This window comes from Alloprevotella tannerae ATCC 51259 (assembly GCF_000159995.1).
Lineage (GTDB): Bacteria > Bacteroidota > Bacteroidia > Bacteroidales > Bacteroidaceae > Alloprevotella > Alloprevotella tannerae.
The window spans coordinates 967881-1025551 of sequence record NZ_GG700643.1; the positions used below are offsets into that span (position 1 = coordinate 967881).

At 45.2% G+C, this 57671-nt stretch carries 51 protein-coding genes, 1 tRNA gene and 1 pseudogene (2 of these 53 cut by a window edge); 40 read left to right on the plus strand and 13 right to left on the minus strand.

The annotated features are described in order from the left end of the window. The 5 genes from ileS to GCWU000325_RS09975 all read left to right on the plus strand — a co-directional run. On the plus strand, positions 1-714 hold the 3' end of the coding sequence (ileS, locus tag GCWU000325_RS09955) for an isoleucine--tRNA ligase (RefSeq protein ID WP_006256476.1). 2700 nt of this gene lie to the left of the window's left edge; only the last 714 of its 3414 coding nucleotides appear in the window; its start codon lies off the left edge, out of view; its stop codon occupies positions 712-714. A gap of 51 nt (positions 715-765) precedes the next feature. Further along, positions 766-1155: a TraR/DksA family transcriptional regulator gene (locus GCWU000325_RS09960; protein ID WP_006256477.1), complete on the plus strand. Its 390-nt coding sequence runs from the start codon at positions 766-768 to the stop codon at positions 1153-1155. A gap of 107 nt (positions 1156-1262) precedes the next feature. After that, positions 1263-1883: a lipoprotein signal peptidase gene (locus GCWU000325_RS09965; protein ID WP_006256478.1), complete on the plus strand. Its 621-nt coding sequence runs from the start codon at positions 1263-1265 to the stop codon at positions 1881-1883. Positions 1884-1889: 6 nt separating this feature from the next. Beyond that, positions 1890-2792 (plus strand): DUF4296 domain-containing protein, encoded by a 903-nt coding sequence (locus tag GCWU000325_RS09970; protein WP_040599635.1) that lies wholly within the window; start codon positions 1890-1892, stop codon positions 2790-2792. An 86-nt stretch (positions 2793-2878) separates the two neighbouring features. Then, the gene (locus GCWU000325_RS09975; protein ID WP_154646643.1) at positions 2879-3112 is read left to right on the plus strand and encodes a hypothetical protein; all 234 of its coding nucleotides are present in this window, start codon (positions 2879-2881) and stop codon (positions 3110-3112) included. A 211-nt stretch (positions 3113-3323) separates the two neighbouring features. On the opposite strand, the gene GCWU000325_RS09980 is transcribed toward GCWU000325_RS09975, so the two are convergent. Beyond that, positions 3324-4463 (minus strand): hypothetical protein, encoded by a 1140-nt coding sequence (locus tag GCWU000325_RS09980; protein ID WP_006256484.1) that lies wholly within the window; start codon positions 4461-4463, stop codon positions 3324-3326. 571 nt (positions 4464-5034) lie between these two features. Beyond that, complete coding sequence (locus GCWU000325_RS09985; protein WP_006256486.1) at positions 5035-6495, minus strand: leucine-rich repeat domain-containing protein; 1461 nt, start codon at positions 6493-6495, stop codon at positions 5035-5037. Between the two features lie 173 nt (positions 6496-6668). Between GCWU000325_RS09985 and GCWU000325_RS09990 the strand changes: the two genes are divergently transcribed. Further along, complete coding sequence (locus GCWU000325_RS09990; protein WP_006256488.1) at positions 6669-6944, plus strand: hypothetical protein; 276 nt, start codon at positions 6669-6671, stop codon at positions 6942-6944. Positions 6945-7421: 477 nt separating this feature from the next. Here GCWU000325_RS09990 and GCWU000325_RS09995 read toward each other — a convergent pair whose 3' ends face one another. Genes GCWU000325_RS09995 through GCWU000325_RS12530 form a run of 3 tightly spaced genes read right to left on the minus strand, consistent with a single transcriptional unit; the run spans position 7422 to position 10233 of the window. Continuing rightward, positions 7422-8525 carry a hypothetical protein gene (locus GCWU000325_RS09995; RefSeq protein WP_006256489.1) on the minus strand — a complete coding sequence of 368 codons (1104 nt, stop codon included), beginning with the start codon at positions 8523-8525 and terminating at the stop codon, positions 7422-7424. Position 8526: 1 nt separating this feature from the next. After that, the gene (locus GCWU000325_RS10000) at positions 8527-9792 is read right to left on the minus strand and encodes a DNA cytosine methyltransferase (protein ID WP_211205532.1); all 1266 of its coding nucleotides are present in this window, start codon (positions 9790-9792) and stop codon (positions 8527-8529) included. Positions 9793-9816: 24 nt separating this feature from the next. Further along, on the minus strand, positions 9817-10233 hold the full coding sequence (locus tag GCWU000325_RS12530) for a helix-turn-helix transcriptional regulator (protein ID WP_262480466.1): 417 nt from the start codon (positions 10231-10233) through the stop codon (positions 9817-9819). On the opposite strand from GCWU000325_RS12530, the pseudogene GCWU000325_RS10015 reads away from it, so the two are divergent. After that, a pseudogene (locus GCWU000325_RS10015) lies at positions 10177-11445 on the plus strand (IS1380 family transposase); the annotation flags it as partial. The gene GCWU000325_RS12530 and the pseudogene GCWU000325_RS10015 sit on opposite strands and share 57 nt — an antisense overlap. Before the next feature lie 3 nt (positions 11446-11448). On the opposite strand, the gene GCWU000325_RS11710 reads toward GCWU000325_RS10015, so the two are convergent. Continuing rightward, a complete protein-coding gene (locus GCWU000325_RS11710; RefSeq protein WP_006256493.1) occupies positions 11449-12756 on the minus strand; it encodes an IS5-like element ISPta1 family transposase in 1308 nt (435 codons plus the stop codon). A gap of 757 nt (positions 12757-13513) precedes the next feature. Between GCWU000325_RS11710 and queC the strand changes: the two genes are divergently transcribed. The 5 genes from queC (at position 13514) to GCWU000325_RS10040 (ending at position 16241) form a co-directional block, all read left to right on the plus strand. After that, positions 13514-14194, plus strand: a complete 681-nt coding sequence (gene queC, locus GCWU000325_RS10020) for a 7-cyano-7-deazaguanine synthase QueC (protein ID WP_006256496.1) — start codon at positions 13514-13516, stop codon at positions 14192-14194. 4 nt (positions 14195-14198) lie between these two features. After that, on the plus strand, positions 14199-14657 hold the full coding sequence (gene queF, locus GCWU000325_RS10025; protein ID WP_040599812.1) for a preQ(1) synthase: 459 nt from the start codon (positions 14199-14201) through the stop codon (positions 14655-14657). A gap of 41 nt (positions 14658-14698) precedes the next feature. Continuing rightward, positions 14699-15007: an FtsB family cell division protein gene (locus GCWU000325_RS10030; protein WP_006256498.1), complete on the plus strand. Its 309-nt coding sequence runs from the start codon at positions 14699-14701 to the stop codon at positions 15005-15007. Then, entirely contained in the window at positions 15004-15384 is a 381-nt protein-coding gene (locus GCWU000325_RS10035) for a hypothetical protein (RefSeq protein ID WP_006256499.1), read from the plus strand. Before GCWU000325_RS10030 ends, GCWU000325_RS10035 begins: the two co-directional genes overlap by 4 nt. A gap of 140 nt (positions 15385-15524) precedes the next feature. Continuing rightward, positions 15525-16241, plus strand: a complete 717-nt coding sequence (locus GCWU000325_RS10040; RefSeq protein ID WP_006256501.1) for a DUF4369 domain-containing protein — start codon at positions 15525-15527, stop codon at positions 16239-16241. Positions 16242-17557: 1316 nt separating this feature from the next. Here the strand turns inward: GCWU000325_RS10040 and aroC are convergent. The 3 genes from aroC to GCWU000325_RS10060 all read right to left on the minus strand — a co-directional run bounded on the left by aroC (position 17558) and on the right by GCWU000325_RS10060 (position 21145). Further along, complete coding sequence (gene aroC, locus GCWU000325_RS10050; RefSeq protein WP_006256507.1) at positions 17558-18634, minus strand: chorismate synthase; 1077 nt, start codon at positions 18632-18634, stop codon at positions 17558-17560. A 7-nt stretch (positions 18635-18641) separates the two neighbouring features. After that, on the minus strand, positions 18642-19244 hold the full coding sequence (locus tag GCWU000325_RS10055; RefSeq protein WP_006256508.1) for an FKBP-type peptidyl-prolyl cis-trans isomerase: 603 nt from the start codon (positions 19242-19244) through the stop codon (positions 18642-18644). Positions 19245-19360: 116 nt separating this feature from the next. Next, positions 19361-21145 carry a DNA polymerase III subunit gamma/tau gene (locus tag GCWU000325_RS10060; protein ID WP_006256509.1) on the minus strand — a complete coding sequence of 595 codons (1785 nt, stop codon included), beginning with the start codon at positions 21143-21145 and terminating at the stop codon, positions 19361-19363. A 313-nt stretch (positions 21146-21458) separates the two neighbouring features. Here GCWU000325_RS10060 and GCWU000325_RS10065 point away from each other — a divergent pair, with 313 nt between their 5' ends. The 3 genes from GCWU000325_RS10065 to lptC are packed head-to-tail and all read left to right on the plus strand — an operon-like array spanning position 21459 to position 24292. Then, entirely contained in the window at positions 21459-22193 is a 735-nt protein-coding gene (locus tag GCWU000325_RS10065) for a type III pantothenate kinase (RefSeq protein WP_006256511.1), read from the plus strand. Positions 22194-22229: 36 nt separating this feature from the next. Continuing rightward, complete coding sequence (locus GCWU000325_RS10070) at positions 22230-23537, plus strand: PorV/PorQ family protein (RefSeq protein WP_006256512.1); 1308 nt, start codon at positions 22230-22232, stop codon at positions 23535-23537. Next, positions 23522-24292 (plus strand): LPS export ABC transporter periplasmic protein LptC, encoded by a 771-nt coding sequence (lptC, locus tag GCWU000325_RS10075; RefSeq protein WP_006256513.1) that lies wholly within the window; start codon positions 23522-23524, stop codon positions 24290-24292. The genes GCWU000325_RS10070 and lptC overlap by 16 nt, the downstream gene beginning before the upstream one ends. A gap of 86 nt (positions 24293-24378) precedes the next feature. Here the strand turns inward: lptC and GCWU000325_RS10080 are convergent, their stop codons facing one another. Next, positions 24379-25770: an ATP-binding protein gene (locus GCWU000325_RS10080; protein WP_040599816.1), complete on the minus strand. Its 1392-nt coding sequence runs from the start codon at positions 25768-25770 to the stop codon at positions 24379-24381. Between the two features lie 576 nt (positions 25771-26346). Here GCWU000325_RS10080 and GCWU000325_RS10090 point away from each other — a divergent pair. The 22 genes from GCWU000325_RS10090 (at position 26347) to GCWU000325_RS10200 (ending at position 53400) form a co-directional block, all read left to right on the plus strand. Next, positions 26347-28566 carry a peptidylprolyl isomerase gene (locus GCWU000325_RS10090; protein ID WP_006256516.1) on the plus strand — a complete coding sequence of 740 codons (2220 nt, stop codon included), beginning with the start codon at positions 26347-26349 and terminating at the stop codon, positions 28564-28566. A 351-nt stretch (positions 28567-28917) separates the two neighbouring features. Then, a complete protein-coding gene (locus GCWU000325_RS12460; RefSeq protein WP_006256518.1) occupies positions 28918-29925 on the plus strand; it encodes a hypothetical protein in 1008 nt (335 codons plus the stop codon). A gap of 517 nt (positions 29926-30442) precedes the next feature. Next, entirely contained in the window at positions 30443-31978 is a 1536-nt protein-coding gene (locus GCWU000325_RS10105; RefSeq protein WP_006256521.1) for an MATE family efflux transporter, read from the plus strand. 4 nt (positions 31979-31982) lie between these two features. Further along, on the plus strand, positions 31983-32918 hold the full coding sequence (locus tag GCWU000325_RS10110; RefSeq protein WP_006256522.1) for an alpha-1,2-fucosyltransferase: 936 nt from the start codon (positions 31983-31985) through the stop codon (positions 32916-32918). Between the two features lie 92 nt (positions 32919-33010). Beyond that, positions 33011-34018, plus strand: coding sequence for an acyltransferase family protein (locus tag GCWU000325_RS10115; RefSeq protein ID WP_006256523.1), 1008 nt, complete (start codon positions 33011-33013; stop codon positions 34016-34018). A 366-nt stretch (positions 34019-34384) separates the two neighbouring features. Next, positions 34385-35407: a stealth family protein gene (locus GCWU000325_RS10120; protein ID WP_006256525.1), complete on the plus strand. Its 1023-nt coding sequence runs from the start codon at positions 34385-34387 to the stop codon at positions 35405-35407. A 34-nt stretch (positions 35408-35441) separates the two neighbouring features. Next, entirely contained in the window at positions 35442-36443 is a 1002-nt protein-coding gene (locus GCWU000325_RS10125) for an acyltransferase family protein (protein WP_006256526.1), read from the plus strand. A gap of 5 nt (positions 36444-36448) precedes the next feature. Beyond that, positions 36449-37609: a glycosyltransferase gene (locus tag GCWU000325_RS10130; RefSeq protein ID WP_040599642.1), complete on the plus strand. Its 1161-nt coding sequence runs from the start codon at positions 36449-36451 to the stop codon at positions 37607-37609. A gap of 11 nt (positions 37610-37620) precedes the next feature. Further along, the gene (locus GCWU000325_RS10135; RefSeq protein WP_006256528.1) at positions 37621-38781 is read left to right on the plus strand and encodes an EpsG family protein; all 1161 of its coding nucleotides are present in this window, start codon (positions 37621-37623) and stop codon (positions 38779-38781) included. 8 nt (positions 38782-38789) lie between these two features. Further along, positions 38790-39833: a glycosyltransferase gene (locus GCWU000325_RS10140; protein ID WP_006256529.1), complete on the plus strand. Its 1044-nt coding sequence runs from the start codon at positions 38790-38792 to the stop codon at positions 39831-39833. A 404-nt stretch (positions 39834-40237) separates the two neighbouring features. Next, positions 40238-41125 (plus strand): glycosyltransferase family 2 protein, encoded by an 888-nt coding sequence (locus GCWU000325_RS10145; RefSeq protein ID WP_006256531.1) that lies wholly within the window; start codon positions 40238-40240, stop codon positions 41123-41125. Beyond that, on the plus strand, positions 41116-42027 hold the full coding sequence (locus tag GCWU000325_RS10150; protein ID WP_006256532.1) for a glucosamine inositolphosphorylceramide transferase family protein: 912 nt from the start codon (positions 41116-41118) through the stop codon (positions 42025-42027). The genes GCWU000325_RS10145 and GCWU000325_RS10150 overlap by 10 nt, the downstream gene beginning before the upstream one ends. Before the next feature lie 34 nt (positions 42028-42061). Beyond that, positions 42062-43171 carry a glycosyltransferase gene (locus GCWU000325_RS10155; RefSeq protein ID WP_006256533.1) on the plus strand — a complete coding sequence of 370 codons (1110 nt, stop codon included), beginning with the start codon at positions 42062-42064 and terminating at the stop codon, positions 43169-43171. A gap of 3 nt (positions 43172-43174) precedes the next feature. Then, positions 43175-44329, plus strand: coding sequence for a glycosyltransferase family 4 protein (locus tag GCWU000325_RS10160; protein ID WP_006256534.1), 1155 nt, complete (start codon positions 43175-43177; stop codon positions 44327-44329). 509 nt (positions 44330-44838) lie between these two features. Then, positions 44839-45447, plus strand: coding sequence for a sugar transferase (locus GCWU000325_RS10165; RefSeq protein WP_006256537.1), 609 nt, complete (start codon positions 44839-44841; stop codon positions 45445-45447). A 1-nt stretch (position 45448) separates the two neighbouring features. Then, positions 45449-46105 (plus strand): PglD-related sugar-binding protein, encoded by a 657-nt coding sequence (locus tag GCWU000325_RS10170; protein ID WP_040599822.1) that lies wholly within the window; start codon positions 45449-45451, stop codon positions 46103-46105. Positions 46106-46148: 43 nt separating this feature from the next. Continuing rightward, a complete protein-coding gene (locus GCWU000325_RS10175) occupies positions 46149-47495 on the plus strand; it encodes a DegT/DnrJ/EryC1/StrS family aminotransferase (RefSeq protein ID WP_040599644.1) in 1347 nt (448 codons plus the stop codon). A 25-nt stretch (positions 47496-47520) separates the two neighbouring features. Then, a complete protein-coding gene (locus tag GCWU000325_RS10180; RefSeq protein ID WP_040599646.1) occupies positions 47521-49461 on the plus strand; it encodes a polysaccharide biosynthesis protein in 1941 nt (646 codons plus the stop codon). A gap of 7 nt (positions 49462-49468) precedes the next feature. Next, the gene (locus tag GCWU000325_RS10185) at positions 49469-50557 is read left to right on the plus strand and encodes a nucleotidyltransferase domain-containing protein (RefSeq protein ID WP_006256544.1); all 1089 of its coding nucleotides are present in this window, start codon (positions 49469-49471) and stop codon (positions 50555-50557) included. 75 nt (positions 50558-50632) lie between these two features. Beyond that, a complete protein-coding gene (locus tag GCWU000325_RS10190; RefSeq protein ID WP_006256545.1) occupies positions 50633-51094 on the plus strand; it encodes a peroxiredoxin in 462 nt (153 codons plus the stop codon). A gap of 6 nt (positions 51095-51100) precedes the next feature. Next, on the plus strand, positions 51101-51862 hold the full coding sequence (locus GCWU000325_RS10195) for a YaaA family protein (protein ID WP_006256546.1): 762 nt from the start codon (positions 51101-51103) through the stop codon (positions 51860-51862). 650 nt (positions 51863-52512) lie between these two features. Next, the gene (locus GCWU000325_RS10200; RefSeq protein ID WP_154646645.1) at positions 52513-53400 is read left to right on the plus strand and encodes a helix-turn-helix domain-containing protein; all 888 of its coding nucleotides are present in this window, start codon (positions 52513-52515) and stop codon (positions 53398-53400) included. Between the two features lie 77 nt (positions 53401-53477). Here the strand turns inward: GCWU000325_RS10200 and GCWU000325_RS10205 are convergent, their stop codons facing one another. From GCWU000325_RS10205 to GCWU000325_RS10210, 3 genes are all read right to left on the minus strand, one after another. Beyond that, the gene (locus tag GCWU000325_RS10205; protein ID WP_154646646.1) at positions 53478-53873 is read right to left on the minus strand and encodes a DUF5991 domain-containing protein; all 396 of its coding nucleotides are present in this window, start codon (positions 53871-53873) and stop codon (positions 53478-53480) included. A gap of 100 nt (positions 53874-53973) precedes the next feature. After that, positions 53974-54105: a hypothetical protein gene (locus GCWU000325_RS12535; protein WP_262480467.1), complete on the minus strand. Its 132-nt coding sequence runs from the start codon at positions 54103-54105 to the stop codon at positions 53974-53976. A 184-nt stretch (positions 54106-54289) separates the two neighbouring features. After that, positions 54290-55528 carry an IS4 family transposase gene (locus GCWU000325_RS10210; RefSeq protein WP_040599648.1) on the minus strand — a complete coding sequence of 413 codons (1239 nt, stop codon included), beginning with the start codon at positions 55526-55528 and terminating at the stop codon, positions 54290-54292. Between the two features lie 331 nt (positions 55529-55859). Here GCWU000325_RS10210 and GCWU000325_RS10215 point away from each other — a divergent pair, with 331 nt between their 5' ends. The 3 genes from GCWU000325_RS10215 to GCWU000325_RS10225 form a co-directional block, all read left to right on the plus strand. After that, complete coding sequence (locus GCWU000325_RS10215; protein WP_006256552.1) at positions 55860-56537, plus strand: hypothetical protein; 678 nt, start codon at positions 55860-55862, stop codon at positions 56535-56537. A 284-nt stretch (positions 56538-56821) separates the two neighbouring features. Beyond that, positions 56822-56906, plus strand: a tRNA-Ser gene (locus GCWU000325_RS10220). Between the two features lie 371 nt (positions 56907-57277). Further along, positions 57278-57671: the beginning of a site-specific integrase gene (locus GCWU000325_RS10225; protein ID WP_006256554.1), read on the plus strand. Its footprint extends 830 nt past the window's final position; only the first 394 of its 1224 coding nucleotides appear in the window; it begins with the start codon at positions 57278-57280; its stop codon lies off the right edge, out of view.

Here is a 57671-nt window from a genome sequence, read left to right on the forward strand (position 1 = left end):
ATGGCGCAGAAGATTACTTCGATGGTGCTCTCGCTGCGTAAGAAAGAGCATATCATCGTTCGCCAACCGCTGCGACGCATCTCTATTCCTGCTACTGACGCAAGTCAGCGCGCTGCGATTGAAGCCGTGCAGCAACTGATCTTAGATGAAGTTAACGTAAAAGAATTAGTCTTTGTCGAAGGAGATTTACTGGAGAAAACCGTGAAGTGTAACTTCCGCGTGATGGGTAAGCAGTTTGGCAAACGAATGAAAGCCGTAGCTGAAGCTGTAGGCGCTTTGTCGCAAGCCGAAATTGCCCGCTTAGAGCAAGAGGGCAGTTTGACGCTCACCTTAGCCGACGGACCGGCAACGATTGAAAGAGAGTCTGTTGAGATTGTTAGCGAGGATATTCCCGGTTGGACGGTTGCCAATGAAGGTACGCTAACCGTTGCGCTCGATTTGGAAATTGACGAAGCCTTGCGCCGCGAAGGCTTGGCGCGCGAGATTGTGAAGCGCATCCAGGCTTATCGTAAAGATAGTGGCTTTGAGATTACAGACCATATTCATGTAACGATGGCGCGTCAAGGCGAGTTGGCTGAGGCTGTAGAGGCCTTCGGAGATTATATTTGTGGACAAGTATTGGCTGACAACTTCTCCATCGTCGAGGCTTTAGCAGAAGGCGAAGAGATGGACTTTGATGGCCGCATAGTGCGCGTTAAAATAGAAAAAGTATAATGTATTTCGTCTGCGAGGCTGGCCTTGCAGACGAATTTTAAACAATCAAATATGGAAGGAAGAGCACGCTATAACGACGTAGAATTAGCAGAGTTTAAGCAATTGATTGAGGAGAAGCTCAAGTTAGCAACGCGGGAGTATGACCAACTGATGGACAGCTTGATGAACCGCGGTAGCAACGACGTAGTCGATACATCTCCGACCTACAAGACGCTTGAAGAAGGCTCTGCCGTGCAGAGCAAGGAGGAAATGACCAATATGGCAGCCCGCCAATTGAAGTTTATCCAAGGCCTGCAGTCTGCGCTGGTGCGCATTGACAATAAGACCTATGGCATTTGTCGCGTTACGGGCAAACTCATCCCGAAAGAACGCCTGCGCGCCGTGCCTCATGCTACAACAAGCATTGAGGGGAAGATGCAAGAGAAGAAAAATAAAATCTGAATCTCCGGCAGATGAGCAACTCGAAACAATCGAGAGAAACGATGGGACACAACCTTTCGTCCGAATCCGCTTTACCTTCTCGCCTGTCTGTCCGCACTTTGTGGTGGATGTCCGGCGGTATCATCCTCATTGTCTTGATCCTCGATCAACTTATAAAGTTCAAGGTCAAGACCGGAATGCTGCTTTACCAGTCACACGATGTGACGAGTTGGTTTAAGATCCTCTTTACCGAGAACCAAGGAATGGCTTTCGGCATGGACTTTATTGGCACGATGCTGCTCACGCTCTTTCGCGTCGTGGCCATCTGCTTCTTTGTCGGTCTTTTGGCCAAGGCAATTCGGCGGCGGCTTCCCGCAGGACTGATTATCTGCCTTTCTATGGTGATTGCAGGCGCTGCCGGCAATATCATCGATAATTGTTTTTATGGCTTGATCTTTACGGCGAGTCCGCTCGAAGGCACTCCCGGTGCAACGCCAGCCGTACTTACCGCTTTTGGTGAGGGCAACGGTTCGTTTCTGACGGGCCACGTCGTCGATATGTTCTATTTTCCGCTGTTTACCTGGCCCGATTGGGTGCCTTTCTTAGGCGGAAAAGTCTTTTTTAATGCGATCTTCAATTTTGCTGATGCATCGATCTCTTGCGGTGCAGTAGCGATCCTTATCTTTTATTGGCGTTTCCTTACCGGAAAACCTCGCGCAGCGGTTAGCAATGCGTCCGATGATAAATAATGACGAATGCGGCAATTAGGCAGTAGTAATATCAAGCATTGTTTGTCCGTCTCGACACGTATAAGTCGCGGCGGACTCTTCTTGCTTATAGTGCTGCTGTTGTTTTCTGCCTGTAAGAATCGTCGCCCTGCCGGTGTTTTGTCGGAAGGTAAGATGGCCAATTTGTTGTATGACTATCACGTAGCCTTAGCCTTGGGGCAATCAAATTCCGATAGTGCAGACATCAATACGCGTCTCTATACGGATGCTGTCTTGCGGAAATATAATCTTACGCAGGCAGACTTCAATCGGTCGATGGAGTATTATTCACGGCATAGCGATGCACTGCTGGCTGTTTATCGCATTGTAAATGCGCGCTTCGGCACGATGGAGAATGGCGGAGGCGCTGATATGCCCGGCTCCGATGGCATTAACTATTGGCGCGGGGCATCCGGCTACTTGCTTTCTTCAGTAGCTAATAATCGTATAACTTTCAGTCAGCCGTCCGATACTGCTTTTCATGCCGGCGACCAACTGGCTTGGAGTTTTGAGTCGCATTGGATCGGGCGAGAAGGCGAGCGCAATGCGCTGGCCGTTCTTTATGTGCGCTACGTTGGCGACTCTGTTGCCACTTTCAGTGCTCCTGTGCTTAATGATGGTAGGCAAACGCTGACGCTCACCCTTGCGCCGCGCGCCGTGAAGCAGGTTGAAGGCTTCGTACTATTGCAGCCTGCCTCTTCCCCCACTATTGTTCAAAAAATGATGTTGCTGTCTCCACGCCTTGCGCGTGTGCCTGCCTCTGTACCCACGCCGGCTTCAGAGCCATCGCGGCCCGCTGAGCCGGTGAGCGATACCACTTTCCATTCGATTGACGAAGCTTCTACGTCGTCGCCCGCCTATGGGCCATCTAAGCGATATGTAAGGCCGTAAGGGGAGCGCACCTCCTATTATATATGGTCTTCGCTTGCTGCGAATTGTCCGAGCAAACCACCTTTTTATTTTCACCCTTCACTTTTATGAAACGCATAGCCGTAAGTCGTTTGCACTTACCCGATGGGACAATTCTTCGCAACCAAGTGATCGAAATTCAGCCACATACGGCCGATCATCCGCCGCTTGTGGGTGGCGGATGGGTAGATTGCGGCCATTGTTCCGTACGCTTTTACCCGCTTACCGAAGAGTTGGCTTGCACAAAATGGTTTGGCGGCGATTTCTATTGGGATACGCTGTCAGAAGAACTTTCAATTTAAGACCAATCGCTCAATTCGATTGGCCGGTAAGTGGCTTTTTGCCCGCGTGAGGCTTAAAAAGCCATATTTGTATCCGGTTAAAGCAAATTATCCTCCTCTTCTCGCAGTCGATCGCCAGTATTTCCTTGAGGCTGAGCTTACAACTAAAATAAGGTAGCTAAAGTTCGCAGAACCGAACCTTAGCTACCTTGCGTATGAAGAGCAAGCGGCGTTATTCAATCTTGCCTTTCCATTCACCCTTTACAGTATGGCCCTTCGCATCCTTGAGATTAAATTTCAAGTGTAGCTCTGACGAGTCGGCGTTTCCGCTCAACACTTCTATCTCGCCTCCAACAAGAGGTGCCTTGTAGGCATAATTCCACGTAAACCAGCAACCCAGATCTACGCGAGAGCCTTCGGGCGTCTTCACTCTCCAGGCCGGCTCGGCGCTCAGTTCGTGGCTGTTGATGTTTTCCCAATCGATTTTTGGCAACACCGGATACTTACCGGCCGGAATCTGCTTCGTGCCCGGATATTTCTCATTATCGATCAGCAGATAAAGGTCAAGGCAGGTCGCGTAGCTATCATCGGTATACAATTGCAAGTAAACTTCAGTTTTGTTTTTAATGCCGAAGCGGCCAATGCCATAGTCTGTTGCCATACCATATTTCTTATTGCCGAAAACCAAGGTCGTATCGGCCGCGAGCTTGCTTTCCGGAAGCGGGAGCGTATCGGCAGGTGCTATTTCGCCGGAGTTGTTGTCAATGACGAGCATTCCTTTATAAGATGCTTTAAGCGTAGAGCCATCGACGCAGGTAAAGTCGCCTTCGAGCGTATATTTCCTGTTTTCCATCGGCGTAATGGTCAGCGTTCCGCCGTTAATGAGTTTGATGTCCATTGGGTCTTGGGCGGAGTTCAGCGTGCCTAAGAAAGTATTGGCAGCCTCGCCGTTTTCGTTGCGTATGCCCGGATAGAATTTGCTGCTCTCAGGTTCGTTCGGATCTCCTATGGTGAAAGTTCCTATAGGCGCGCTCAGCTGCTTGATGTTCACGGTGTCTGCCTTCCCGAGAAGCGTTATGTAGAGCTTTGACATCGGCATCGTGGTATTGTCGCCAAAGATGTTGGTAGAGAGTTCAAGCAGATAAACGGCCGTGTTCGACTGTTGGTCGCGATGTACAAAGCTACCTACGCCCGACTTGAACGTCATCTCTTGATTCTCGCCCGTATTAAACGTAACGTCGGCTACGTCTTTGACCGGAATGACAATGGACGTCCCATCGTTCTTTGTTACTTTCATATTGTAAACGGGTTGTGCCATTGCTGCGGTGGTAATGAGTGCCAACGCTGCTGAAAGTAATGTTTTCTTCTTCATAATCAGTTAGTTTAAATATTAAAAATGGTAGGTTAGAGACTGACTTTAAAGCTGCCGCCCATCGATAAGTTGATGTAAGCAGGTACAGCTTAATCCGGTAGTGGATAATAGGAGTGGGGGCGCGCTATCTGAATCGTGGATTTCAGCGAATGTGCCAAAAACCATCCATATAGTAGAAAGTTGTTTCGTTGCAAAGGGGTTTTTAGTTATATATGATCAGGCAGTGATCTCTTTTGATGACAAAATTAAATAAGGAGTCTTTTGTTCCCAAATTTTGAGATGATTTTTTTGCTTTTCTTTGTGCTATTATCTGAATTAGTTGCTGTAAGGGCTTAAGTCCAACCTCTTTGTTTGTTGCAATTCATACTGCAAACTTAGAGATTTGGCTTTAAGGTTATGCGGAAGTAAGTAATTTTTTCAAGTTGACAAATAGACGCGTAAACTTGTTAGATGTCCGGCAATTTTTTTGTGCGTGCAGTTGGGTGGATATGCTTGTACACTTGATGCAAACCATATAATAATTGCCTTGTAGTTTTAGTCTACAAGGCAACTATCATTATCGTATGTCATATTATAAGCGTACTTTGTGTATAGTGTTGCCAATGCGCACAATATAAATGCCTTTAGCCAATGTGGACAAACTATACGATGTATTCAGTGTGCCTTGCGCCACCACCTGACCATTGACTGCATACACAACATAATGAATGGGAGCAGAAAGTTTTTGAGGCGTCTCTATGACAAGTTTGCCATCTCTTCCATACACCTTACAAGGCTCGTTGTTGTCCATCTTAGGCGAAACGATTCCGGTTGGGAACTTGTCTGTTTCAATGATGTTCGTGAAGTAGTTCCAGCCGAAAGCCTGCCGATATTTTTCTCCCGAACCGATGGGAACGTAGAGAGGAACATCGTTCGGCGTATATCCGTGAAATGGTCCATCACCGGGATTATCCATGTCTTCTGCACAATAAGGAGGTATTGGTGCAAGGGAATATATTTTTTTTATGTATTTCCAATTTGCACAACTTCCTCCACCCAAATATTCCAACGAAGCAGGGAAAACGATGGAATCAATTGCACAGTACCATAAAGCATCCTGCTCTATGTGTTTTAGTCCTTCCGGCAAGTCTATCGGTTTAAGTTTTACATCGCCTGCGAAAGCGTCAACTCCAATTTCTATTATAGACTTGGGAATATTCACCTTTTCAAGCAAAGGACACCAGGAAGCAAAAGAGCTGGGAATTTTTGTAATGTGATTGGGAATATAAATTTCTTTCAGATAGGGACACATAGAAAAAAGAAATCCGGGTAATTCATTTAGGGAAGCAGGTATTATCACTTTTTTTATATTACAGCCGGCAAAGGCACCTTGCTCGATTTTCTCCAATCCCTCTGGCAAGTTTACTTCCTCTATTCTTGTGTTGTAGAAAGCTGATTCGCCAATAACTTTAAGTGTAGAGGGTAACACCAATTTCTTGAAGCATTGGCAATTTATAAAGCATTGTGGTGGAATAGACGTGATCCCATCCGGGATAATCAAAGGATCGGTACTTAACCAATGGCAGCTTGAAAAACTGAAACGACCAAGCTTTCTCAAACTTTTGGGGAGGTTTATTTGTTCTAATTTCATCCTTGAGAAAGCAAAGTCTCCAATTTCCTGAATTCCCTCAGGAAGGATGATGTGGCGGAGTGGGAGGTAAACCACGCCCTGATACGCTCTCGGGTCATCAATAACCTGCCTATCAGCCTTATAAAGTGCACGCGTAGGTATCTTATTGTTTTCTACTTGCGCATGCTCCAGGTTCAGCACAGTAAGTTTCCCCTCAAAGCTGCATTTCCACATCGTTGTAAAATCAGCTTCATTGATTGGTCCATGTACGATTAATGAATCGATTTTGTCCCATTTTTCCCCCAAGACCTGCTCCAATTCTCCGTACTTGCTCACGTGGGCATTAAAGAAATTCACTTGCCCAAAGATTTTTTGTGAGCAGACAAGCGCCAAAGCGGCTAACAAAAGTATCGTTCTCTTCATAAGGTTTGTGGTTTTATGATATAGTCCGCAGGATTCCGGTCAAATGCCGTGTTTCCACGCCTTTTCTTCCTTGATCGGTAAGCTTTGTCGTCTTGTTTTTAAGGGTTTTCAGGCGGCAAATAGGGGGAGCTTTACTGTTAGCTCGCGGAAAGATGCGCAGCTATAGGTGTTTTATGACGCAAATATATTGTGAAAACAGCACTTTTGAAAGTTTAAATCTTATTTTTTTTAGTATGAAAGTTATTCCGAGTCCTTATTCTTTTGCGCGTCATCGTAAGCTTGTCTTTACGGTGCATAACGCTTTGCGTCGTACAAGTGAGTCTGCCTCAAAAACCGATGCAGATAATCAAGCCGTTTATGGGGTCTCAATGGGGTTTGTAAGTAATTGTATTTCAGAGATTATAGAAGTCCCAAAACTTTCACCTAAGAAAAGAAAAACTTTCTTATAGGACAATTTTTTTGTCTTAGGAGACAATTTTTCCGATCATAGGAGAAAGTTTTTACTTTCACCTAAGCAAATTTTTACGGGGATAAGGCGGGGTTAAAGTGCTCTTATAATGTATTGAAAATAAGGCAGATGTTTGTCTTTTAAGTCGAGGTCTTTTTCGCCCATGTGCAGCACCGGTCGGCCCTTGCCTTTTAGCCATTGGGGCATCAATGGTTATTATTCATTCCATCTTACAGCCATGGTGGATTTATCCCTTAATTCTGCAGCATATATTCTTGTGAGAACTCCAAGTGTCTGAGAAACAAAGTTCTCAAAACACTTGGATATGTCAGAAATTTTTCGTAACTTCACAGCAGTTAATTTTATAAATTTCCCCCGATTCTGCCCGTGATGGGTCGTTCGGGGGTTTCTATGTAAAGGTACAAATAATATATTACGCTGACAAACAATTAGTTAGATATTTACTGAATATCCTAAATTAGAGATTTAACTTGCTAATTATTTCATTCCATGCAGCCTGCTGAGGATATTTTACATTTTCATCATTCTTCATCAAATTAACGTAGTGTTCGATGAAATCTGAAGGATCACTCAGTAAGCGCAAGTAGTACTTTAGTGATGTGTACACACCGTTTACTATCACCTGAGATCCGTGTTTCCTCGCTATTGATTTAATCTCTTCCTCAATAGGACTCCAATCTGCTTTACTCATATCTGCGGTGGTCAGGAGATAATACCGATTGGTATGCTGTGACATAAATTTGGTGTAGGCATGTTCAACTAAATCCTTGGTTATTTCGATATTGTGTTTGATTTCCACTCCTTCAAATGCCTCTCCATTGATGTCATTTATCTGTATGTCGCCAATTTGACCTGATTGAGAATCCGCAGAAGTGTGAGATTCAAGAGGACACAATTGCTTATCATGAAAACGTGACACTTCTTTCATCATACATTCGTATGCCGCATATATGGCAAGTGTCGGAAGGCGAGATGCACCGTGTCCTATATATGGATAATCAAAGTGTTGGTGTAGTACCTCAATGATGTTTGAGATAGAAAGACTATGTGGCTTAGCTAAGTCAATGTTATGGCTATCTCTCTGCCTTATCAACAAGACAAAGAAATATGTAAGAATAGATTTCGCATCTACTCCGTTTGCCTGTACCTCATTTATGAGTCGCAGGAAAGCGTTTTTCAGTGAGGTCGGCTTTATAGCCCCAGGATAATTCAAGTCATAAGGAACTTTCTGTTCGAGACTTCTTGTTAACCATCCAGACTCAGCCATGGCAGGAAAGTTTTTCTCCTTAATAAAAGGAGTAATAAACTTCGAGTCAATAGTTCTTCCCGAAAAATTGCCAATATCTTTTTGATGATATCGGATGTCATCTTCAGGAACAACTATTTTGTGTGCCATCAGAGTTATAATTACTGCTAAAACAGCTTTATTGTTTTCTGCTTTATCAACAATGGTTTCTATGTAGCCCTTTACTTCTTTGCTGAAAGTAAATGTCTCGTCGACATTCTGTATCTGCTCGGCAGAAGAATATGTGTCGTCGAGTATTTGTCTATAATTTGTCATCTTATAATAATTGTCTTTTTATTTCATTTCCTATTGCTTCAATCATGCTTACACACACAGAGTTCCCTAATTGCTTGTATTGAGTTCCAACAGCACTAATGCGAACAAAATTGTTAGGGAAACCCATTATGCGCCAGCACTCATTAATGGTAAGTTTCCTGACACGATTGTCCTTTGTCAGAACAAAGAATCTACCAGATGATTCCTGTGACGGGAGTGTCGGATGTGTACCATAAATAGAGTAAATCCTATTTGGTTGTTTGTGAACTCTTGAAAGATGTTCTGTACCAGGGCGAACGCCAGCCTTTCTGATGGCTTTGTTTCTATACCCTGCAAATATCAAACCTGCTTGAGTCTGATGGGTTTCTTCGAGCAAAGTGTATTCAGAGGGATCTAAATACTCGAAATCACCAGATTCGTCTAAGAAGTCAACTAATGGCTTTCTCGGTTGTTTAACCAACCTTGAAAAAACAAATGGCTGTTTCAAAGAACCAATGATGATTATTCTTTCTCTGTTCTGTGGAACTCCGAAATCAGCAGCATTTAGAATTTTCCATTCAGTATGATATCCAAGTTCCTTTAATTTCTCCAAAATAACTTCAAGTGTGCGTCCCCCGTCGTGATACTGTAAATGTTTCACGTTCTCTAAGAAAACAACAGAAGGATGTTTTCTTTCTAATATTTGACAAACATCAAAGAAAAGAGTGCCTCGTGTGTCTGCAAATCCTTTTTGCTTACCAGAAATGCTGAATGGCTGACATGGAAAACCAGCACACAAGACATCAAAATTATCTGGAATATAACTTTTTGTAGATTCCTTTGTAATATCGCCAAAAGGCATCTCTCCATAGTTTGCCAAATATGTTTGTTGAGCATTTGGCTCAAATTCAGAAGAGTAGACACATCTGCCTCCTATTCTTTGCAAGGCAAGTCTGAATCCACCTACACCAGCAAATAAATCTATAAATTTGAAATCTGTTTGCTTTGGTGCCGAAAAAGGAATATTAAATAAATCTTGGAAGAGGCTATACTGAAGAGGATTCTCAGCAACCATGTTGAGATATTCTTCTGTAATCTCAATATTCCCTTTTTTGTATTCTAAGAATTCTTTAAGCAATAGTAATATCTCATTTCTATCCTCATCTTCATATTTGCCAGTTGCCTTGATGGAATGTAATTTATGGCTTATGACAGCCATGGCATTCTCATACGAGGTTTCATCATAAATCTTAACTCCACCATCTATGGCGGAGGGAAAGTTTTCCATATTGATTTTACTTGTCATCGCAGTTTATCCAGGGTCAACGCTTGTATCAATAAATTTCTCCATCTCGGTATCTAACAACTTGCTCATTTGGACAAGTTGTGAAATTGAAGGCTGTATCCGATTTGTACACCATCTCGAAACCGTCATGTCTGTCACGCCCATTTCCGTTGCAAGCCAATGATTTGTAACATTCTTCTCAGCCAAAATTATCCTTAACCTATTTGGGTATGATTTTTTTTGCCATAAGTTATATCTTAACTCCGCAGCATAAATTCTTGTGAGAACTCCAAGTGCCTGAGAAACAAAGTTCTCAAAACACTTGGATATGTCAGAAATTTCACCTATCTTGGTGCTACAAACATAACAAGTAAGCAAAAATCTGACATGACAAAGGTAGCAATTAAAAACGAGAATATCACTTCCTTCGGAGGAATTTATCACATCATGGACGTTTTTTCAAAGTTGGGCTTTGAAAAACTTACCGAATCTGTATTGGGTAAACGCGGATGCAGCGGCAAGGCATTCAGCCATGGAAGTATTTTCGGCTCTCTCTTCTTCAGTTACCTTTGTGGTGGAGAATGCCTTGAGGACATCAATGCGCTTATAGGGCAGTTCAGACAGAGACCTGATACGCTGTTACCCGGTGCCGACACTGTGGGGCGAGGACTGAATGAGCTTGCCGAAGAGAACATTATCTACAAGAGCGAGACATCAGGCAAGTCTTATAGTTTCAACACGGCACAGAAGCTGAACACCTTACTTTTACGGATGATACGGAGAATGGGGCTTATAAAGGTGGGCAGTCATGTTGACTTAGACTTTGATCATCAGTTTATTCCAGCCCACAAGTTCGATGCAAAGTATTCTTACAAGCAGGATTTTGGCTATTTCCCTGGTTGGGCTTCCATTGGGGGAATCATAGTCGGAGGTGAGAATCGTGACGGAAACACCAATGTGAGATTCCATCAAGAAGACACGCTCCGTCGCATTATGGACCGTGTAACCTCAGAACTTGGTGTGGTAATAGAGCGTTTCCGTGCCGATTGTGGATCGTTCTCAAAGGAAATTATCCAAACCGTAGAGCAGCGCTGCAACACGTTCTATATACGTGCAGCCAACTGCGACAACCGATGTGAGGACTTCCGCCGGCTGAAAGAATGGAAGAGCGTTGAGGTTGGTTATGAGAGATGCGATGTCACCTCCGTCAGCATAGACAACTTAATAGAAGGAAAGTCATACAGGCTTGTCGTACAGCGTAGTCCCTTGAAAGACAAGCACGGCAGGGAACAGACGTATATGTTCGGAGTGATATACACATACCGCTGTATCCTTACCAATAACTGGACATCTACTGAGAAAGACATCATTACATTTTATAATGAGCGTGGAGCAAGCGAAAAGAACTTCGACATACAGAACAATGACTTCGGATGGTCGCATCTGCCCTTTTCCTTTATGGCTGAGAACATGGTTTTCATGATGGTTACCGCCATGCTGAAGAACTTCTATCTCTATCTCGTCCGTCATATCAGCGATAAGGTCAAGCCATTGAAAAAGACAAGCAGGCTGAAAGCCTTTATCCTACATTTTGTCAGCGTGCCGGCAAAATGGGTGCGCACTGGAAGGCAGAACGTTCTGAACCTATATAGTCATTCCTTAAAAACTATATTTCAGCATAAAGCCTGTACTAACAAGCTCTATGCTGATTCTTTTTATAAGGTCCAAAAGAACTCTCATAGCTCTTTTGAAGTTATATGCTGCCGCCGCTAATAAGACATTGATAGCATCTCCTTTCACACCTTTATAAAAGTTGCGAGATAATCGGTGGTCTGCTTTAAGATGTCCTATGGTTGGCTCTATACCAGCTCGTTTACAAAATAGTTTGTGTTTCTTTTTCTTTTGGTAGTAGCTATCTTTAGCTTTAGGAGTGTCTGGAATGAGTATCTTTGTCTGCCCAATCTGCTTTACACCTCTATACCCTCTATCTCCTGCTAACTTATCAACCTGCTTTCCTGTCATTCTTTGGGTTTGTTCCAACGTCTTTTCGATAGTATGCCCATCATATTCATTCCTAAAAGAACATGCACCCAAAATAAGTCCTGACCATGAGCGAAGAATAGATACTTTATTACCAAACTCATATTGCTTATGTTCCTTACCTTTGCTGAGGCAAACCACATCTGGTTCGTGCAGAGAATATACTTTGTTCTTTGACTTTCGATTCTGAGAAAGGACTCTATAATATAGCTCAAACATCTTCTCATATCCTTTCTTTCCCTCAAGATTACGCTCTAACTCTCTTACTAATCTTCCTGCTATGGTCCTTAGTTGCCTATCTGCCTTAAGAGCTTTCTTACGATTCTTGGGATGATTACGAAAACGTTGGGAACGGTAAATCCCTTTCAACGTACGCGTATAACTTTGTCGTAGAGGAAGACACTTGTCATGAACTATCTTCAGAACGTTTTTGATTATCTTTTTATGCAACTTCGCATCTGTTGGATAGGTTATATTCTTCTCCTGCACGGTAGAATCAATGAAAGCCGTATCAAAATGATCTTCGTCATCATGGTCGGTATTAACACGGATGCTCTCTGCTAATATTAACTCCATACCTTCCTCACCTATACGATTTCTGAAGTGAACTAACTCAGAAGCGTCACAAGGTTGTTTTGGCATAAATTCAAGTCCACCACAAAAATATTGACAGTAAGCATTCTCACTCCATTGAGAAACCACCATTTCATCTGAAACATTACGCAAATGTTTTAAGATTAAAAGACCACACATCAAGCGAATAGGATGAGCTGGGCGCCCGTTAGTACTGCAATACAATGGAGAAAAAGCATTTTCAAAACACTCCCAATTAATCTTATTACTAAGTTGAAAAAGGGGGTGTTGATGACTAAGCATGTCCTCTAAAGAAGAGAACATAGAGAGCTGTTTGGATGTACGTTTAAGCATAAATATCTGCAAGATTTATAATGTAAAGGTACAAAAACTTGTAGATATAAGCAAATGATTTGTAGTATAATATACTGTGAATCAGCAGAATGTTAGGTTTTTAAGGGTGGACTATATACAAATAAAACCTACTACGCTGAAGTCTTCCTTGAATAAACAGCATTTCTTTGTGGTTTTTCATACTTCCCCATTGGTTTGGGTGGGGGATTTCATGACTATGCAAGAACCAAGAACCCCAGAAAATCCCCATATCAATGGATAAATCCCAAAAATGTCACTTCAATATATAAAAGTACCTCACAAGGAATAATGCTGCGGAATTGAGGTTATCTATAAAGTCGGCATCGGTCGTTTTGAGCCGGCGAAAAAGTTTATGACGCTTTAAGTTTGACGCCTACAACTTGCCGGTTTTTGGTTGCCGACGCACTTGCGAGGTCAAACTTGAAGGGCTTGTCGTTATATATATAATGTATCTGCTGTGCAGAAAACGGAATAAGGCAAGCGCTTCGTCGGGCTTGCGAATCGTTGTTTCCCTTGGTTTATATGAGTGTCCGACAGTTATAAAAGTCCGGTCTTTGCCCGTCTTAAAGCCTTTTAGACTTTGTCGGGCGAAGGGCTTTTGCTACCTTTGCTTCCGAGATCGGCAGAAGCACGATGCGGTGGCAGCGGTTTGTGCCTGTTGGCGTAATTGCCCTTGTTGGGGTCGCTGTGCTCTTCATAAGTCTGCGCTCCGGCAAGCTCCTAAAAACAAGACAAGATGAAACTATTAAATAATGAACGCGCCTTGGTCGTCTTTAGCGGCGGTCAGGATTCTACTACCTGCCTCTTTTGGGCCAAAAGGCAATTTAAGGAAGTTTTTGCCCTCTCTTTTCGCTACGGGCAGAAGCACGCAAACGAAGTTGAGTTGGCCGAATGCATTGCCCGCGAGGCCGGTGTGCATTTCCAAAGCCTTGAAGCGCCGCTGATCGGGCAGTTGGGGCGTAATTCGCTGACCGATGCTTCGCTCGAAATGGATGCGGAGCAGCCCGAAGGTTCTTTTCCAAACACATTCGTGCCGGGGCGCAATTTGTTCTTCCTAAGCATCGCCGCCGTCTATGCGCGTGAGCACGATATTAGGCATTTGGTGACGGGCGTATCGCAGACCGATTTTTCCGGTTACCCTGATTGTCGCGATTCGTTTATGAAGAGTCTGAACGTGACACTTAATTTGGCGATGGATGAGCAGTTTGTGATCCATACGCCGCTGATGTGGCGCGACAAAGCCGCTACTTGGGCGCTGGCTGACGAACTCGGCGTGCTCGATTTGGTTAGAAACGAAACGCTGACTTGCTATAACGGCGTCAAAGGCGATGGCTGCGGCCACTGCCCCGCCTGCACATTGCGCCGCCGCGGTTTAGAAGAATATTTGGCATTAAAGGATGCCGCACAAAAATCATAAACAAATGAATAGAGAACTCGATAATTTACACGCGTTGGGGCAGAAGACGGATTATAAAATGGATTATGCGCCTGAGGTGCTTGAGGTGTTTGAAAACAAACATCCCGACAACGACTATTGGGTGCGCTTTAATTGTCCGGAGTTTACGTCGCTCTGCCCGATTACGGGCCAGCCCGACTTTGCCGAATTGCGCATTAGTTATATGCCCGACAAGCGTATGGTCGAGAGTAAGAGTTTGAAACTTTACCTCTTCAGTTTTCGCAATCACGGCGACTTCCACGAAGACTGCGTCAACGTGATTATGAAAGACCTTATTCGCCTGATGGATCCAAAGTATATTGAGGTGTGCGGCCTGTTCACGCCCCGCGGCGGCATTAGCATTTTTCCTTATGCCAACTATGGACGCCCCGGAACGAAGTATGAAGAAATGGCTCGCCACCGCTTGGAGCAGCACGACTTATAAACCTCTTCAGCGCATAGCAGCGTAAGTGATAAATAATACGTATGGTGAAACTCAATTTTTCTGCTTTCGGCCGGTCTTTGACGCGTCATAAGTACTTGTGGACTATTCTTGCTTTTCTGATCTTGATTGGCTTTGTAGACCCCAATAGTCTTTGGTATCGCTATCGCTTGTATGAGCGCAACGAAACGCTGCGCGAAGATATTCGGCGCTATGAACAGCAATACGCCGCCGATGCACGCACGCTTTACGAACTGCATACTGATCCGGCTGCGGTAGAGAAAGTGGCACGCGTCCACTTATTTATGAAGACTGACAATGAGGATGTTTACGTAATCGAAAAGGAACAATGAAGTTATCTCCAACCCTCCTTAGCCTGGCTACGATTGTAGGCGGCTTGCTCTTACCCATTGGCGTATTGCTGCCGCTTTTTATGGCTGATTTTATGTACGCGTTTCTCGTATTCACCTTGGGCACTGTTCTTTTCGCCGGCGCGCAATTTTTAACTCCCTTTACCAGCAAAAGTTTCACCGCGCGGCGTTTGCATCGCCAGCAGTTGCTTGGAGCAGCCTTCTTGCTGGTTACGAGCGTTTTAATGTATATGCATTGGCAAGGCCTCCCACCTTTTCGCGGCGATGAGTGGAAAATCTCGTTGGCCATAGCTGTCGTCTTTGAACTTTATACTGCTTTTCGCTTACCATCAGAACTAAAAAAAGCGCGTGAAGTATAAAAAACGCCTGTTTAAGCGAAGAAATTGTTTACAAAACCTCAAAAATATATTATTTCAAGAATTTGTAACAGTAGAAACATTAAGTATTCATAGTGTTCAGCGTATATTTGCCAAACAATAGTCAGGCGAAATAACGGAAAATGATGAAGGTATTGACATACATAGCTCTTATGGTGCTGATCGCTTCGTGCGCTTCATCTTATAACATCAATGGCAGCTCTACTGTGCCTGCCTATGATGGACGTATGCTTTATCTCAAAGTTTCTCCTGATGGCATTGCCTCGACTGATCTGGATTCTTGCAAAGTTGTCCACGGTCGTTTCAATTTTTACGGTGCGATAGATTCTGCTTGTATGGCCCAGCTGTATATGGGTGATACGCGGGTGATGCCTCTCGTTATAGAAGCGAGCACCGTTACGGTTCAATTAGACAATTTAGGTCAGATTGTCTCCGGTGGGCCGCTCAATAGTCGTCTTTACCGATTCTTTAAGCGGCGCGATAAGTATGAGAACGCGCTTTGGGATATTCAGCAAAACGTGATTCGGGAGATGCAGCAAGGGCATACGATGGAGACGATTGAGGCGAAGTGGAAAGGCAAGATCGACAACCTCAATGCGGCTTCCGAGAACCTTGAAATTCGCTTTATCGTCGATAATTGGAATAACGTCCTTGGCCCCGGTTTCTTCCGTATACTTTGCAGCAAATATCCGACGCCGATCGTGACGGAGCAGATCCAGCGCATTTTGACGAGCGTACCTCAATCGTTTCTTGAAAACCCCTATGTGCGCCATTATATTACTGAGGCGCGCAACAATCCGCTGAGCAAGCCTTTCCCACCTGCTGAGGCGGCTAAGTAAGCTATCTTTTTTATAGCAACAGATCGTATTATACAAAAAATATAAAGCAGCAATGAGCTTCGGCCATTACTGCTTTTTCTATATTGCCGCAGCCTCTGTCACGTTGCCCCTTTTTACCTTCGGTCGTCTCTCGTTCACAATACTTCTTGCGCCCTTTTTGCGTTTTGCCGCTCCTTGCCCATGTGTTTTTGTGCGGCTTTTGCGCTCTCCGCTCCTTGTTCAAGCGCTTCTTGTTCCCCTTTTTCTATCGGTTTCTCCTTGTTCGGACGCTTTCTGCGCGGCTCTTTACCTCCTACTTCTTTTGCGCTCAGTTCTCCGCGCACCTTTCGTTACCCAACAAGTCCCGCTGCCCCTGACCTCACTCCGCTTGCGCCAATATCCTTGTCCCGCCATTTTTATGTCTTTGCGCTCTTTTTAGCCAAGGAACGAAAGCGTAAAAGGGAATTTCTTCACTTCAACCGAAGAAATTATTCTTTTCATGGTATATTTCTATCAAATATATTTGGGAGTTTAGCGAAAAAGTTATATTTTTGCATCGATTGTTGTCGTGAGATAACGTGTTTAGTTAAGTCTAGTTTAGTTTTTGTGTTGGTTAATGGGAGTCCCGTAGCGTCGGAAACTCCCATTAATTCTTATATGTCAATAGTTTACGTTTTTATTCGTAACATGATTTTTTTATCTTTTCCCTTTCAGCCTTCGTAAATGATGGCGCATCAGTGTAGGAAAACCGGTATAAAACTCATTATTTGCAGCGGACTTTCCTCCATATTTTGCTTCCTTTTCAGACGATTCTACATATAATAAAAATACTGCTATGCCCAATGCTTGCGCTAAGGCATAAAAAGGAGAGTTGGCTTTAGCTTTTTGAGGACGATCACGCGGATAGGTCGTGTCTCAACACGCAGAGACCATCATCTCGGCACGTAGATACTCAAGTCTCAGCCCGTAGAGACAGAGGTCTCAATCTGTAGAGACACCGCCTGCGTGCTTTGAAAAGGGAAGCGCAATAATGAGCAGACTGCCACACAAAGGCAAAACGCCGAAAGATAAGGTCTTGCGCTCGCTGCGCCTAAGGATCAGAAACAGTCTAAAGTTCGGAAACGGCATTGATTAGCTTGGTGCGAATAGACTTTCTATTCCCTTTTTGACATGCAGCAAGATCGCCGTGAAGCTTCTATTCTCAGTGTGAATCTTGCGGGTAGAATCTTTGATTCTCTTAAAACAAATCCGCAAGGCCGGTTTATAGGCATTGCGGATATAAAAGTTGTGCCGCTTGGCAGTTGACCGAACAGTAATAATATATAATGTGTGGAGCGTTAGATGCGTGTAGTCTTCGACTGCAAATAATAGTCTAAGATCGTCATTGCCGCCATCGCTTCTACGATAGGCACAGCACGCGGCACGACGCAAGGGTCGTGGCGTCCGCGGGCCTGCAACAGAATAGGCTGCGCGTGTAGATTTACGGTCGATTGCGGGTGGAGTAGCGTGGCGACCGGCTTAAAGGCTACGCGAAAATAAATCGTTTGGCCATTGGAAATACCGCCTTGAATGCCACCGCTGTGATTCGTTTGCGTGGTGATACCGCCTTGGCCGTCGGGCTTAAAAGCATCGTTCAGTTTACTGCCTCGGCCGGAAGCTGCCGCAAATCCTTCGCCATACTCAAAACCTTTGGCTGCATTGATGCTCAACATCGCTGCACCCAATGCCGCGTGAAGTTTTCCGAAAACCGGCTCACCCAGTCCTGCCGGACAGCCACGGATGAGGCCCGTAACGACACCCCCAACCGTATCTCCCTCCGCCTTGACGCGCCGAATGAGTTCGGCCATCTCTTCCGCTTTTTCCGCGTCCGGACAGCGCACCGCGTTAGTCTCCGCAGCCGTCGCATCATAATGACGATAGTCGTAGGGTAAGGTAATAGAGCCAATTTGCGAAGTGTAAGCCTCGACGGAGATGCCCGCCTCGCGCAGAGCTAATTTTGCCAAAGCGCCGCCGACTACTCGCACGGCCGTTTCGCGTGCTGAAGCCCGCCCGCCGCCTCGGTAGTCGTAGAGGCCATACTTTTGCCGATATGTATAATCCGCGTGAGAAGGGCGAAAGGCTTCGCGCATCTCTGCATAGTCTTGCGAATGCTGCGCCTCATTGCGAATCATAAAGCCTATGGGGCAGCCCGTAGAGCGTCCCTCAAAAATACCCGAGAGCAGTTGCACTCGATCCGCCTCTTGGCGCGCCGTCGTCAAGTCGCTCTGGCCTGGTCTGCGGCGTGCCATTTCGCCGGCGATAAAGTCTTCGTCGATAAAAATGCCCGCGGGGAAGCCATCGACGATGCCGCCGATAGCTTTCCCGTGGCTTTCTCCAAAGGAAGTGAGCCGAAAGAGATGGCCGAAAGTATTCATTGATTAATTAATGATGATCGCAGTGGTCACCGCAGTGGTCACCGCAGTGGTCACCGCAATGATCGCCGCAGTGGTCGCCGCAACCTTCTTCGCCGCAGCCGCATCCGCAGCCGCCTTCACCGCTAAGTATACTTAAGAAGCCTGCCAACTCCTCTTTCGTCGTTTCGCGTGTCTCTACGACTTTTCCCGTAAAGTGGAGCGAGCAGCCGGCGAGCGGATGGTTTAAGTCAACGATTACCGTATCGTCCGTGACGTTTAAAATTGTGCCGTTGAAGCGCTCGCCATTGTCGTTTTCAAAGGGAACGATATTGCCGGCAAAGATGTTTTCCTTGTCGAAATGTCCATCGACAGTAAACATATCTTTAGGCAACTTGCGCAAGTTCTCTTCTTCGTAAGGGCCGTAAGCCTCTTCTTGCGTCAACGTAAAATCGAAAGCCTCATCAGTCTTGAGGTCAATCACTTTCGTTTCAAAAGCGTCAAGCGCGAAGTTAAGTCCGGTGATAAAACGGAAAGGGCGTTCTGCCGTAGCTTCTTCTACGGGTTGTGCTTTACCTTCGCGGTCTGTTGCCGTGAGGCGGTAAGTCAGCGTAATGGTTTTGTTATTTGCCATAATTAGAGGGTTGTTGTTTTGTATGTTTTGCGCGTCAGTCGGCCGGTTTGCGCATCTTGTGCACGAAGTGAGTCGCTGCCGCGCGTCTTTTTATTATCTGTTTTGCCGAATGTTTTTTATCCGCGGCGCAATCGGAGTTGGTTGTGGAGCAGATTAAAGCCTTCGCTCCGCTGCTTAAAGTCTTGCAAGAGCGCCTGCGGGTCAAAGGCGTGATCATCCTCTTCCGGCGCTAAGAGTCTGAAACTTAGGGTAACCTCTCCATTGTCCAGTTGCGCTCTGAAGAAGTGCTGCAATTGCCCTTTTATCTTGTTCATATCCTTGAGCACCATCGTGTTTTCTACTGGTACGACAATGTTTGTCGCATTCACCATTTGCGGCTCCATACGCTTCATTCGAGCGGCTGTTGCCGTCTCTTCCGCGGGCAGTTTGTTGGCAAAGCGCATCCAGACATAGCGCACATCCGAGAGTTCAAAGGCTTTGTTGCCGAAGTGTTCTTCCGGCTCTTGCACTTGAGACCCTTGGCGCTGCTCCTGTAGTTTTCGGATGGCCTGCTCTCTGACTGATAGCGTTTCCGGGAGCTTTCTGTATGGTGCTGTTGACATTGGCGCTTGTTTCGGATCCGGCTTTGGCGCGCCGTAAGTCGGTTTCTGTTCGGCTACGGCAGAGGGTGCCGGTGCTGTCGCACTACTTGGCGCGGGTTGAGGTTGCGATACCGTAGCCTGAGGCGTGGTGCGCCTTGACGCTTCAGGCTTTTGAAAAACCGGTTGCAAGTTTGTTTTGGCGCCTTGGCCCGCCGTCGGCACGGCGGCATTGGCGAGTTGGGCCAATTCGATCAGCGTCAGTTCTACGCGTAAGCGCTTATTGCCACTATCTTTATATTGTAGTTCGCAGTCGCTCGTTAATCGCAACGCCTTATATAGAAAAGGTAGGGAGCAGCGACCGGCTTGCTCGCCGTATCGCTGTCTTACGTCTTCGGCCACCTCTAAGAGCGGGAGCGTAATGGCATCGCGACTAACCAGCAAATCTCGGAAGTGGGCCGCCAAACCACTGATAAAATGATTGGCTGCAAAGCCCTTGTTGAGAATCTCATTGAGCGTAAGGAGCACCTCGGGCACTTTCCCCGCCAGCAGTAGATCCGTCACGCGGAAATAGTAGTCGTAGTCGAGCAAGTCTAAGTCTTCGATAACCTTAGCATAGGTCAGGTTTCCCTCCGCAAAGCCGGCGACTTGGTCGAATATAGATAGAGCGTCGCGCATACCGCCATCGGCCTTCTGCGCAATGACATTGAGCGCTGCCTCCTCATATTGAATGTGCTGATCCTCGGCTACGCGCTTGAGATGATGGACAATGTCGTTCACCTCCATACGATTGAAGTCGTAAATCTGGCATCGGCTTAAAATCGTAGGCAAAAGTTTCTGCTTTTCCGTCGTCGCCAAGATGAAGATGGCGTGTGCGGGCGGCTCTTCGAGCGTCTTTAGAAACGCGTTGGCTGCTGCCGTACTGAGCATGTGTACCTCATCGATGATGAATACCTTGTAGCGCCCCATTTGCGGCAAGATGTTGACTTGCTCGATCAAGGCGCGGATATCTTCCGCACTATTGTTGGAGGCCGCATCCAGTTCGTGGACGTTCAAACTTCGGCCCGCCTGAAACGCTTGGCAACTTTCGCATTCCCCGCAAGCCTCCCCGCCGGGGCCGGGGTGCAAGCAGTTGATCGTCTTGGCAAAAATACGTGCGCAAGTCGTCTTACCTACGCCGCGCGGACCGCAGAATAAATAAGCGTGCGCCAGTTTTCCGGCCGCGATGGCGTTTTTCAGTGTAGTCGTAAGCGCGTGTTGACCCACGACATCATCGAAATTCGTGGGGCGATACTTGCGCGCCGAAACAATATAATTGCCCATAGTGGAGTTGTGTCTGCTTAAGTCTGCAAATTTATATAGAATCCGTCGAATATAACTCACATCGGGGTAAATAGTTTGGGCGATTTGAGCCCTGTGTGGCGAATTTGCCCACCGCCGTCTCGTTTCTGTCTTTTTAGCGATAGAACTTTCTGCCTGCAAAGCTGCAAAAGTCTGGCATTGAGCAAAAGAAAAGAAAATAAGCCCGCCTTCTCGTTGTCAAACAAGAGCAGATAAGGCTACAAAAAACGTTTATTGTTTTGTCTTTCTTTGTGTTTACACTACTTTTGCAACAATATTGAGACGTTTACGCCAAATGACGCTGACGATAGATGCGGGTAACACGCAGACGAAAGCGAGCCTCTTTGAAGGTGATCGATGCGTGGCCGCTGCCTGCCCGTTGGCGGCCGACGGCCGCCAACTTCGCGAATGGGTGCGGCAGTACCCCGTCGAGCGTTGCGCCATTTCGGATGTAGGAGATCGCAGTTTGCCGCTACGCACACTGTTTGCAGAATTGGAGATTCCCACCCTTTGCGTGACGGGCTTAACGCCTGCACCGCTGAAGAATGGGTATCATACGCCCGAAACGCTGGGCGCGGATCGTTGGGCTGCGGCTGTTGGTGCGGCCGACTTGCTTCCGGCGCACTCGCTCTTGATTATCGATGCCGGCACTTGCGTCACCTACGACTTTGTCGCCGCTTCGGGCGAATATCTTGGGGGCAATATCTCGCCGGGCTTGGCCTTGCGCTTCGCCGCTTTGCATGAACATACCGCGCAGTTGCCCCTCGTCGATCCCCAAGGCGCTACGCCGAATCCGGGTATCGATACGCCAACCGCCATTCGCACCGGTGTCCTCACAGGATGGCAAGATGAAATCACAGGCTGCATAGATCGCGTTCGTCAAGCGCATGCTGATCTGCAAATATTCCTGACGGGAGGCGACGCCGTTTACTTCTCGACTGACGCCTCGCTGCCCCTACGGCGCGAAGCTGATCTCGTGGCTCGCGGACTCAAGGTTTTGGCTGTCTATAACACAGTTGGCCGGAAGTAGTTCGCATTTATTAATGATAGCAGTAAAATAGTCCTTATGACAATTCGAAAAATAACCCTCTTCGTTTCGGCTCTTCTCGCCGCAACGTTTGCCATGGCCCAGACCAACGGCAGCAATTCGCCTTATTCGCGCTATGGCTTCGGTTTGCTCAACGATCGTTACAGTGCCAGAACTACAGATATGGCCGGCACGGGCCTTGGTTCGCGTTCCGGGGCAGCACTTAACGTACTCAACCCCGCATCTTATTCTGCCATTGACTCATTGACTTTCCTTTTTGATGCAGGTCTTACGCTGCAAAACAATTATTTGACGGAAGGCAGTTTGAAAGTCAATGCTCGCAACACGAGTTTGGACTATATTACCGTGGGCTTCCGCCTCCGCCCGCGTTTAGGCTTCTCGCTCGGCTTCTTGCCTTACTCCACCGTGGGCTATGATTTTAGTCGGAAGAACACGATGCAGTCGCAGGCGGGCGAAGTTACGCAAACCAATGCCTATAAAGGCGATGGCGGCTTGCACGTGGCTTATGCCGGCATCGGTTGGGAGCCGCTCCGAGGACTTTCTGTGGGCGCCAACTTCGGCTATCTCTGGGGCGATATCGATCATTCCGTCACCTCTTCTTTCTCCGATGCCACCATCAGTACGCTGCGCCGCCAATATTCGGCGAGTTTGCATACCTATAAGGCCGATTTCGGTTTGCAATATGTGCAGTCGATCGGCAAGAAACACACGCTGACGCTCGGTCTTTCATATGGCCTTGGTCACGATATCAATCGCAAGGCCTTCTTCTATGATTTAAAGTCTGTAGGCAATAGATTCGTGGGCGATACAATCGGCGCAGCTAAGGCTTTCGCGCTGCCCACGAGCTTTGGTGCAGGCTTGTCGTGGACGTGGAACCGCAGTTTGACGCTTTCTCTTGATTATAATTTGCAGAAGTGGGCTGATGTGCGTATGCCGGAACTTTCCGTAGGCGCCGATGGCCGCTATATATATAATGTGTCCAAGGGGCAGTTGCTCGACCGTTCGCGCTTCTCCGCGGGCGTAGAGTATATCGCCAACGAAGAAGGCTTACGCTGGCGCGACCACGTGCGCTATCGTGCCGGCTTCTCTTACGCTTCGCCCTATGTTCGCGTCAATGGGCAGGATGGTCCGAAGAGTTATATTATCAGTGCAGGCGTAGGCCTCCCCGTCAACACAAACTACAACAATCGTTGCATTGTAAATTTAGGCGTTCAATATGAACACGTAGCGCCTGGCGCGAAGACGTTGCTTAAAGAAGATTATATTCGCTTTACGATTGGCATCAGCTTTAACGAGCGCTGGTTTGCAAAATGGAAAGCCCAATAAAGACGGCCCACTTTAGGCAAAATAAAGCATTACGACTGCTGCCCGGTTTTCAAAAGACCGCCGGGCGGCGGTCTGCATTTGCGGCCGTATCAGTTTGCTCCGCTGCTGCTCGGCGATGGGCCGGCGGGAGCGCTGCAGGCTTGCTTCTGCTCTTGCTCGTCTCCCTTTTGGGGAGTTGCGGCGGCGACAAACCGCCCACCGGACGCCTCGGAATGCCGCGCGACTCAATGCCCGTGATGGAGACCTTCGGGGTGGCCAAAATGATCTCCGATTCCGGCGTGATGAAGTATCGTATCATAGCCGAGGCGTGGCTCTATTACGATCAGACCAAGCCGCCTCGCCAAGAATTTCCGCGTGGTATCTTCCTCGAACGTTTTGATGAGAATTTCAAAATGGACCTTTACATGCAAGCCGATACGGCTTGGTGCTTCGACGAACGCTTATGGCACTTCAAAGGCAACGTTTTTATCGACAATCGGGCCACGCAGACGACTTTTCGCACGCACGAAGTGTTCTGGGATATGCTGGAGCATCGTTTTTACTCTGATAGCTATATGCAGATTAAAAAGCCGGGGCACATGATAGAAGGCAATCGCTTCACCGCCAACGAGCAACTGACGCAGTATGAATTGTATCGCAGCAGTGGCTATATGCCGATGTTCAACGATAGTCAGCCGGCCGCTTCCGGCCCCGCACCTACGCAGCCCGATTCCGCACCGCCGATGCGCGAACGCCCCATTCCGCAAAAGAAATAAACGCTGACCTTTTGGCCGGCGTTTTTTTATTTTACGCTTTCGTTTGATTTGAGCGAGCACGAAAGCGACTTGTAAACCGAGAGACGTCAATCCCAAGGCAACTCTTTAGCTAAACGCTCCAATTGAGACAAAGCAAAAAGCGGACAGAGTGCGACGTGGCGCAGGCGACCATTGTCGAGCGTATCAGCATAATCGAAAGTGCCGAAGTTTTCTAACGAACATCTGACGGCATTGTCCAATTGCTTTTCGCGTAGAAACGACCAAAGACTTTTCATGCCTCCTCGCGTGCCCGACTTAATCTCCACAGGAAGTACCATCTGCTTATACTGAGAGATATAATCTATCTCTGCTTCCGCATTCTTTGCCATTCTTTGCCAATAATAAAGGGCGTGGCGAATGTTGGGTTGCCTATAATGAAGCATTTCCAATCCCGCCATCATCTCCGCCATCGGCCCTTTGTTGACCAGTTCTGAAGTTTCGGCGGTTAGGATGTGAGTCGTCAAATCTGAGATGTCGCCCGTCGTCATATTGAGCAATCGCAGCATCAAGCCCGTATCGAGTAGCAGCATCTTTCTATAAGCGTTGTCCGTCTCTGCCCCGAGCGGTAATCCGTTAGCATCGGTGTGCGTCACCGGAATCAGAATACCGGCCAACGTAAGTAGTTCTAATGCCCGTTTAATTTCGTGTGTTTTATATCCTCCTCCCACATTGGCGTAGACAAACTTCTTCGTAGCTTGCGCCGCAGCGCTTCTCAGTGTCAGTCTTAACAGCAGTGGGTCGATTTTCTTTTTATATTTTGGAAAATCATCTTCATAAGCTACGACAATGTCGTCCTGCACTTCTTGGCAGGCTAAGTAATTGTGCGTTTCCACCCATCTGCTGACTGCTTCCGGCATACCGCCGATCAGCATATATTCGCGCAGCAGTTCTACCAATCGTTGATAGAGGGGCAGCGGCAACGGTGAGGCTGCTGTGGCCTGGTTGCGTGCCTGCAATAATAAGTCTTCTCCGTTGGCCGTCAGAAATTCGTCGAAGGTCATCGGATACATGAACATCGAATGAATCCTTCCTACCCCAAAAGTGGGCAGATCTTCTAATGCAAATTCCAGCAGAGAACCGGCTGCTATCACGTGTAGAGCCGGCAAGTCTTCCTTGAAGAAGCGTAAGGCCATGATGGCTTCCGGAGAGGCCTGAATCTCATCAATGAAGAGCAACGTCTTACCGGGCGTGATGGGTTGACCCATCACGGCGGCCAACTGCGCAACGATTTTGACAGCGTCAAGATCGCCTTTGAACAATTGTATGAGCGATGACTGCTTTTCAAGATTGATCTCGACAAAGCTATCGAATTGCGCTGCCAAATGGCGCACGGCCGTAGACTTGCCCACCTGTCGCGCTCCTCTTAAGAGTAGCGGCTTATGGTTTGATGCGGCGGCCCAAGCTGAGAGATACGTATCTATGGATCTGGGAAAATACATGCCACTATTAAGCTTATAATCTGCGACAAAGGTAGTAAAAATGAAAAAATCCAAGGTATTAAACGGCCTAAATTTGAAAAAATCCAAGGTTTTAATTGGCTTGTTTTTGAAAAAATCCAAGGTATTCATCGCGCAAAGCTCTTTGGAGAGGTTTTTGATCACGACAAAAAAGGTTTTACCTCACGATAAAAAAGGCTTGCGCTCGTGAGAAAAAAGGTGTACGCTCGTGAGCGTAAACCGGCGGATTGGACTTTGACGCGTAAATAGCGGACCGTTGAGGGTCGATGCGTGGGGTGGAGGCGGAAGCTAAGTTTGCCTTCCGCATGCCGGAGCGGGATGCGGCGGATGGGGTGGGGACTGTTCGGCGTTCTTTTTGTTGTTTTTTCGTCCGAGAAAGGCTGCTTTTTTAGTTTGTCGGCCCATTTTGTTGGCTTGAAATACAACCGGATGGATGCAGATAGTTGAAAAATTGTATTTTTTTTTAGCCTGAGCGCAGGCAACTCAATAAAACTTGCTACCTTTGTCCGGCTTTATAGCCATTAAAATACGGAAGAAACAATAAAATAATAGATATAAATGGCAGCACTACAGAAAATCAGAAGCAAAGGCAAGATCCTGATGATCATCATCGGCCTTGGCCTGTTTGCTTTTATTGCCGAGAGTGGCTTTCAGTCGATTACCGGTCTCACCAACGCTGACAAACAGAAAGTTGGCGAAGCCTTTGGCGAGACACTGACGATTCAAGATTTCCAAAATCGCGTTGAGCAGCTTTCTAACATTGCGAAAATGCAGAAGCAACGCGCCGGACAGAGTGATGCGTTGACTGATCAGGAACAGGATCAGATTCGCGAACAAGTGTGGTCCGACTTTGTCAACACGAGTGCCATCAAGCACGAGACGGATAAAGCCGGCATCCAAGTGACTGACGAGGATGTGCAAGACGCTTTGCGCACGGGGCAGGCTCAGAGCTTGCAGATGATGGCGCAAATGGGCTTTGCTAATCAGCAGACAGGACGCTTTGACGTGAATGCATTGCAAGACTTCTTGAAAAATTACGACAAAAATATGGCGCAGTTGGCCCAAAGCGGCCAGCAGGCTTATATGGAGCAATACCAAATGCTTCGCCAAATTTGGGAGTACACGGAAGGACAATTGCGCAACGAGTTGCTGAAGATGAAATTCTACACCATGTTGGGCCAGACCTTTATCTCCAACCCGATTTCTGCGAAGATGGATTTCGATGCTCGTAATACGTTGGCCGATGTCGAAGTGGCTGCCGTACCTTATACGATGGTGAGCGATAAAGACGTGAAGGTGACGGATGAGGATTTGAAGGCGGCTTACGAGCAATATAAGGAGCAATTCGTCAACCCGACGAAGAGCGTTGATCTTAAGGTGCTTGACGTCACTGTTGAGGCCAGCGCGAAAGATAAGGCAGACCTGACGAAAGAGGTGAACGAGGTGCGTCAAAAATTGGAGGCCGGCGGCGATCCCGCAGCGGTTGTCAATGCGAGCAAGACCATCTTCCCCTACACGACGTTGGCTATGAGCAAGAACGCTTTCAGTTCGACGCCTGACATTGCTGCGGCCTTGGATTCTATGGGCGTAGGCAGCGTGAAGCCGGTTTATTACAACGCGCAGGATAATACGATCAATACGCTTAAACTGATTAACAAGTTGCAAGCAGCTGACTCTGTACGCTACCGTATGATAGCGGCTGTGGGCAAGACGCCGCAGGAAAGTCAAACGCGTGCAGACAGCATCTTGAAGGCTTTGCAGGGTGGTGCGAAATTTGACGACTTGGCGAAGCGCTACAACCAACCGACGGACTCTATCTGGATGTTCTCAGCGCAATATGAAGCACCTAACGTGCCTGATGACCAAGCGAAGATGATCAATCAGATCAACACGTTGCAGCCGGGCTATAGCGTGATCAGCAATGCGCAAGGTAGCATCGTCGTACAGATCTTGGAGCGCAAGCATATCGAAACGAAATATAATGTGGCTGTGGTGAAATGCCCGCTACAATTCTCTAAGGATACTTATAATGCGGCCCTCAATAAGATGAACCGCTTCCTCTCTGCAAACCGCACGATTGAAGCGATTACGAAAAACGCGCCGCGCGAAGGCTATATCGTGCGTGATGTACCCAACTATGCACAAAGCAACCAGTCGATCCAAGAGCAAATCGGTGGCAGCCGTGCGAAAGATGCTGTGCGCTGGCTCTTCGACGAGGCTAAGGCGGGCGAGGTTTCACAATTGTTCGAGTGCGGCCGCAGCAATGACCACTTGCTCGTGTTGGGCGTGACAGCGGTTAACGACAAGGGCTATCTGCCTTGGGATAACAAGAATGTGCGCGAGCTCTTAACGGGACTCGTGAAGCAGCAGAAGAAGGGCGAATTGCTTATGGCGCGCTTGAAAGGTGTGAAGGATATGGCCCAAGCGAAGACGCAAAAGGGTGTGATCTTGCAAATGTTGCAAGGACAAAACTTCTTCAGCCAAACGCAGTTGAGTTCGTTAGCTGTGCCTGAACCAAAATTGGCCGGCGCAATTGCACGTACAGCTCAAGGACAATTCTCGGGCGCAATTCAAGGTGCGGCAGCGATCTATTTCGTGCAAGTGCAGCGCAAGGTGCAAGGCACAGAGAAGTTTGACGCCAAAGCAGAAATGCAACGCGAGTCTGGCAACTACTTCCAAGCTATTTATCAGCAGAGCTACTACGGTGCAAATGAGTTGCTGATCAACGCGCTCGTATTGCGCAACGGCGATGTGAAAGATAATCGCTACAGATTCTAAGACGGAAGATAACAACACAATATGCTACCGCCGACAATGGATTTCGCCGTTGTCGGCGGCTTTTCTGTGTGCGTGCAGGCGAGGCTTTAGATGATGAGATGACGGATATATTGTAGTTAGTGATGACCGGGCCTTTTTGGCTTTTGCGATCGCTTTGTTAGCAGTAGGTCTCGACGCCTTCGTAAATAATGAGAGGGTACTCAAAAGTGTCGTCAAGAAATTCGTTGTTGTATGCTTTTTGTTGTACATTTGCCGAAGATGGGCTTTAGGCCCACATTATTTATATAATAGAGATGTGTGCGTGGGTAATGGACGCGCCTTTTCTGGTTTTATTTACGCTTGAATATTTAAATGGATATGTCTACACTTCAAAATTCGACTCTTGACAAATCGCCCCGCAAATTGTATGTGTGGCGTACGATAGCGTCTTTCCTTATCGTCTTGTTTGCGATGCCGCTCGGTCACGCCTTAATGCTGCTGATGGAGCATTATTTGGCGCCGAGCACAGTTCACGTGACCGGTTTCTTGCTGGGATTTGCCGGATTGATCATTGTGATTGTCGGCGTCTTTGTGCGTGGCGATACGCGACAAACGCTTTTAGGACTCTTGGGCGGTTTGCTCTTCTGGACCGGCTGGGTGGAATTTCTCTTCCTGTATTATGCGCACCGATATGGCGTGCATCCTGAGCTTGTCAACGGTGTGGTGAGCACGACGAGTACTTATGTTGACGGCATCTCAACGACTGTGATGCATATCAATGGACAGCTGGTCAATAGTATGAGTGAGCCGTGGGTAAAAGATGCGATGGCTACCCGCCCTGAATACCTGATTTTGTCAGCCTCTTTTGGCTTCTGGATGATGATGATGGTGATGTACATTTTCAGTACGCGCAATGGCTGTCTTTTCATTACGTGGATTCAGAAAGTGTGCTTCCGAAGCAAACGTCAGGCTATCGTGGCTCATCCTATGACGCGCCATACGAGCATCGTGACGTTTATGGAGGTCAATATGATGCTTTGGGCTTCGTATCTGCTCTTGATGTTTTGTTATGATAAGAATTTCTTGGGCGATCACCACCCTGTGACCTTTATGGTTGGTGCATTCTGCTTGGTTGGTTCGATTTTGATGTTCTTGAAGCAGTTGCGCCTTTCGGCTTGGGGTGCTAACTTGCGTATGGCTTACGCTACGGTAATCGTTTTCTGGGTTCCTGTGGAGATCTTAGGGCGTATTGATTTCTTCAAAGAGTTTTGGGTGGAGCCACAAGAGTATGCTGTGCCGCTGCTAATAATCCTTGCGGCCTTCATAGGCTTGGGTATTTATATTGTTGTGAAATCGCGCTCCAGTGCTTCTCGAAGCTGAATGAACAAGAACGCTTAGCTATTGCAGAAAATATTGTTTTACTATTCCTGAGGAGCGGTGAGCGAAATACAGATTCTATCTTTGTGAGATCTGAATAGACTATGCCGAGTTAAGAAGTCAGCTTTTTAACTCGGCTTTAAAAAAATAGAACGCCGAGAAGGGTATTTGTCATTTATTATCTTTATTTTTGCATTTGAGAGATTGTGATCGGTAACTTTGTAATCCGGCATAGAAATCACAGCATCGCTCTTGGCGATATAAAGTTGAAAGATAACTAGTATAGGATGAAGTCTTTACCCAACTTATCCAAGGCCCGGCAAGCCTTTATCACTGCTAATAATGACATAAAATAGAGAGAGGGATGAAGAAACTGGATAGTACCGTTTCTCTTTCTGTAGATTAAATAAGAATAATAGATATAAGGAGATAGCATGGCAGTAATGTGATGCTTTGTCCTCATATCTCTTTTTGTCATATCTAAACTTGTTCTGTGCAATCGGTCGATTAGAAAAAGCGAATGGCTGAAATTATTTCTTCAAATAAAACGATAGCTAAGAATACACTGTTTCTGTACGCTCGTATGCTGTTTAATCTTGTCGTCTCCCTTTATACGTCGAGGGTTATTTTACAGGTGTTGGGCGTTGAAGATTTGGGCGTATTTCAAGTTGTGGCAGGCATTATTACTATTTTTACTTTCTTCAATAGTGGATTGGCTGGGGCTACTTCTCGTTTTTTAGCTTTTGAAATAGGCCAAGGTAATAAGGCAAGGTTGCAACGTACATTTTCTTCGGCTGTAAATGCATATATTCTTTTTTCTTTTTTAGTCTTAATCTTAGGAGAAACTATCGGGTTGTGGTTTGTTTTGAACAAATTGGTTATACCGGAAGGGCGGAAGGCTGCTGCGCTAATCATTTATCAATGTTCAATTGTTATGACAGTTATAACATTGCTTCAAGTGCCGTATAATGCTTCGATTATCGCAAATGAGAAGATGAAGGTTTTTGCTTATATCGGCATTCTTGATACGCTGCTAAAACTTCTCGTGACATTCTTGTTGTATGTTATTGCTGCTGACCATTTGATAACCTATGGTTTCCTTTTGGTGGTTTCTTCATTGGTGATTTTTTCTTGTTATGCCATTTATTGTCATTCTAATTTTCAAGAATGTAAGTTTTGTTTTAAATGGGACAAAGAGATTCTTAAGCCGCTACTGGTCTTCTCCGGGTGGGATGTGTTTGGGAATTTTGGTTTTGCTGTGAAGACGCAAGGGCAGAATGTGTTGTTAAATATGTTTTTTGGTGTTGTGGTTAATGCGGCTTGTGGCTTCGCCAATACTATTTATGGAGCTGTTATGGGCTTTGCCAATAATTTTATGATGTCAGTACGCCCTGGTATTACAAAAGCTTATTCTATTGGCAATTATACGCGAATGCAGCAGTTGATTACAGATTCTGCAAAATACAGCTTTTGCTTAATGTTGTTTTTGTCTATTCCATTTCTCTTTGAGGGCGATTTCATTTTAAAGGTTTGGTTGAAAAATCCTCCACCATATACTGCTGTTTTATGTCAATTGCAATTGATCACTCTCCTTTTTGCCAATGTCTTTTTCCCAATCCGTTTTGGAATCGTTGCTACGGGTAAGAATAAATATATCTCTATGTTGGACGGTTTTATCTTCTTAGTTTATTTGCCGATAACTTATTTGATTTTGAAATGGGGTGGAACTCCGTATTCTCCTTTTCTTTTTATGATAGCCTTGGAGATTATCAAGTCTAACTATTATACTAAGCTGTTGAAGGCTAATTGGGCAGATTTTAAATTGTTTGAATTTTACAGGAAGGGCGTTTTCCCTTGTATTATAGTGTCTGGTATTACGCTGCTATCTTGTTTTGCTATATCTCAATTGTTTGCGGAAGGAGGATGGATGAGACTCCTTTCTGTATCTTGTACCGCACTGGGTGTTATAGCTTTTTTGATTCTCTTTTATTTTTGGAGACATGAAGAGAGAACTTTTGTTTTTAATTTAATCAAGTCAAAACTGTCAATTAATTAAGGATATGATTTCAGCTTATTTCTCTGGACGATTAGGAAACCAGTTTTTTGAGTATGCATATTGTCGTCGCTTGTTGGAATGCAGAGAGGGGTATAAAGATTCTTTTTTGTTTAATCATCGACTTGTTGTATCCTCAGGCCCAGAAGAAGATGGGTTTGAAGATAGTTTGAAGTATTTTAATGTTAAGGAATACACTACTACAGAAAAAAACCTAGTTTTATCGTTGGGGGATTGGAAGCAGAAGTTTTTGTACCTAGCATTTCAAGTAATAAGTCGTGTTGTTAACAAACCTAATGTGATTAGTTGGTGGTTTAAGAAATTCCGCTCTAACGGACTCTTATTTCAACAATATTCAGATAACGCTTCTGACATGCCTATACCATCAAACAAAAATATTGTTTGTTATGGGAAGTATGAGAATCCAAAGTATTTTGATGCTATTCGTCCTATTTTACTAAAAGAATTTACTCCCAAATATCCGGAAAGGCCCGAGAATGAGTCCTTATATAAGGCTATACGTAATACAAATTCTGTATGTATTGCTGTTCGCCGTGGGGATTTCTTGGAGGATAATTTTAAGAATCAATTTTATGTTTGCAATAGGGATTACTTTTTCAAGGCTATAGCTGAGGCAAGAAAGCGAATAGAAAATCCGACTTTCATTTTCTTTTCTAATGATATAGAATGGGTCAAACAAAACATAATCCTTGAAGAGCCATGTTATTATGAATCAGGAGAAGATCCCGTTTGGGAAACGATTAGATTGATGTACAATTGCAAGCATTTTATTATGTCAAATAGTACCTTTTCTTGGTGGGCACAGTATTTATCAAGAAATGAGAAGAAGGTCGTTATTGCACCCGATAGATGGTCGAATAATCCGGAAATAGAAGAGCACTTGTTGTTAGATTCATTTATTAAGATACCTATTTCAAAATAGAGATATAATAGCTTTTTTGATATAGAAGTATAAAGGTCTTATTAGATGTTTATATTTGGAAATATGAAGATTGTTTTAAAGAAGATTTCTTGATGATGAAAAAGGATTTAAGCATTCGGTTTATAAGAGTATTAGCTACCATAACAATAGTGCTGTATCATTCCTTTAGCTTTAATATGGGGACGTGGTCATTCTTCCCCGATTCTCCCACAGCTTCAGCTGAAATACCATATTTTTATGCTACGCTGAATAATGTCTGCGGGATAGCTTTGAATTGCTTCGTTTTTATTGCTGCTATACTCTATGCAAGAGGGGTCTTTACGGGGAAATATGCAAAGACCGTGGATTTTATTTTAAAGAAGGCGCATCGATTGCTTGTTCCTTACCTTATTTGGGGAGCGTTGACCTATTTACTCTTTTATGAGATTTGTTACTTCAAATGGTTTCTTGGCGGTTTAGCACATTTGTGGTTCTTATTGATGATTTTCAATCTTTTCGTTTTGGCTGCGCTAACGAGAAAGTGTTGGATGAATTCTTCCCCTTGGGTAGATGGAGTTGTTTTAATTGTAGTCTTTGCTATTTCGCAGCTGAATATAGGTTTTATCCAACATCATTTGTGGATCTTCAGTATAAATAGGACTTTACAATATATACCTATGTTCTTCTTAGGTTTGCTTATTGTCAAATATGATCATAAAACTTTACTTCAGAGCTTTTTAGGCTATCCATTGATGTTGGCTGCAACTACACTGCTCCTTATTATAGATCCCTTAGTATCCTTTCCGAAAGTCTTCCACAATATTCTGATTATCACTGAGGTTTGGATGCTTTATAAAAGCTTGCCTAACTCAATAACACATATAAAAAATAGTAAGGGAGAAGCCTTTCTTAGCCTGATAGATCGTAATAGTATGGGTATTTATATCTTACATCATACGTTTATATGGCTTTTAGTTTATTTTTCCTCTTATTGTCGTGAACTTTTGTTGAACAATGGTAATGCTGGGGGGTGGTTCATGTTTTTGACAGCTTTTTTTACAAGCCTGTTCTGTAGTGCGTTTATCGACAAAATCCGGCTCTCCAAATACCTATTCGGGTAGCCAATTGACAGTATACAGTAGTAAATTACACAAGTTGAAGTCTGCTTTTTCGTAGAATAAGACAACGGCCATTCTATAAAGCTTTTTTTATATAATATCCCAACCTCTATTTTGTTTGCTCGGGCCAAACTATCATTTGCTCAACCCAAACTATGGTTTGCCGGTATCAAACTATAGTTTTCCTACGCCAAACAATGGGAGAATACAAACAAAGCTTGCTCAAACTTATTTGATGAATGGGAAATTTTTCATGTTTCTGCTTCAATCAGCACTGCGGTGATTTATTGCCGGTTGTTATGGCTGATTCCTTTATTGTCCGTAGATATCAAAGACTTCTCAATGCTTAAAATTTAGCTTCCATAAAAGATGCAAGAGATAGATTTTGTCGTTTTTTGGGTAGACGGTTCTGACCCTGAATGGCAGCAGAAGAAAGCTCGCTATAAGGGGACGCCGCAGCAGGCGGCTTCGGTCAGGTATCGCGACTGGGATATATTGAAATATTGGTTTCGCGCTGTAGAAACTTATGCTCCGTGGGTGCGTCATATTTATTTCGTAGCTGATAACCAACGCCCATCGTGGCTTAATTTTGATCACCCTAAATTATCCTTTGTAGATCATCGTGATTTTATTCCCGAAGAGTTTTTGCCTACGTTTCAAGCTAATACAATTGAGGATAATCTGCATAGAATAAAAGGTCTGAGTGAGCAATTTGTCGTCTTCAACGACGACATGTTTATCAATGCTCCTATAGCTCCGGATTATTATTTTCGTAATGGTTTGCCTTGTGATGCGCCTTATGAGCATTTGTTTACTGCCGGTTGTTACAATCCGAAGACAGATGGGTGGGGCATTAACGTTATGGAGTTTTGCGATACGCATGTCGTTAACGCTTATTTCGATCGTCGTAAGGTCGTTGCCCAAAACAGAAAAGCCTGGTACGGACATTATTTGGGACTGAAGTATTGGCTGCAGGCTCGGATTATAGGATGGTTTCGTCGCAGTACGTTTCAACATTTCTATACGCCACATAATGAAAAAGCCTTTTTGAAGACTACTTATCAAGAGTTGTGGGAAAGAGAACCTGAAATGTTGACCAAGAGTTGTACGAAGTTTAGAGAGAATATGAGTCTCAACAACTACGTCTTTCGCTATTGGCAGTTGGCCTCCAATAAATTCTATCCGGTTAACCAGTTGCGTGCGAAGCAAGTCGTGCAGTTGGGCGCAGATAATGTTGATCAAGTAGAACGACTGATGTTTGACAATCAAGTTAAATCTCTTTGCTTAAACGATTCTTCTGACCTTTCTTATGAGGACTATGAGAGCTTGAAGCCTCGCTTGAGCGCCCTGTTTGAGCGGAAGTTGCCCACGAAGAGTCAGTTTGAAGTATAAAATCTTACTTTTTATCTCTGTTCAGCTAAAATAAATGAAAGATACCTTCTCCAAGGCGGATACGATGGCCGTGAAGGGCGTAGCTATACTATTCATGCTATTTGCCCATCTGTTTAATCGTTCGCAGCTGATAGACTTGTCAACGCCGTTAGTTTATGTTGGTGAGCAGCCGCTTGTCTATTTGCTCATCTTTGCTATGAACCCCGTTCACTTCTTTATATTTTTAAGTGGGTATGGTTTATCTTTGTCAAATAAAAACGGGGGGGGTAAAAGATGTTTGCGTCTTTATTCGCATTATTGGCTTACGCTCCTGCTATTTGTACCCTTGGGATGTATTTGGGGTGACCCGCAAATTTATCCCGGTAGCATCGTCACCATCTTTAAGAATATAGTAGCTTGGGAAAATTCCTATAATCATGAGACGTGGTTTATCCTGCCCTATGCTTTGTTGGTTCTGACGGCTCCTTTTATTTTCCGACAGATAGATCGAAGAGGATATAAATGGATACTATCCCTCTCTTTCTTTATTTATTTACTGGTCAGATTAGCTTCTCGCTGGGATGGTAAATGGTTGGATGAATATCGCTTATTGTTTTGGATAGACAGCTACTTTACGCTTTTGCTACCTTTCCTTTTAGGGGCCGCTTCAGCCCAAAGGTTTCCCCTTTCGCGTCTTAGAGAGCGTGTGCCGACTTGGGTGCCTATAATTGGCTTACCACTTTTGATGATAGGTATTATTCTTGTGCGAAATACATATCAATCTATCTTTTATCCCTTTTATGTGACAGCTTTCATCCTCCTTTTCGTCTGCATTAAGCGTCCGGCTTGGCTTGATCGCAGTCTGAATGCCTTTGGCCGTCGCTCTACGAGTATGTGGCTTGTCCATACCTATTTTTGCTACTATTTGTTTCAAGACTTTATATATGGATTCAAATATCCGCTGCTCATCTCTCTTGTGCTGCTCTGCATTAGTTATCTTGTAGCTGTTGTGATAGATAGATTGAATGCTTTCCTCCAAAGATATTTAATTGTGTGATTATTATGAAAAAAAGAATACTCTTTATGATTGGTACGCTGCAGTCGGGCGGTGTGTCAAAGAGCATTGTTAATCTGCTCAATGTGATGGACCGCACAACGTATGACGTCCATTTGCTTCTGCTTGATCGGGCAGGAGATATTCTTTCTCCATATCTTCCTTCGGATATTACAGTTCACGTCAATCGAGAAATAGAAAATCTTCATCGTGGACTCAGGGGGGTACGTGCTTTGCTGTTTACCGGTCATTTATTGTTGGCCTTCGGCTCTTTGCTCCGTATGCTGATGTCGAAAATATCGCGGGCTTGGGCAGGTAGATGGCTGGCTTATTTGATGCCGCGTTTTACGGATCTGACCTTTGACCTCATCATAGATTATGGTGGCCAACAGCAGTTGTATTATATGGTAGATAAGTTGGATGGGAAAAAGAAGATTACGTTTTTTCACAATGACTATAGCAAATGGCCCTATTACTATGCTGCAGATAGGCTGTATTATCCTAAAGTAGATCAAATTCTTTCGATTTCTCAGACTTGTGTAGATGTTTTAAAAGCTTATTTTCCTGATTGTAAGGATAAAATTTCAGTAATGCAGAATATTTCTTCTCCTGTCTTAATAACCAAGCAGGCCAATGAGACTGTAGATTTACCTATTGCCCCTTTGTTGTTAGTTTCTCTTGGTCATATTATGCGCAGAAAAGGCACAGATTTTTCGATAGATGCGGCTAAAATTTTGCAGAAAAAAGGTGTAGAGTTCAAATGGATGTTGGTTGGCAAGGTGGTAGAGAAGGATTTGATCAGGCGAATTGAACAAGAGGGTTTAGCGGATCGCTTTGTTGTTTTAGGTATTCGCTCTAATCCTTATCCTTATATTAAAGCAGCCGATATTTACGTCCACCCTGCTCGCTTCGAGGGAAAGTCTATTGCTTTAGACGAGGCTAAGATTTTGTGCAAGCCTATTATCGTAACTAATTTCTCTACTGTTAATGATCAATTTGAGGATAGAGTGAACGCGAGCATATGCGAGATGAATGGTGATGCGTTAGCTGATGCTATTATCGAATTGGCAGCCAATAAAGAGTTACGTCAATCCTATGTAGCTTATTTAAACGCTCACATTGTTGACAATTCTTCCGAAGTAGAAAAACTATACGCTTTTATTGATTAAGCATATAAGCTATGCAATATATTATTTTACTCGCCGTTACGGTCCTATTGGCTTGGGCTAACTTTGATAAGCCTAAAGTTTCTAAATCGTTTTTCCTTACCTATTGTCTTCTTATCGGCATCTTTGTCGGTATTAGCGATATGCTGGGTGGTTATGATAGGTATGTTTATGCTGAAGCGTTTGAAGGGCAAGCGTGGAGTGTACATTTGGGAAAAGGATTGTTTAATTCTGATTTTCTCTTGTTATTTGGAAATGAGCCTTTGTATGGCTTGTTGAATAGCTTTGTGGGATATTTTACACCTAATCGATATGTTTTCATCTTGTTCATAACGCTTTTGATTTATGTGCTCTTGCCCTTATCTTTATATAAACATACGAAGTATCCATTTTTCAGTCTGCTCATTTTCCTTGGGCTGATGTTCTTCTTTAGTTTTACTTACCTGCGTCAAGTGCTAGCTTGTGGCCTTTGTTGGATGGCTATTCCTTTTGCTGTTGAACGTAAGTTTTGGCGCTTTGCTATATTTGTCGTGGCTGCGACCTTGATCCATAATTCAGCAGCTTATTTTATCCTCTTATATTTCATCCCACAGAAGAAATATGCTCCTTCAAAAATTCTTCTCGTGATGAGCCTCTTGTTTATTTTAGGGCTTAGTGGTATAACCAAGTCTTTATTTCTTGTTGCAGGTGGTGTAACTGAAAATGCGAAAATTTCTCACTATTCAGTAACAGCAGAACATGGTTTCCGTATAGAATATGTGATCGAAGCGGTACTCTTCCTCTTTGTCTTGTTGAAGAATTATATCAAGGTACAAACAGATAGGCGGAGCTTGGTCCTGTTGAATGTATATCTGATGTTTTGTGGTGTCTTGCTCTTTTTCTGCCGCTCCTCTGATGGCGGCCGTATTGCTTGGTACTGCTCTTTGGGTGTGATGATTATGATGTCTGAATTTTGTAGCTATCGCAATACGAACGGCTTGCGTAGTTTCGTCACTGTACTTTGCGTAGTTCTTTATTTGCGTATCTTCTTCGCTTGGGGGGTGTTGTTGCGTCCGTATAAGACATTTCTTTCGGATAGCTATAGGAAAGGTGATTTTATCTATCAAGATTATGAGTACGATCACAACTATGATCGAGACAAATTCTATAATCTTGTTTACCCCAATAACCGATAGATTCTTTTATGGAAGTTGTCATAGACCCCCGCTTGCAATACAATTATGCATCTTGGTACCTTTACGGCATAAACTTTTTGAGAAAGAGGGCTACTATCCGATTTGATGTGGCTCCATTTCGTAAGCTCTTGTATGAGAAGATACAAGATTATAATAGTGGATTTGCCTTTATTGTAAGAAATGGGATTGAGGAGAAAAAGTTCTTTATTGATACCGAAGATAGAGCGGTTATTTTTGAGGACCGCTATGCTTGGTGCGATGTATATGGGAAGGTAAACCCTACTGCGGAGCAAACTCTCCGGTATAAGAAGCTATTAGTTCTTGGTCCTCAATTTGGACTTACATTACACTCCTTACCAGTTTCTTTATTTTCTTGTTGCATCCATTATTTAAAAAGCTACCGACAGACGTCTTTTTCTTTAAAGACCTATCTTAGAGATTATCTTTATACCAATATACGGCGACGCCCATTATCTCACTATACCAGGTCGACTCAGATAAAAGATAATTATATCTTTCATGCTTCCACTCTTTGGTATAATCGTTTTGCGGCAACGGATACCAATATGTATCGCGGAGAATTTTTGAAAGCTTGTAAAAAGGCCGGGTTGCAGATAGAAGGCGGACTTTATTTTCTTCATGGCGATGATGTTTTGGCTGAAATGCCAGACTATCCCCGTTATAAGGCCCTTTATAAGGATTTTATCTATGAACGGCGATTGTCGATGGACGACTATATTCGAAAGACCCAAGAAAGTATCCTTGTTTTCAATACGCCTTCTGTTTGCGAATGTCATGGTTGGAAGTTGGCCGAATATCTATGTATGGGAAAAGCCATTATATCTACGCCATTAACACGTGAGATGCCAGGTGAAGGATTGATTCATGGTAGAGATGTTCACTTTGTTGAGTCTGTTGAGGATATTTATAACGCTGTGGTGAAGCTAAAAGATAATCCAAGCTATCGTCATCAATTAGAGATTGGTGCTAAAGCATACTTTGATCAGTGGTTGTCGCCAGATAAAGTCATAGCGCGTCTGGTGAGTAGTTAGTGTCCCATTCTGTATTGATTATATTGGGTGCCGGAATAAATAAAAACCAATACGCAAGATAAGGCTGAAATGTTTAGTTTGAACTTGTCTTTTGGGATATAGATAAGCGGATGTTGAGTGTCTCTACTTGTTGAGACGATTGTATCAACGAGTAGAGATGCAAATCTCTACAAGTAGAGACGAAGGTATCTCCTTGTAGAGACACTATTTTATAACTTTGCTGATGATTTAGTCTTACTGAGACTGCTTCTGCTGAACGAAAGAAAATTCAAAAGCAATGATTTGGGTTTGTGGCTTCTACGTGTTTGCAAAACTATAAATAAAGGATAGGAACCCTCAATAGGGATTTTTTAGAAATTGTTTTAAGGTAAAACATATGTTATTTCTCTTGAATTGGGGTTGATATGGACGAAATACGAGTAACTATTTTGACTGCGAGTTATAATCGCGCCAAATTACTGCCTACAATATATAAAAGTTTGCAGAGACAAACTGACCAATGTTTTGAATGGATTATTGTTGATGATGGCTCGCAAGATGATACGGCACTTGTGGTCAAAGCAATGCAAGAATCCCACAAGGTTGAAGGTTTTCCCATTACTTATTTACATAAAGAAAATGGAGGAAAACATACGGCTATCAATTTTGGCGTTAAGGCTGCCGGAGGAATACTTACCTTGGTGCTTGATAGCGATGATGAACTTCCGGAAGACGCAATACATTCCGTATGGACTTATTTTGAACAAATAAGAGATGACGAGCGAATAGGAGGAGTTTGTGGTTATATGGCTCATCGAGATGGTCGTATGATTGGCCGTTATGTAAGTAATGACGTTATAGATGCCGATACACGCCAGTTACAATATCAATACAATGTGGATTGGGATATGCGCGAAGTCTTCCGAACATCAGTCTTACGCGAGTTTCCTTATCCGGAAATAGCCGGAGAAAAGTTCTGTCCGGAAGATCTGACACTTTTCCGCATCGCTTCAAAGTATAAGTTGCGTCTTATCCCCAAAGTGATTTATTTGGCTGATTATCTTCCAGGTGGATTAACGGCCAATATCATTCGAATAAGGATGCAAAGTCCGATATCTTCTATGATGTGTTATGCAGAGTTGAACCAACAAGAGATACCTTTTATATACCGTCTTAAAGCTGCGATCAATTACTTTCGCTTCAGATGCTGTGTGAAAGGTTCGGTGCCCGCAGTCGGCTTTTCTATGCGTTGGTTCTGGACATGGCCGTTAGGGTTCCTAATGCACTTAAACGATTTGAGAAAATGTCGTTAAAACAGTTTGTGAAGCAGTTTTCCGATGAACGTTGGACGATTGGTTTTATTCGAAATTCTTTGGATTCCATTTTGGGCGGAGAGCCTATTGCCATCGATTGGGTTCGTCATAATATAAGTGATGCTTGGTTTGCTGATCCTTTTATCTTAGACGTAACGGCAGATGAAATCCAAGTTTTGGTCGAAGAGTTTCCGAAAGCTCTTCATCGAGGCCGTATATCCAAGCTCACGATTGATAGGGCGAGTCTCCACCTAAAACAAGTTGACGTTATTAAGGAGTTGCCTACTCATATGAGTTTTCCGGTTATTATTCGGATCAATGAGGATTTTGTTTATTTACTTCCAGAGAACGGTGAAGCAGGGCGGCTCACTTTATATAAATACTACCCCATAGATAATCGTATTGAGACCCTTGCTTCTGTATTAGATGAAGCAGTTAGCGATGCAACACCATTTACAATCGGAGATGAACAATTCTTATTTTGTACCCGTCGTCCTAATATAAATGGAAATCAATTGAGTCTCTATCAATGGGATGAGTCACTTAAGAAATATGTTTTTGTGAAAGAATATCAGTTTGATGAGAATTTAGCTCGAATGGCAGGCGATTGTTTTATTCATAACGGGAAATACTATAGACCCGCTCAAGAATGTAATGTACAATATGGCCATGCTGTATCGCTCCAAGAAGTTACCTGCGCCGGAGAATCTCTATCTACTATAAGTTCTCTCAATCCTGAGCAACTTACATTCAAAGAAACAAGAAGATTGTATTCGCCTCATCCGAAGTTAAATATAGGTATGCACACCTTTAATATGTATAAAGGTTATATCGTAACTGATGCTTTAGGCTTCGACAATATGTGGCTGCGCAAATTGATTGCGCGCATTCGCCCTCGATAAGCTGATTGAACGTTGTTTGTCTTAAAAAGTTAGGATGAAAATACTTCAAGTCATCACCTCGCTGCGAGTGGGAGGAGCGGAAACCTTAGTTGTTAACTTGGTGACTCGTCTACGGGCCGCCGGTTATCAAGCCGACGTTTGTATCCTTGACGATTTGTCGACACCCCTAATAGATCGCTTGCTGGCGAATAATCCCGGTGTCAAACTCTACAAGTTAGGCAAGGGCTTTTACCATCCTTCCTATATCTTCCGCCTTTATCGTTTGATGAAAGACTATGATATTGTCCACACGCACAACTCTTCCCCCCAGTTGTTCGTAGCTATTGCCGAGTTGTTTAGGAAAGTAGGACTATGTACTACAGAGCATACGACCTCCAACCGCAAACGCGATTGGAAATGGTACGCGCCGATTGAAAGTTGGATGTATGGGCGTTACGACAGTGTCGTTTGTATCAGCGAAATAGCAGAAAAGAAATTGCGCGAGTATATGGGCGGCGATTGGCAGTGCCCGGATGCTGCTCGCTATAAAAATATTACGACGATTAACAACGGAGTTGATGTAGAAGCCATTTATAATGCCGCTCCCGACCCCGAACTCCTGCGTTTGAAAGGTGGGCGCACGGCATTCTTGATGGTGGCCGGCTTTAGAGATGCCAAAGATCAAGATACCTTGATACGCGCTTTGAGTCGTTTGGATCGCGAAGCCTATGAAGTATGGCTGGCCGGTATTGGCGAACGCCAAGCGGAGGTGGAGGCTTTGGTCGAATCGCTGCACTTGACCGACCGCGTACGCTTTTTGGGCTTGCGCACAGACATCCCCAATGTTTTGAAAGCGGCTGACATCATCTGCATGTCCTCCCACTGGGAGGGACTTTCACTTTCCAATGTCGAAGGAATGTCGGGAGGAAAACCGTTTATTGCCAGTGATGTCAATGGTTTGCGCGAAGTGACCAAAGGCTACGGCCTCCTTTTCCCCCACGAAGACGACAAAGCCTTGGCCGAGACCATCGAGCGCTTGCGGCAGGATGCTGACTATTATAAAACGACGGCCGAACGCTGCCTCCTACGCGCCCGCCAATTTGATATTGGCAAGATGGTTGCCGGATATGAAGCCGTCTATCACAAGATTTTGAGCAATAAGTAGCGTATGAAAAAGAAGCTCATCCGCATTACGACCGCCGACATCAGTCTTGACGGCCTTCTGAAAGGGCAACTGCGCTATATGAATCAGTATTACGATGTCGTGGCCTTGTCCAACGATACGGGCTGTTTGCGTAGCGTCGGCGAGCGTGAAGGTGTGCGCACGATCGAAGTGCCGATGCATCGTGAGATCGCTCTGCTGCCTGACTTGAAATGCCTTTGGCAGCTCTACCGGACGTTTCGCCGCGAGCGGCCTTTTATTATCCACAGCAATACGCCCAAGGGCAGTTTGCTCGCGATGATTGCCGGCTGGTTGGCGCGCGTCCCCCATCGCCTCTATACCGTCACCGGTTTGCGTTATCAAGGTGCGAGCGGACTCTTCCGCAAAATTCTGATGACAATGGAGCGTTTGAGTTGCGCATTTGCCACGAAGGTGATTCCGGAAGGCGAGGGCGTGAAACGAACGCTCTATGCCGACCGCATTACGCGCAAACCGATGCGCGTCGTACTCAACGGCAATATAAATGGTATTGATACACAGCATTTCTCTCCCGCAGCCGTTGAAGCGACGCAGGGAGCTGATGCTCGCTCTCGTATGCGCAGCTCGCTCGGATTTCGCCCCGAAGATTTTGCATTCATCTTTATCGGACGAATCGTGGGCGATAAAGGGATGAACGAATTGGCTGCTGCTATGCGACGCTTGGTACGGGAGCAGCCCGACTGCAAACTAATCTTGGTCGGCAGGTTTGAGAGCGAGTTAGATCCCTTACAACCCGAGAATGAAGCCTTTTTGAAAGAATCGCCCGCAGTTTGTTACGTTGGTTATCAACAAGACGTTCGCCCCTATTTGTTGGCGGCCGATGCCTTGACCTTTCCGAGTTATCGCGAAGGCTTTCCCAATGTCGTGATGCAGGCCGGCGCGATGCAACTTCCTGCTATCGTTACCGACATTTTGGGTTGCAACGAAATCGTAGAGGCTGACCGCAACGGACTGCTGATTCCGCCGCGCGATGAGGCGGCCCTCTACGAAGCTATGCTGCGTTTCCTGCAAGATCGACCCTTGGTCTGCGATTTAGCACGCAATGCGCGTCCGATGATTCTCTCTCGCTATGAGCAACGTGCCGTCTGGGAAGCATTGCGCGAGGAATATGATCGCCTATAGATAAAAGAATAGATCCGCGTGGCGCAAGTAGAGATCCTTCTCTAAATCATTGTATTTCTGATACTCCTTGTGCGCTCATCTATCTCTTCTTTCTGTGGATTACCGGCTCATTCGAGACTTTGTTCATCACATCTTTTCTTTTAATGTACGCAGTTTGATTGGCACATAGTCGGCTTCAATTGATCGGACAACAACTTTTCTGAAAACTTTCAACGCATATAACGCTACACAGCACTGCTCACTTCATTGTTTGGCCCCGGCAAACGATAGTTTTCCTCTGGCAAACAATGGTTTGTTCCCACCAAACGATAGTTTGCTGCCGGCAAACGAAACAAGATGCAGTGCGCCGCATTCAAATATCAGCGCAGAATACGCTTTTTCGCTATATAAAATAGCTATTATTTCGGCTTCAATAGTAGAAACATATAAGTTTTGTCGCTAAGCCTCGTCGGACTTTAACGGCTTGCATACGATTTGCAAACGATCTTCAGCTTTATCAACCATTACGTATGTACAAACATTTTTTTAAACGCTGCTTCGATTTTATTATAGCATTGGTGGCCTTGATTTGTCTTGCACCGCTTTTGCTGATCGTGACCCTTTGGCTGCATTTTGCGAATAAAGGCGGTGGTGCTTTTTTCTTACAAGAGCGTCCGGGCAGACATGCGAAGATTTTTCGCGTGATTAAGTTTAAGACCATGAGCGATGAGCGTGATGCAAACGGCAGGTTGCTCCCCGATGAGCAGCGTTTGACACGCGTAGGCCGCTTCGTTCGCTCCACTTCCATTGACGAATTGCCTCAATTTATTAACGTCCTGAAGGGCGATATGTCGCTTATCGGCCCGCGTCCCTTACTCGTTCGCTACCTTCCCCTCTATTCGCCGGAGCAGGCCCGCCGCCACGAGGTTCGTCCCGGAATTTCGGGCTGGGCGCAATGCCATGGTCGCAACGCCATCAGTTGGAAGCAGAAGTTTGCCTACGATGTGTGGTACGTAGATCATCTCTCGTTAATGACAGACTTGAAGGTCATTTATTATACAATAAAATCTGTCCTCAAACGCGAGGGAATTTCGCAGGAAGGACAGGCAACAATGGAGGCTTTTGATGGGACAAACTGAGATGAGATGTATAGCTGTTTTTGGGGCCGGAGGAATGGGGCGAGAGGCCGCTTGCGTCATTGAGCGGATAAATGCGAGTTTACCGTCTCCGAAATGGCAACTTATTGGTTTTTTTGACGATGGTCGAGAGAAAGGATCAACCAATGAATTTGGAAAAATATTAGGTGGTATAGCTGAACTAAATCAATATCCGGCCGATTTAGCCTTGGTCATAGCAATAGGCAATCCGGAGGTGCTTAGAAATGTGTATGAGAAGATCCAAAATCCCCATATTTCCTTCCCTAATATAGTCGACCCGACTGTTGATGTTTGGCATCCGGAGACATTTATGATGGGTATGGGGAATATTATTTGCCCTTATTGTCAGTTGTCTTGTAATGTTAATATCGGCAGTTTTAACTTGCTGAACGGCGATGTGAGTTTGCGCCACGATGTCTTGATGAAAGATTTTAATAGTTTGATGCCCGGCGTTCGTATTTCCGGTGGCGTTAGAATAGGGTCGAATAATTTCTTCGGAATGCAAGCGTCTGTTGTGCAGTATAAAACGATAAGTGATGGCATTAAAGTGGGTGCCGGCGCTATCGTTATGAATGATATAACATCCCCAGGCTTATATGTGGGGATTCCGGCAATTTCGCATAGTTTGAAAGCGAGATAGCCTATCAAAAAAGATTTGTAGCTGTTCTAAAAACAAAAAATAGATGGCAAACCGTACGTATTTATGCTTAGCTCATATGAGCGGCAATGAGATGAAGTACATTCAAGAAGCATTTGATACCAATTGGGTGGTGCCTTTGGGCCCCAATGTCAATGCTTTCGAAGATGAGTTGGCACGTTTCGTGAAGTCCGTTGATGCCAAAAAAGACTTTGATGACGAGGATTACCCGCAGCGCATTATGGCGCATTGTGATGATCCGGAACAATTATGGCTTGATAGCTTACCTGGCTTGCAGGACAAGAGCGTTGTGGCGCTTTGCTCCGGCACGGCAGCCATCCATTTGGCACTAATCGCTTTGGGGGTGAAAGCCGGCGATGAGGTAATGTGTCAGAGCTTTACTTTCTGCGCCAGTTCCCATCCCGTAACTTACTTAGGGGCTGTTCCTGTTTTTGTCGATTCAGAGCGGGAAACTTGGAATATGGATCCGGAACTGCTGGATCGTGCCATACAAGATCGTATTACGAAGACCGGCAGGAAACCTAAAGCTATCATCGTTGTATATCTTTATGGTATGCCGGCCAAGATCCGCGAGATTATGGACGTGGCGGCGAAATACGACATTCCTGTCTTGGAAGACGCTGCCGAAGGCTTGGGCTCGCGCTATGAAGGTCAGGTTGTCGGGACGTTTGGCCGCTTTGGCGTACTGAGTTTTAATGGCAACAAGATGATTACTACCTCCGGCGGCGGTGCACTTATTTGCCCCGACACTGCGACAAAGCAACGCGTGATGTTTTTCGCGACTCAGGCGCGCGAAGCCTTTCCTTACTATCAGCACGAAGAGATTGGCTACAACTATCGTTTGAGCAACGTTTGCGCCGGTATAGGTCGCGGACAAATGACTGTGCTTGACGAACATATAGCTCATCATCGCCGCGTGGCTCGCTTGTATGAAGCGGCATTTAGTAAGATTGATGGTATAACTTTCCACGGAAATCCTGATGGAGAATGTGATTCAAACTTTTGGCTGAATACGATTCTCTTAGCGCCTGAGTTGAAAATCAAAGGTCAAGCGCAGACTTACACGCAGGCAGTTGAAGGCGCTGTCGGTGGCGCTGCGGGCGTGGTGCACACTACGGGGCAAATCCACACCGATTGTGAACCTGCGGCCAACGTAGAAGCCTTGCGCATAGCTTTAGATAAGGTAGGCATAGAAAGTCGCCCACTCTGGAAACCAATGCATAAGCAGCCCGTTTATCAAACAAGTCCCGCCTATGTTAATGGCGTAAGCGAAGAACTCTTTTGCCGCGGCCTCTGCCTGCCGTCCGGCCCTTGCGTGAGCGAAAGTGAGGTAGAAAGGATCGTGGCCGAGATAAAAGCGGCATTAGATTAAGCAACTTCTAATTATAATGGTGGTTATGAAAGACTTTTTCAACAAACTCATCAATTGGTATTTCAGGCGAGATTCGCTGCCTTATTGGTGTGTACTCTTCATTGATTGTCTGATTTGCTATCTTTCCGGGATTTTTGTGTTCTTCCTCTTCTTCAGAGGTTACAATACGATGATTCATTTCGTCCCACTGACATACACGTTGCTTCTTTATATGGTGTTCAATGTCTTGGGATTTCGCGTTTTCCATACCTATTCAGGTGTAATTCGCTATTCCTCTTTTATTGATTTACAGCGTGTGGGCTACGCGATGGCTTTGGCTTGTGGTTGTGTGTTGATTTTACATTATCCGATCCTCTTTTGGGAAGGTAATAAATGGTTCTTGCCGCTTCATACGCGCCATATCTTGGCCATTTATATAGTTGCTACGGTTTTGTTGTGGGCTTTTCGCGTTATCGTCAAGATGCTTTATGATACGGCGTTTGATAGTGATGGCGCCGCTGCCGCTTTGATTTATGGCGTTAAGAATGGCGGTATAGGTTTGGCGAAAAATATAAACAACGAGAAGCCTCGGCGCTTTCGCCTCAAAGGCTTTATTTCTCACGATCCCACACTGAAGGACATCTTCTTAATGGGGCAGCGCGTCTACCAAGCAGACAGTGATTTAGAGGAAATCATTAAAGATTCGAAGATCAAAGCCGTTCTGATCTCTCCCTTGCGCAACGATGAGTTTCGTAGTAACGAGAAGTTGCAAGACCTTTTGATCAATGCCGGCGTACATATATATATGACTGAAGGCGCGCGCGAGTGGGACGGCTCTTCAGAAAGCATACCCCAAGCGACGCTAAAGGAGATCAGCATCGAAGACCTTTTGCCGCGCGACGAGATTCAGGTTGATATGCAGAGTGTAGGTCAAGAAATAGCCGGCACGCGCGTTTTGATTACCGGATCTGCGGGCAGCATTGGCAGCGAGATGGTTCGGCAAATCAGTTTGCTGAAGCCGGCCGAATTGATGCTTATCGACCAAGCAGAGACACCGCAACACGACATACGCCTGTTGATGTTGCACGACTTCGCGGGCATTAAAGTCTCGACTATCGTCACCTCCATTACGAACGAGATAAGGATGGAAAAGATTTTCTCCGCCTTTCGTCCCGACTACGTCTTTCACGCCGCCGCTTACAAGCACGTGCCGATGATGGAAGACAACCCGAGCGAGAGTATCCTCAACAATGTCAACGGCACGAAGATAATAGCCGACTTGAGCGTCAAGTTTGGCGTGAAGAAGTTCGTGATGGTTTCTACCGACAAAGCCGTAAATCCTACCAATGTAATGGGATGCAGCAAGCGAATTTGCGAAATCTACGTGCAAAGTCTTGACAAGGCAGAAAAAGAGAACAAAGTCAAAGGCACGACCCAGTTTGTTACGACCCGCTTCGGCAATGTCTTGGGTTCCAATGGCTCCGTCATCCCCCTTTTTGAAAAGCAGATCCGCGCCGGCGGTCCGGTTACCGTCACAGATCCCAATATTATCCGCTTTTTCATGCTTATTCCCGAAGCCTGCAAACTGGTTTTGGAGGCCGGCACGAAAGGCAATGGCGGCGAGATCTTCGTATTTGATATGGGCAAACCCGTCCGCATTGCCGATTTGGCCAAGCGTATGATTCGCCTTTCCGGTGCTACGAATGTCGAGATCGAATATACCGGTTTGCGCGCCGGAGAAAAATTGTATGAAGAAGTCTTGAACGATAAAGAGGGCACACTTCCCTCCTTTAATGACAAGATCCGCATTGCCAAGGTGCGCGAATACGATTACGCCGATGTGAAGCAGAAGATAGAAGAACTGATTCAGACGGCGCGCACGGCTGACGATATGACCATTGTGTGCAAGATGAAGGCCATCGTGCCCGAGTTTCTTAGCAAAAATTCCGTCTATTCTTCACTCGATCACGCCCAAACTCCCTCTTGAACAGATTATGACGACAATCCAAGTGCTCTTGGCCTTGCTGCGCAATGCTTTGTGGGGACATCCTGTTGAAAAAGAGTTGCGCGAGTCTGTAGATTTTGCACGATTGTCTAAAGTTGCTAAGCAGCAAACGGTAGCCGGCCTCATTTTTGGGGAATTAGTGCGTCGGCAGTTTCCGCTTACGCCGCGTGATACCCTGATGGCTTTCGGTTTTACGCAGCGCGTGGCGCAAGCCAATGCACTCTTGCAGCACGAGTTGGCTAATCTGGTCAACGTGATGCATAGAAAAAAACTCCCCTTCTTCGTTTTTAAGGGCCAAACCTTGGCCGCGCTTTATCCGCATCCGGAAGAGCGCACGCCGGGTGATATAGATTTCTATTGCCCTCCGTCGTCGTTCGATGCCGCTGTCGCAGTGTTTCAGGAAGAATGGAAACTCAAGCTTGAGCGCCAAGCCGGCGAGCACGCCATCGAGTTCAATCACGGGAAGGTCTTGTTTGAGATGCACTATGAAATGTTGGATTTCAACACAAAGGCAGATCGGCTTTATTGGGAGCGGCTTTTAAGCGATACACCTACTGATTTTGTAGAGGTGAACGGGTTAAAAGTACCCACGCTCGCTCCAACGCTCAATGTGCTCTATACTTTTTTGCACCTATATCTTCATTTGGTCGAGCTTGGTGTCGGATTGCGCCAGTTTTGCGACGTGGCAGTGTTGCTCCACGCCTTGTGCGACAAAATAGATCGCGCGGCCTTGCAAAAGCATCTCAAGGTCCTGAACTTTACGCTCGCTTTTGAGGCTGTCGGGTGGATACTTATAGATAAACTCGGCTTGCCGCCGGAAGATTTTCCTTTACCTATATCCGAGAAGGCCAAACGCTACGAGCAAGACATCTTGCGCATTGTCTTTTTGGGGGGTAATTTTGGTAAGCAAGCCAAGCACCACGCCGTGCGCAGCGGATTGAGTTATTATTGGGAGACGTTTAGAATCAAGCTCCGCCATTATAGACTCTTCTACGCCCTTTCCCCGCGCCATATACGTGCCGCATTGTTTAGCGGACTGCCGCATCGTATCTCCCTTTTGTTGGGTTTGAAGAAATAAAGTTTTGGGGCATTAAACGCTCCATTCAATATACAACACAGACAATCATAAAACAATTCGACTAATTAAAACATTATGCAGGTAGGAGATAAAATACCCGAGATTTTCGGTGTAGATCAAGATGGTAAAGAGATAAAAGCAAGCGACTATCGCGGGCGAAAAATAATCTTATATACTTATCCGAAAGCCAATACGCCAGGTTGCACGGCCGAAGCCTGTTCTTTGCAGGCGCATAAAGAAGAATTGGCTGCTGCCGGCTATGCTATCGTCGGCGTGAGCAAGGATAGAGTAGAACTACAAAAGAAATTTGCCGACAAACAGGGGCTTGATTTCCCCCTGATCGCTGATACTGAAACGACCTTACTCCAAACTATCGGTGCTTGGGGCGAGAAAGTCAACTACGGACGTCGCACGCTCGGCATTCTTCGCACAACTTATTTGGTCAACGAAGAGGGAATCGTCGAAAAGATCTTCACGCCTAAAGAAATCAAAACTAAGATTCACGCCGAACAAATTTTGGACTACATCAACAAATAAGCCCCTATGCAAATCCTGCTGGCCAATGCGAAGATGATGGTTTGCCCGACGGAAGTCGCCGCAAAGCCGCTGACGGTTCCTGCGTTTCAGGCGGAGGCTGATCGGCTCGCAAAAGAAATGGCCCGCCTCAATCTTGACGAGCTGGCAGCGCAGCTGGGGTGTAGCCGGCAGTTGGCTTTAGAGAATCAACAGCGCTATCAAAACTTCTTTTTAGCCGAAAAGATGCCTGCCATAATGGGCTACAACGGGCGCGCCTATCAAGCGCTGATGGCGCACACGCTCGATGCGGCCGCCCTGTCCTTTGCGCAGGAACATTTGTACATCACCTGCTTCCTTTACGGCTTGTTGCGACCGATGGATGCTATCGTGCCGTACAGAATGGAGTACACCGTGCGCTTGGAAGCAACAAACGACAAACCCATTGATCGCTTTTGGCGCGATAAGTTGACGGATTACCTCATCCGTGCCGTACAAGCCGACGACGGCATTTTGATCCACCTTTCGACCGGCGAATATGAGCGCCTCTTCAATTGGGCGCGCGTCAGCCGTGAAGTAAAAGTGATCAAGCCCCTCTTTTATGTTCGCAAGCAGGGCCGGCTGCACGTGCAAGCCGTTTGGGCAAAAGCCTGCCGCGGCGCTATGGTGCGTCATCTGCTCCAAACTGCGGCTGACCAACCATCAGCTTTGGCCGACTTTACTTACGAAGGCTTTTCCTATGCGCCCCATTTGGGCGAACCGGCCTTCCCCCATTTCGTGAGAGAGGCCTGACGAAACGCCGGTCGCACTGAAAACGACTACCTTCTAACGCCGTTTGACTATCGTATGATCTACGAAGTCGAACGGCGTTTTTTGTTTCTTGACTCGTGCAGACTTACTTTCGCCAATTTTTATCACGATAAAAAAGGTTTGCGCTCACGATGAAAACTGCTTGTGCTCGTGATAAAAAAGGCTTGCGCTCGTGATGAAAAAGGTAGAAGATGGGAGATGTCGGCCGCAAATAGCGTTGAACAGACTGGAAATAAGCGGCTGCGTTAGTTGGCCGGCAGCCGGGGTGGAGTAGTATGAAGCCTTTCGGGTTGCATCGAGCGATGGCATTTTCATCTATTGGTTGCTGATGATGTGATATGAAGCCTTTTTTGTCGAGAATATTTGTTGTACATTATTTTTATTCGATTTTTGAAAGGGGAATATGCGCTTATATGTATTGAAAATCTTAGACTTGTTCGTGAAATTTTCAAACTATAATATAGTGGAATCAGTTTTCAGCGTGTAAGAAAAAGAATGACAAGAAGCAGCGTGGAAATAAAGCGCCGAAAAGGTTTGAACCGCTGGTGTTAAAATCCTTTCCGGAAATTTGTTTTGTAGTGCTGAAAAGCGTATTTTTGCCTATACGCAAATTAGAATTAAACACTTTTGAGATGTTAATGCAAGTCAGCTTGGACGATGTGCGTCCCTATGCCAGCCTCCGAGCACCCGATACAGATAATAACCTGATCATACTCGATAATTTTCGCAACGTAGCCTTTACGGGCAAGACCCTTCAATTGGGTTTTATGCTTTGTTGCTACTGCAATCGGGGTAGCGCTTCTTTCGTGCTCAACGGGAAGGCGTATGAGATGGGACCCGGCGATTTCTTGGTGGGTTTTGGTGAGCAAGTCTTTGAAAAATGCCGGCCGAGCGAGGACTTTCGCGGGCGCATTGTCTTAGTATCTCAAGAGTATTGCAAAGAGAGCTTTGTGGGCTTGCAAAACCTTTGGCCCTTCTTGCTTTATCTTTTGCGGAATCCCGTAATTCATCTTTCAGAAGTAGAACAGATTTGGCTCTTTGAGAGCTTTGCAGCCCTCATTCGTCGCCTTAAAAACGAGTCGCACGGCTATCGTAAAGAAGCCATTTTGATGTTGATGCGCGTGTTCTATTTTGACGTCTGCGATTTTCTGGCCAAGCGCAATCCGGAAGCGATGCAGCACTCCGCACATAGCTACGTAATCTTTGACAAGTTTATCAACCTGGCGCAGGCTTGCTATATGGAGCATCGTGAAGTGAAATGGTATGCCAACGAAATGGGGCTCTCCTCCAAATATTTATCAGAGATCGTAAAGACCGTAAGCGGCCGGACGGCCGGGCAATGGCTCATGTCGCTCGCGCTTACGCAGATCAAATCGCTCTTGCGCAACACGGGTTTATCCATTAAGGAAATTACGGCGCGCATGCACTTCCCTAATCAAAGTTTCTTGGGTAAGTATTTTAAGAATGCCACAGGTATTTCTCCCTCGGATTATCGAAACGGGAAAATAAAAAATGTTTAGTCGCCCCCGTTTGGGTTGAAATGAAGAAAAAATCTGCTTTCAACAAGTGTATTCACCTGTGAAAGCAGATTTTTGCTTTAATTGGATGCCTTCAGTTTCTCACAAGCTACCTTCACATTAGCTCTGCCCTTCTTGTCAACGATACAGGGACTTTGAAGATAATATTTCCCATTATGCCGATACAGTTTTACCAACGAAGGGGAGCGTTGTAATGACTGAGACAAGCTGTTCATTTCGCTCAATGAACGACCATAAACCAATGTTAACTCATTCTCCGACTCGCTCTTTACGGCACAAAGTATGCGGAATGTGACCATTTGACCATTGCCCTCGAAGATGCAACTGTTTCGTTTAATATCCAGCGTGTAGCCGACAAAGACCGGCGGAAGCTCTGATGCCTGTAGATAGTATTCATAAGTTCCCTGCCAGCTGGCATCCTTTACCTTAAATCCAAGTGTTTTCTTCTTGTTCACAGATGCTATACTATCCTCCGGAATCTGCACCCTTGAATACTGCGGCAGAGCCTTTTTCTGCTCGGTTTTTATCCGTTGCCCCGCAAGACTCCGTTGAGCATTACAGGTCATACAAAGCACCAACAACAGACACGAAATAACCGTATTTTTCTTTGCTTTCTTCATAGATAAGACAAATATAGGCAGATGCTTTCTTTCCTACAAGGGTGGGAGCGACATTTCTTCTTGCCATTAATTTTTCTTATCTGGCAACCTAAATATTCTTTTCGCGCCTCACTGCCGACTTCACAAGGCATATACTATGTACTTAATTCCTATCTATTGCTGTCCGATAAACGTCAAAAAGAGTAGGAAAGACCGCCTCAATCGCTGAAACAATGCGGTTGAGGTTCTCTTTTTGGCATTCCAAGCCCCCCCTAATCAAAAAGCGAAGGCATTTGAGGGCTTTCGGCCGCTTCTTTCAGGCATGCTTCCCAATCTTTTTCGGGATGATTAAAGAGGCTGTAGAAATCCACATAGTACATCAGTGTTATCCTGACCATTGTGGCCAACCCCGAAAAGCTCCAAGAGCGTATGAGCCTCCTCCGCATTATCATGAGCAGCAGGTTGGCGATCAACGTTACCCAAATCTGTATCTTGATGGCATTGGCACTCTCTCCATAGAAGTATTTGAGTGGAAAGTTCTGCTTTATCTGCTTGGACAACAACTCTATGGCCCATCTTTTGTGGTAGATATCCATGATTTCGAGCGGGTCCGAGGTCATGTCGTTAGTCAGGAGGGAGATGAGTTTGCGCTTCTGAACATCGACATAAGTGACGATGCGTGCGTGATGGACAATGCTGGAACCGCCCTTGAGTTTCTTTCGGAAAGTAACCCGTTGTACACGAACCTGCATCACCCCTTCCGGCGTTTGACACATGACATCCTCCTCTATCGTGTATTGCAGGTTTTTCTTCATCTTCGTGACATAGACGACGCCGCGCTCAGTCATCTGCTGAAACTTCGCATAGTCGATGTAGGCACGATCCATGGCAATGATATCCCCCCTGTTCAACGTGGCCGGCAAGAGCATAAAAGAGTCGTTGGTGGCTGCGGAAGTGAAGCGGATGTCCGATGGAACTCCCTCGTTGGCTTGGATTATACTGTGCACTTTGATACCCCCTTTCTTTTTACCTGTTTTGGGATGTCTGCCTACGCCTTTGAAGAGCAGGTTGGAGAAGAGGGTAATCGTTGTGGAGTCGATTATCTTCAGCCGTTTCATCCATTTCGGTTCATTTTTTCTTGTGCACAACCGGCTGTCCGAAGAAAGAAGATGACGATGCTTGGCGTATAAATCCCTATAAACGGCCTCAAAGACCGCCTCCGAACGCCTTTTGTTTCCATCCGCCAAAGTGCTCCTTGAAGTCATCCTGAAGATGCCGAGATGGCGCAGCTTACAGGCCTCGGCCTGAAGGGACGCGGTGATTTCACGTAGAGAGTCGAAACGCATGATGACGGCATAAAGCATCACAAGCAGATGAGTCCAAGCGTCAAAGCTCTTGACATAGCGTTCTGCGCCCTGTTCGCTGCTTATGCGGAGGATTTCGGACTTGTTCAACAATTTTATGATCTGAGAATAGAGCGGCTGTCCGCTAAAATGTGTACTTTTACCCATGGTTAAATGTTTTTTTGTCGAATACAAATTAACCATTAAGGGCTGACTTTACAAAACGAAATCAGCCCTTTACTTTTTGCCCTCTCCAAAAGAACGGCATATCAATCAAAAAACTTTTATCGGACAGCAATAATTCCTATCAGACATATAAGTTAGATTGAAAGTCAATGAACATCGCGAAAAGTCGATAGATCTTACTATATTTGTCTCGATATTCCGGAAAAAGAGTATAGAAGCTCTTTGCAGATGACGGAGGCCGGTCTCTGTCATTTATGCAGGCTTGCACAGGACTGCACAGGAACAAGAATCACAAAGAAAGGATATAAGATTGATGGAAAGGAAGTTTGAACAGTCTGCTGAGACGCAGATACAAGGCAATAAGGCCGACAACAAAAAAGAAATGGTTACCCACAAACAGCATGGGCTATTGGCAAATACACATAAAAAAAAGTGGATGAGTCTCATCTTGCTTATCGTCATCATAGGAATTGCTTGTGGTCTTTTTATCGGGCTAAAAGCCCTTACACCACAGTCTAGACAGGAAAGAGAAATGCTCACTAGAAAATTACCACCCAACCAACGTACAAACGGACTGGCTATTTTCACTATACCGGAAGGCTTTGTCTGTCAGAAACAGGATGTCAGTAAGGACTTAGGCGATGATATAGTATTCAAACTGAAGCATAATGCCGTGGGATCTCTGGGCATTTATTCATTTTATACATCGGATGATTTCAAGACAAAAGTATATAATAATTTGGAAAAGCTTACACTCGAAAGCCTTAAAGACAAATCTCCCAAACTGGTTGCAGAGGGTAGGGAGAATATAAACGGTAATACCTGTGTTTTTCGTGTCTGGCGCTTTCAGAAAGAAGGTAAAACTCTTTACTGGCGTTTCTGCTCCGTTACCGATAAGAGAAAGGAGAAAGTTTGTGTCATAAATGCCTACGACAATGGTACGTCAGGCTCTTACATCCTAGATTTGGTCAAATCAATAAGATTCGAATAAACGCCCTTTTTTGAGGAAAGTCTGAGCGGTGATGAGATAAACTCATCTCGTCTTTCATCCGCCCTCTAACAAAAGAGGGTACATCTCTAAAGAGTTTTTCGACCACAACGATAATGGATAAAGCCTCTCAAAGGAGTGCATACGGTAGCTATCTATGTATTGTTTAGTTAAAAATGTGCTTTAATATAAAGTTTGCTCTCTCAATATTTTGTAGTCCCGGAAAATGTCTATACCTTTGCAACCGCTTTCAATTAGGAGGCGGGTAGACTAAAGTTTTGCCTTCAGGAGAGATGGTAGAGTGGTCGATTACAGCGGTCTTGAAAACCGCCGTGCTGAGAGGCACCGGGGGTTCGAATCCCTCTCTCTCCGCTGGAAGTACTCTGGAAAAGACTTCAGAAAACGCTTCGCAAAACCAGTAAGTATCGTAGCTTCAACAAGTTACGATACTTTTGTTTTATACTTACACGTTTTTTCAGAGTACGTAAGGAGGGTGCCGAAACGCCCAAAATACTCTCCTACGGTTACAATCTGGTTACAAAAAGATGAACCGAATAAAAATTGTAACCAAGAGTACGTACAGAGATTGTTTAGAGTACTTATATATTGCTGTTATTCAAATGATTATGTGGAACTTTGCAGCGGGGTATACGGAAGTTTATTCCAACCATTCAGGCAGTAAACACCTTTCAATGTGAATACAATTTCCCGTGAACCCGGCTACAATTAAAAACAGTCAATGTATGAAATCAATTTTCAGAACAGTCTTCTATCTCAGAAGCAACTATGTAAACAAGGAGGGCAAGACCCCGGTGATGTTGAGGATTTACCTTAACAACGAACGGTTGTGCATAGGTTCATCCGGAGTCGCCGTTGAACAGAACCAATGGGACAGTACGCGAGAACGGGTGAAAGGACGCAATACCGAAGCCCTAAGTATGAACTTGCAGTTGGACAGCATCCAAAACGACCTGCAAACCATCTATCGCAAGTTGGAAATGACGAACGACCTGTGCTTGGAACGCATCAAGTCCGAGTATCTTGGCAGGCAGGACAATGTCTGCACACTCATGCAGCTTTTCGAGAAGCATAATACGGACATACAGGAACAGGTCGGCGTATCGGTTAGTGTGGCAA

Bases quoted from the DNA above. Each gene is read 5' to 3' on its own strand.
- GCWU000325_RS09960 (WP_006256477.1), top strand. From the start codon at position 766: ATGGAAGGAAGAGCACGCTATAACGACGTAGAATTAGCAGAGTTTAAG.
- GCWU000325_RS09965 (WP_006256478.1), top strand. From the start codon at position 1,263: ATGTCCGGCGGTATCATCCTCATTGTCTTGATCCTCGATCAACTTATA.
- GCWU000325_RS09970 (WP_040599635.1), top strand. From the start codon at position 1,890: ATGCGGCAATTAGGCAGTAGTAATATCAAGCATTGTTTGTCCGTCTCG.
- GCWU000325_RS09975 (WP_154646643.1), top strand. From the start codon at position 2,879: ATGAAACGCATAGCCGTAAGTCGTTTGCACTTACCCGATGGGACAATT.
- GCWU000325_RS09980 (WP_006256484.1), bottom strand. From the start codon at position 4,463: ATGAAGAAGAAAACATTACTTTCAGCAGCGTTGGCACTCATTACCACC.
- GCWU000325_RS09985 (WP_006256486.1), bottom strand. From the start codon at position 6,495: ATGAAGAGAACGATACTTTTGTTAGCCGCTTTGGCGCTTGTCTGCTCA.
- GCWU000325_RS09990 (WP_006256488.1), top strand. From the start codon at position 6,669: ATGACGCAAATATATTGTGAAAACAGCACTTTTGAAAGTTTAAATCTT.
- GCWU000325_RS09995 (WP_006256489.1), bottom strand. From the start codon at position 8,525: ATGACAAATTATAGACAAATACTCGACGACACATATTCTTCTGCCGAG.
- GCWU000325_RS10000 (WP_211205532.1), bottom strand. From the start codon at position 9,792: ATGGAAAACTTTCCCTCCGCCATAGATGGTGGAGTTAAGATTTATGAT.
- GCWU000325_RS11710 (WP_006256493.1), bottom strand. From the start codon at position 12,756: ATGCTTAAACGTACATCCAAACAGCTCTCTATGTTCTCTTCTTTAGAG.
- queC (WP_006256496.1), top strand. From the start codon at position 13,514: ATGAAACTATTAAATAATGAACGCGCCTTGGTCGTCTTTAGCGGCGGT.
- queF (WP_040599812.1), top strand. From the start codon at position 14,199: ATGAATAGAGAACTCGATAATTTACACGCGTTGGGGCAGAAGACGGAT.
- GCWU000325_RS10030 (WP_006256498.1), top strand. From the start codon at position 14,699: ATGGTGAAACTCAATTTTTCTGCTTTCGGCCGGTCTTTGACGCGTCAT.
- GCWU000325_RS10035 (WP_006256499.1), top strand. From the start codon at position 15,004: ATGAAGTTATCTCCAACCCTCCTTAGCCTGGCTACGATTGTAGGCGGC.
- GCWU000325_RS10040 (WP_006256501.1), top strand. From the start codon at position 15,525: ATGATGAAGGTATTGACATACATAGCTCTTATGGTGCTGATCGCTTCG.
- aroC (WP_006256507.1), bottom strand. From the start codon at position 18,634: ATGAATACTTTCGGCCATCTCTTTCGGCTCACTTCCTTTGGAGAAAGC.
- GCWU000325_RS10055 (WP_006256508.1), bottom strand. From the start codon at position 19,244: ATGGCAAATAACAAAACCATTACGCTGACTTACCGCCTCACGGCAACA.
- GCWU000325_RS10060 (WP_006256509.1), bottom strand. From the start codon at position 21,145: ATGGGCAATTATATTGTTTCGGCGCGCAAGTATCGCCCCACGAATTTC.
- GCWU000325_RS10065 (WP_006256511.1), top strand. From the start codon at position 21,459: ATGACGCTGACGATAGATGCGGGTAACACGCAGACGAAAGCGAGCCTC.
- GCWU000325_RS10070 (WP_006256512.1), top strand. From the start codon at position 22,230: ATGACAATTCGAAAAATAACCCTCTTCGTTTCGGCTCTTCTCGCCGCA.
- lptC (WP_006256513.1), top strand. From the start codon at position 23,522: ATGGAAAGCCCAATAAAGACGGCCCACTTTAGGCAAAATAAAGCATTA.
- GCWU000325_RS10080 (WP_040599816.1), bottom strand. From the start codon at position 25,770: ATGTATTTTCCCAGATCCATAGATACGTATCTCTCAGCTTGGGCCGCC.
- GCWU000325_RS10090 (WP_006256516.1), top strand. From the start codon at position 26,347: ATGGCAGCACTACAGAAAATCAGAAGCAAAGGCAAGATCCTGATGATC.
- GCWU000325_RS12460 (WP_006256518.1), top strand. From the start codon at position 28,918: ATGGATATGTCTACACTTCAAAATTCGACTCTTGACAAATCGCCCCGC.
- GCWU000325_RS10105 (WP_006256521.1), top strand. From the start codon at position 30,443: ATGGCTGAAATTATTTCTTCAAATAAAACGATAGCTAAGAATACACTG.
- GCWU000325_RS10110 (WP_006256522.1), top strand. From the start codon at position 31,983: ATGATTTCAGCTTATTTCTCTGGACGATTAGGAAACCAGTTTTTTGAG.
- GCWU000325_RS10115 (WP_006256523.1), top strand. From the start codon at position 33,011: ATGATGAAAAAGGATTTAAGCATTCGGTTTATAAGAGTATTAGCTACC.
- GCWU000325_RS10120 (WP_006256525.1), top strand. From the start codon at position 34,385: ATGCAAGAGATAGATTTTGTCGTTTTTTGGGTAGACGGTTCTGACCCT.
- GCWU000325_RS10125 (WP_006256526.1), top strand. From the start codon at position 35,442: ATGAAAGATACCTTCTCCAAGGCGGATACGATGGCCGTGAAGGGCGTA.
- GCWU000325_RS10130 (WP_040599642.1), top strand. From the start codon at position 36,449: ATGAAAAAAAGAATACTCTTTATGATTGGTACGCTGCAGTCGGGCGGT.
- GCWU000325_RS10135 (WP_006256528.1), top strand. From the start codon at position 37,621: ATGCAATATATTATTTTACTCGCCGTTACGGTCCTATTGGCTTGGGCT.
- GCWU000325_RS10140 (WP_006256529.1), top strand. From the start codon at position 38,790: ATGGAAGTTGTCATAGACCCCCGCTTGCAATACAATTATGCATCTTGG.
- GCWU000325_RS10145 (WP_006256531.1), top strand. From the start codon at position 40,238: ATGGACGAAATACGAGTAACTATTTTGACTGCGAGTTATAATCGCGCC.
- GCWU000325_RS10150 (WP_006256532.1), top strand. From the start codon at position 41,116: ATGTCGTTAAAACAGTTTGTGAAGCAGTTTTCCGATGAACGTTGGACG.
- GCWU000325_RS10155 (WP_006256533.1), top strand. From the start codon at position 42,062: ATGAAAATACTTCAAGTCATCACCTCGCTGCGAGTGGGAGGAGCGGAA.
- GCWU000325_RS10160 (WP_006256534.1), top strand. From the start codon at position 43,175: ATGAAAAAGAAGCTCATCCGCATTACGACCGCCGACATCAGTCTTGAC.
- GCWU000325_RS10165 (WP_006256537.1), top strand. From the start codon at position 44,839: ATGTACAAACATTTTTTTAAACGCTGCTTCGATTTTATTATAGCATTG.
- GCWU000325_RS10170 (WP_040599822.1), top strand. From the start codon at position 45,449: ATGAGATGTATAGCTGTTTTTGGGGCCGGAGGAATGGGGCGAGAGGCC.
- GCWU000325_RS10175 (WP_040599644.1), top strand. From the start codon at position 46,149: ATGGCAAACCGTACGTATTTATGCTTAGCTCATATGAGCGGCAATGAG.
- GCWU000325_RS10180 (WP_040599646.1), top strand. From the start codon at position 47,521: ATGAAAGACTTTTTCAACAAACTCATCAATTGGTATTTCAGGCGAGAT.
- GCWU000325_RS10185 (WP_006256544.1), top strand. From the start codon at position 49,469: ATGACGACAATCCAAGTGCTCTTGGCCTTGCTGCGCAATGCTTTGTGG.
- GCWU000325_RS10190 (WP_006256545.1), top strand. From the start codon at position 50,633: ATGCAGGTAGGAGATAAAATACCCGAGATTTTCGGTGTAGATCAAGAT.
- GCWU000325_RS10195 (WP_006256546.1), top strand. From the start codon at position 51,101: ATGCAAATCCTGCTGGCCAATGCGAAGATGATGGTTTGCCCGACGGAA.
- GCWU000325_RS10200 (WP_154646645.1), top strand. From the start codon at position 52,513: ATGTTAATGCAAGTCAGCTTGGACGATGTGCGTCCCTATGCCAGCCTC.
- GCWU000325_RS12535 (WP_262480467.1), bottom strand. From the start codon at position 54,105: ATGGCAAGAAGAAATGTCGCTCCCACCCTTGTAGGAAAGAAAGCATCT.
- GCWU000325_RS10210 (WP_040599648.1), bottom strand. From the start codon at position 55,528: ATGGGTAAAAGTACACATTTTAGCGGACAGCCGCTCTATTCTCAGATC.
- GCWU000325_RS10215 (WP_006256552.1), top strand. From the start codon at position 55,860: ATGGAAAGGAAGTTTGAACAGTCTGCTGAGACGCAGATACAAGGCAAT.